This is a genomic window from Mucilaginibacter conchicola (genome assembly GCF_003432115.1).
GTDB lineage: Bacteria > Bacteroidota > Bacteroidia > Sphingobacteriales > Sphingobacteriaceae > Mucilaginibacter > Mucilaginibacter conchicola.
In genome coordinates this window covers 979,755-1,037,047 of sequence record NZ_QWDC01000002.1, presented here as the reverse complement: position 1 = coordinate 1,037,047, position 57,293 = coordinate 979,755, and the positions used below count along the sequence as shown (strand labels likewise).

The 57,293-nt window shown below is 43.5% G+C and carries 60 protein-coding genes and 1 tRNA gene (2 of these 61 cut by a window edge); 24 read left to right on the top strand and 37 right to left on the bottom strand.

All coding sequences use genetic code 11. The features are described 5' to 3' along the window. The 6 genes from trmD to D0C36_RS14380 all read right to left on the bottom strand — a co-directional run. Positions 1-158, bottom strand: partial view of a tRNA (guanosine(37)-N1)-methyltransferase TrmD gene (gene trmD, locus D0C36_RS14405; RefSeq protein WP_117392315.1) — the beginning only. The gene continues 517 nt to the left of window position 1, outside the view; only the first 158 of its 675 coding nucleotides appear in the window; its start codon is at positions 156-158; its stop codon lies off the left edge, out of view. Positions 159-251: 93 nt separating this feature from the next. Beyond that, positions 252-635: a VOC family protein gene (locus tag D0C36_RS14400; RefSeq protein WP_199502023.1), complete on the bottom strand. Its 384-nt coding sequence runs from the start codon at positions 633-635 to the stop codon at positions 252-254. 23 nt (positions 636-658) lie between these two features. Next, entirely contained in the window at positions 659-859 is a 201-nt protein-coding gene (locus tag D0C36_RS14395; protein WP_117392313.1) for a helix-turn-helix transcriptional regulator, read from the bottom strand. A 3-nt stretch (positions 860-862) separates the two neighbouring features. Further along, complete coding sequence (locus D0C36_RS14390) at positions 863-1,285, bottom strand: hypothetical protein (protein ID WP_117392312.1); 423 nt, start codon at positions 1,283-1,285, stop codon at positions 863-865. 69 nt (positions 1,286-1,354) lie between these two features. Then, positions 1,355-1,882 carry a ribosome maturation factor RimM gene (gene rimM / locus D0C36_RS14385; protein ID WP_117392311.1) on the bottom strand — a complete coding sequence of 176 codons (528 nt, stop codon included), beginning with the start codon at positions 1,880-1,882 and terminating at the stop codon, positions 1,355-1,357. 136 nt (positions 1,883-2,018) lie between these two features. After that, on the bottom strand, positions 2,019-2,561 hold the full coding sequence (locus tag D0C36_RS14380) for a 30S ribosomal protein S16 (RefSeq protein ID WP_117392310.1): 543 nt from the start codon (positions 2,559-2,561) through the stop codon (positions 2,019-2,021). 487 nt (positions 2,562-3,048) lie between these two features. Here D0C36_RS14380 and D0C36_RS14375 point away from each other — a divergent pair, with 487 nt between their 5' ends. Further along, positions 3,049-4,938 (top strand): SPFH domain-containing protein, encoded by a 1,890-nt coding sequence (locus D0C36_RS14375; protein WP_117392309.1) that lies wholly within the window; start codon positions 3,049-3,051, stop codon positions 4,936-4,938. Positions 4,939-5,038: 100 nt separating this feature from the next. Here D0C36_RS14375 and D0C36_RS14370 read toward each other — a convergent pair whose 3' ends face one another. From D0C36_RS14370 to D0C36_RS14345, 6 genes are all read right to left on the bottom strand, one after another. Then, the gene (locus tag D0C36_RS14370; protein WP_117392308.1) at positions 5,039-6,109 is read right to left on the bottom strand and encodes a PA0069 family radical SAM protein; all 1,071 of its coding nucleotides are present in this window, start codon (positions 6,107-6,109) and stop codon (positions 5,039-5,041) included. Between the two features lie 30 nt (positions 6,110-6,139). Then, positions 6,140-6,778, bottom strand: coding sequence for a response regulator transcription factor (locus D0C36_RS14365; protein WP_117392307.1), 639 nt, complete (start codon positions 6,776-6,778; stop codon positions 6,140-6,142). Further along, a complete protein-coding gene (locus D0C36_RS14360) occupies positions 6,762-7,568 on the bottom strand; it encodes a sensor histidine kinase (RefSeq protein WP_117392306.1) in 807 nt (268 codons plus the stop codon). The genes D0C36_RS14365 and D0C36_RS14360 overlap by 17 nt, the downstream gene beginning before the upstream one ends. Next, positions 7,547-8,188 (bottom strand): hypothetical protein, encoded by a 642-nt coding sequence (locus D0C36_RS14355; RefSeq protein ID WP_117392305.1) that lies wholly within the window; start codon positions 8,186-8,188, stop codon positions 7,547-7,549. Before D0C36_RS14355 ends, D0C36_RS14360 begins: the two co-directional genes overlap by 22 nt. Positions 8,189-8,200: 12 nt before the next feature. Beyond that, positions 8,201-8,653, bottom strand: a complete 453-nt coding sequence (locus D0C36_RS14350) for a hypothetical protein (RefSeq protein ID WP_117392304.1) — start codon at positions 8,651-8,653, stop codon at positions 8,201-8,203. Positions 8,654-8,803: 150 nt separating this feature from the next. After that, positions 8,804-9,217 carry a lipocalin family protein gene (locus D0C36_RS14345; RefSeq protein WP_117392303.1) on the bottom strand — a complete coding sequence of 138 codons (414 nt, stop codon included), beginning with the start codon at positions 9,215-9,217 and terminating at the stop codon, positions 8,804-8,806. A gap of 223 nt (positions 9,218-9,440) precedes the next feature. Between D0C36_RS14345 and D0C36_RS14340 the strand changes: the two genes are divergently transcribed. Together D0C36_RS14340 and D0C36_RS14335 are read left to right on the top strand one after the other, a co-directional pair. Then, positions 9,441-10,157 (top strand): outer membrane beta-barrel protein, encoded by a 717-nt coding sequence (locus D0C36_RS14340; protein ID WP_117392302.1) that lies wholly within the window; start codon positions 9,441-9,443, stop codon positions 10,155-10,157. A gap of 29 nt (positions 10,158-10,186) precedes the next feature. Beyond that, entirely contained in the window at positions 10,187-10,663 is a 477-nt protein-coding gene (locus tag D0C36_RS14335) for a hypothetical protein (RefSeq protein ID WP_117392301.1), read from the top strand. Between the two features lie 76 nt (positions 10,664-10,739). On the opposite strand, the gene D0C36_RS14330 is transcribed toward D0C36_RS14335, so the two are convergent. Genes D0C36_RS14330 through rsfS form a run of 3 tightly spaced genes read right to left on the bottom strand, consistent with a single transcriptional unit; the run spans position 10,740 to position 13,955 of the window. Then, entirely contained in the window at positions 10,740-11,378 is a 639-nt protein-coding gene (locus tag D0C36_RS14330) for a LutC/YkgG family protein (protein ID WP_117392300.1), read from the bottom strand. Positions 11,379-11,435: 57 nt separating this feature from the next. Continuing rightward, complete coding sequence (ftsH, locus tag D0C36_RS14325) at positions 11,436-13,529, bottom strand: ATP-dependent zinc metalloprotease FtsH (RefSeq protein WP_117392299.1); 2,094 nt, start codon at positions 13,527-13,529, stop codon at positions 11,436-11,438. A gap of 51 nt (positions 13,530-13,580) precedes the next feature. After that, on the bottom strand, positions 13,581-13,955 hold the full coding sequence (gene rsfS, locus D0C36_RS14320; protein WP_117392298.1) for a ribosome silencing factor: 375 nt from the start codon (positions 13,953-13,955) through the stop codon (positions 13,581-13,583). 47 nt (positions 13,956-14,002) lie between these two features. On the opposite strand from rsfS, the gene D0C36_RS14315 reads away from it, so the two are divergent. The 4 genes from D0C36_RS14315 to pfkA all read left to right on the top strand — a co-directional run bounded on the left by D0C36_RS14315 (position 14,003) and on the right by pfkA (position 18,061). Beyond that, a complete protein-coding gene (locus D0C36_RS14315; RefSeq protein ID WP_117392297.1) occupies positions 14,003-14,773 on the top strand; it encodes a biotin--[acetyl-CoA-carboxylase] ligase in 771 nt (256 codons plus the stop codon). Position 14,774: 1 nt separating this feature from the next. Continuing rightward, the gene (locus tag D0C36_RS14310) at positions 14,775-15,224 is read left to right on the top strand and encodes a protein-disulfide reductase DsbD N-terminal domain-containing protein (protein WP_117392296.1); all 450 of its coding nucleotides are present in this window, start codon (positions 14,775-14,777) and stop codon (positions 15,222-15,224) included. Positions 15,225-15,244: 20 nt separating this feature from the next. Then, positions 15,245-16,966 (top strand): protein-disulfide reductase DsbD family protein, encoded by a 1,722-nt coding sequence (locus tag D0C36_RS14305; RefSeq protein ID WP_233524488.1) that lies wholly within the window; start codon positions 15,245-15,247, stop codon positions 16,964-16,966. 117 nt (positions 16,967-17,083) lie between these two features. Further along, positions 17,084-18,061, top strand: a complete 978-nt coding sequence (gene pfkA, locus D0C36_RS14300) for a 6-phosphofructokinase (RefSeq protein WP_117392295.1) — start codon at positions 17,084-17,086, stop codon at positions 18,059-18,061. Between the two features lie 223 nt (positions 18,062-18,284). Here the strand turns inward: pfkA and D0C36_RS24795 are convergent, their stop codons facing one another. Then, complete coding sequence (locus D0C36_RS24795; RefSeq protein ID WP_117392763.1) at positions 18,285-18,470, bottom strand: GIY-YIG nuclease family protein; 186 nt, start codon at positions 18,468-18,470, stop codon at positions 18,285-18,287. Positions 18,471-18,581: 111 nt separating this feature from the next. Further along, positions 18,582-18,812 (bottom strand): hypothetical protein, encoded by a 231-nt coding sequence (locus D0C36_RS14290; protein ID WP_117392294.1) that lies wholly within the window; start codon positions 18,810-18,812, stop codon positions 18,582-18,584. Between the two features lie 112 nt (positions 18,813-18,924). Between D0C36_RS14290 and D0C36_RS14285 the strand changes: the two genes are divergently transcribed. Beyond that, on the top strand, positions 18,925-19,566 hold the full coding sequence (locus D0C36_RS14285) for a hypothetical protein (protein WP_147321995.1): 642 nt from the start codon (positions 18,925-18,927) through the stop codon (positions 19,564-19,566). A 35-nt stretch (positions 19,567-19,601) separates the two neighbouring features. On the opposite strand, the gene D0C36_RS14280 is transcribed toward D0C36_RS14285, so the two are convergent. The 6 genes from D0C36_RS14280 to D0C36_RS14255 all read right to left on the bottom strand — a co-directional run bounded on the left by D0C36_RS14280 (position 19,602) and on the right by D0C36_RS14255 (position 23,547). Beyond that, positions 19,602-20,348, bottom strand: a complete 747-nt coding sequence (locus D0C36_RS14280) for a zinc ribbon domain-containing protein (RefSeq protein WP_117392292.1) — start codon at positions 20,346-20,348, stop codon at positions 19,602-19,604. After that, positions 20,348-21,445 (bottom strand): Nif3-like dinuclear metal center hexameric protein, encoded by a 1,098-nt coding sequence (locus D0C36_RS14275; RefSeq protein WP_117392291.1) that lies wholly within the window; start codon positions 21,443-21,445, stop codon positions 20,348-20,350. The genes D0C36_RS14280 and D0C36_RS14275 overlap by 1 nt, the downstream gene beginning before the upstream one ends. A gap of 343 nt (positions 21,446-21,788) precedes the next feature. Next, positions 21,789-22,148 carry a TM2 domain-containing protein gene (locus D0C36_RS14270; protein ID WP_117392290.1) on the bottom strand — a complete coding sequence of 120 codons (360 nt, stop codon included), beginning with the start codon at positions 22,146-22,148 and terminating at the stop codon, positions 21,789-21,791. A gap of 188 nt (positions 22,149-22,336) precedes the next feature. Next, positions 22,337-22,702, bottom strand: coding sequence for a TM2 domain-containing protein (locus D0C36_RS14265; protein ID WP_117392289.1), 366 nt, complete (start codon positions 22,700-22,702; stop codon positions 22,337-22,339). 145 nt (positions 22,703-22,847) lie between these two features. Beyond that, positions 22,848-23,138: a DUF2752 domain-containing protein gene (locus D0C36_RS14260; protein ID WP_233524487.1), complete on the bottom strand. Its 291-nt coding sequence runs from the start codon at positions 23,136-23,138 to the stop codon at positions 22,848-22,850. After that, positions 23,131-23,547, bottom strand: a complete 417-nt coding sequence (locus D0C36_RS14255; RefSeq protein WP_158557116.1) for a DUF4199 domain-containing protein — start codon at positions 23,545-23,547, stop codon at positions 23,131-23,133. The genes D0C36_RS14260 and D0C36_RS14255 overlap by 8 nt, the downstream gene beginning before the upstream one ends. 138 nt (positions 23,548-23,685) lie before the next feature. On the opposite strand from D0C36_RS14255, the gene mfd reads away from it, so the two are divergent. After that, positions 23,686-27,036, top strand: coding sequence for a transcription-repair coupling factor (mfd, locus tag D0C36_RS14250; RefSeq protein WP_117392287.1), 3,351 nt, complete (start codon positions 23,686-23,688; stop codon positions 27,034-27,036). A gap of 135 nt (positions 27,037-27,171) precedes the next feature. Next, the gene (locus D0C36_RS14245) at positions 27,172-27,948 is read left to right on the top strand and encodes a hypothetical protein (RefSeq protein WP_117392286.1); all 777 of its coding nucleotides are present in this window, start codon (positions 27,172-27,174) and stop codon (positions 27,946-27,948) included. 251 nt (positions 27,949-28,199) lie between these two features. Here D0C36_RS14245 and hpt read toward each other — a convergent pair whose 3' ends face one another. After that, positions 28,200-28,739: a hypoxanthine phosphoribosyltransferase gene (hpt, locus tag D0C36_RS14240; protein WP_117392285.1), complete on the bottom strand. Its 540-nt coding sequence runs from the start codon at positions 28,737-28,739 to the stop codon at positions 28,200-28,202. A 60-nt stretch (positions 28,740-28,799) separates the two neighbouring features. Between hpt and D0C36_RS14235 the strand changes: the two genes are divergently transcribed. Together D0C36_RS14235 and def are read left to right on the top strand one after the other, a co-directional pair. Then, a complete protein-coding gene (locus D0C36_RS14235) occupies positions 28,800-30,029 on the top strand; it encodes a M16 family metallopeptidase (RefSeq protein ID WP_117392284.1) in 1,230 nt (409 codons plus the stop codon). A 22-nt stretch (positions 30,030-30,051) separates the two neighbouring features. Further along, positions 30,052-30,624, top strand: a complete 573-nt coding sequence (gene def / locus D0C36_RS14230) for a peptide deformylase (RefSeq protein ID WP_117392283.1) — start codon at positions 30,052-30,054, stop codon at positions 30,622-30,624. 142 nt (positions 30,625-30,766) lie between these two features. Here the strand turns inward: def and D0C36_RS14225 are convergent, their stop codons facing one another. The 3 genes from D0C36_RS14225 to D0C36_RS14215 all read right to left on the bottom strand — a co-directional run bounded on the left by D0C36_RS14225 (position 30,767) and on the right by D0C36_RS14215 (position 32,893). Beyond that, positions 30,767-31,387, bottom strand: a complete 621-nt coding sequence (locus D0C36_RS14225; RefSeq protein WP_117392282.1) for a hypothetical protein — start codon at positions 31,385-31,387, stop codon at positions 30,767-30,769. Between the two features lie 109 nt (positions 31,388-31,496). Next, positions 31,497-31,775, bottom strand: coding sequence for a NifU family protein (locus tag D0C36_RS14220; protein ID WP_117392281.1), 279 nt, complete (start codon positions 31,773-31,775; stop codon positions 31,497-31,499). Between the two features lie 29 nt (positions 31,776-31,804). After that, positions 31,805-32,893, bottom strand: coding sequence for an Mrp/NBP35 family ATP-binding protein (locus D0C36_RS14215; protein ID WP_117392280.1), 1,089 nt, complete (start codon positions 32,891-32,893; stop codon positions 31,805-31,807). Between the two features lie 109 nt (positions 32,894-33,002). Between D0C36_RS14215 and D0C36_RS14210 the strand changes: the two genes are divergently transcribed. From D0C36_RS14210 to D0C36_RS14195, 4 genes are all read left to right on the top strand, one after another. Next, the gene (locus D0C36_RS14210) at positions 33,003-35,288 is read left to right on the top strand and encodes a transglycosylase domain-containing protein (protein WP_233524486.1); all 2,286 of its coding nucleotides are present in this window, start codon (positions 33,003-33,005) and stop codon (positions 35,286-35,288) included. Continuing rightward, on the top strand, positions 35,288-35,677 hold the full coding sequence (locus tag D0C36_RS14205; RefSeq protein ID WP_117392279.1) for a hypothetical protein: 390 nt from the start codon (positions 35,288-35,290) through the stop codon (positions 35,675-35,677). Before D0C36_RS14210 ends, D0C36_RS14205 begins: the two co-directional genes overlap by 1 nt. A gap of 104 nt (positions 35,678-35,781) precedes the next feature. Continuing rightward, entirely contained in the window at positions 35,782-36,411 is a 630-nt protein-coding gene (locus tag D0C36_RS14200) for an NAD(P)H-dependent oxidoreductase (protein ID WP_117392278.1), read from the top strand. Positions 36,412-36,540: 129 nt separating this feature from the next. Then, positions 36,541-36,906, top strand: coding sequence for a response regulator (locus D0C36_RS14195; protein ID WP_117392277.1), 366 nt, complete (start codon positions 36,541-36,543; stop codon positions 36,904-36,906). Positions 36,907-36,996: 90 nt separating this feature from the next. Here D0C36_RS14195 and ligD read toward each other — a convergent pair whose 3' ends face one another. The 4 genes from ligD to D0C36_RS14175 all read right to left on the bottom strand — a co-directional run bounded on the left by ligD (position 36,997) and on the right by D0C36_RS14175 (position 42,285). Further along, positions 36,997-39,747: a DNA ligase D gene (ligD, locus tag D0C36_RS14190; RefSeq protein WP_117392276.1), complete on the bottom strand. Its 2,751-nt coding sequence runs from the start codon at positions 39,745-39,747 to the stop codon at positions 36,997-36,999. Positions 39,748-39,836: 89 nt separating this feature from the next. Beyond that, positions 39,837-40,226, bottom strand: a complete 390-nt coding sequence (locus D0C36_RS14185; protein WP_117392275.1) for a VOC family protein — start codon at positions 40,224-40,226, stop codon at positions 39,837-39,839. Between the two features lie 160 nt (positions 40,227-40,386). Next, the gene (locus tag D0C36_RS14180; RefSeq protein ID WP_117392274.1) at positions 40,387-41,583 is read right to left on the bottom strand and encodes a threonine synthase; all 1,197 of its coding nucleotides are present in this window, start codon (positions 41,581-41,583) and stop codon (positions 40,387-40,389) included. Positions 41,584-41,802: 219 nt separating this feature from the next. Beyond that, entirely contained in the window at positions 41,803-42,285 is a 483-nt protein-coding gene (locus tag D0C36_RS14175) for a hypothetical protein (protein WP_117392273.1), read from the bottom strand. 165 nt (positions 42,286-42,450) lie between these two features. Between D0C36_RS14175 and D0C36_RS14170 the strand changes: the two genes are divergently transcribed. Continuing rightward, the gene (locus D0C36_RS14170; RefSeq protein WP_199502022.1) at positions 42,451-43,320 is read left to right on the top strand and encodes an OmpA/MotB family protein; all 870 of its coding nucleotides are present in this window, start codon (positions 42,451-42,453) and stop codon (positions 43,318-43,320) included. Between the two features lie 161 nt (positions 43,321-43,481). Continuing rightward, positions 43,482-45,206: an RICIN domain-containing protein gene (locus tag D0C36_RS14165; RefSeq protein WP_117392271.1), complete on the top strand. Its 1,725-nt coding sequence runs from the start codon at positions 43,482-43,484 to the stop codon at positions 45,204-45,206. A 59-nt stretch (positions 45,207-45,265) separates the two neighbouring features. On the opposite strand, the gene D0C36_RS14160 is transcribed toward D0C36_RS14165, so the two are convergent. From D0C36_RS14160 to D0C36_RS14150, 3 genes are all read right to left on the bottom strand, one after another. Continuing rightward, a tRNA-Pro gene (locus D0C36_RS14160) sits at positions 45,266-45,339 on the bottom strand. Between the two features lie 187 nt (positions 45,340-45,526). Next, positions 45,527-46,210, bottom strand: a complete 684-nt coding sequence (locus D0C36_RS14155) for an MgtC/SapB family protein (protein WP_117392270.1) — start codon at positions 46,208-46,210, stop codon at positions 45,527-45,529. A 12-nt stretch (positions 46,211-46,222) separates the two neighbouring features. Continuing rightward, positions 46,223-47,485: an MFS transporter gene (locus tag D0C36_RS14150; protein ID WP_117392269.1), complete on the bottom strand. Its 1,263-nt coding sequence runs from the start codon at positions 47,483-47,485 to the stop codon at positions 46,223-46,225. A gap of 155 nt (positions 47,486-47,640) precedes the next feature. Between D0C36_RS14150 and D0C36_RS14145 the strand changes: the two genes are divergently transcribed. Genes D0C36_RS14145 through D0C36_RS14130 form a run of 4 tightly spaced genes read left to right on the top strand, consistent with a single transcriptional unit; the run spans position 47,641 to position 52,372 of the window. Further along, positions 47,641-50,955, top strand: a complete 3,315-nt coding sequence (locus D0C36_RS14145) for a DUF4175 family protein (RefSeq protein ID WP_117392268.1) — start codon at positions 47,641-47,643, stop codon at positions 50,953-50,955. 1 nt (position 50,956) lies between these two features. Then, complete coding sequence (locus tag D0C36_RS14140) at positions 50,957-51,382, top strand: ATP-binding protein (RefSeq protein ID WP_117392760.1); 426 nt, start codon at positions 50,957-50,959, stop codon at positions 51,380-51,382. Then, on the top strand, positions 51,382-51,807 hold the full coding sequence (gene ybeY / locus D0C36_RS14135; protein WP_117392267.1) for an rRNA maturation RNase YbeY: 426 nt from the start codon (positions 51,382-51,384) through the stop codon (positions 51,805-51,807). Before D0C36_RS14140 ends, ybeY begins: the two co-directional genes overlap by 1 nt. 49 nt (positions 51,808-51,856) lie before the next feature. Further along, positions 51,857-52,372 (top strand): glutathione peroxidase, encoded by a 516-nt coding sequence (locus D0C36_RS14130; RefSeq protein ID WP_117392266.1) that lies wholly within the window; start codon positions 51,857-51,859, stop codon positions 52,370-52,372. Positions 52,373-52,618: 246 nt separating this feature from the next. Here the strand turns inward: D0C36_RS14130 and D0C36_RS14125 are convergent, their stop codons facing one another. The 3 genes from D0C36_RS14125 to D0C36_RS14115 are packed head-to-tail and all read right to left on the bottom strand — an operon-like array spanning position 52,619 to position 54,981. Beyond that, positions 52,619-53,422: an MlaD family protein gene (locus tag D0C36_RS14125; RefSeq protein ID WP_117392265.1), complete on the bottom strand. Its 804-nt coding sequence runs from the start codon at positions 53,420-53,422 to the stop codon at positions 52,619-52,621. Next, complete coding sequence (locus D0C36_RS14120; RefSeq protein ID WP_117392264.1) at positions 53,419-54,204, bottom strand: ABC transporter ATP-binding protein; 786 nt, start codon at positions 54,202-54,204, stop codon at positions 53,419-53,421. Before D0C36_RS14120 ends, D0C36_RS14125 begins: the two co-directional genes overlap by 4 nt. Next, complete coding sequence (locus D0C36_RS14115; RefSeq protein WP_117392263.1) at positions 54,205-54,981, bottom strand: MlaE family ABC transporter permease; 777 nt, start codon at positions 54,979-54,981, stop codon at positions 54,205-54,207. It abuts the gene before it with no gap. A 316-nt stretch (positions 54,982-55,297) separates the two neighbouring features. On the opposite strand from D0C36_RS14115, the gene D0C36_RS14110 reads away from it, so the two are divergent. Next, complete coding sequence (locus D0C36_RS14110; RefSeq protein WP_117392262.1) at positions 55,298-55,954, top strand: NAD(P)H-binding protein; 657 nt, start codon at positions 55,298-55,300, stop codon at positions 55,952-55,954. After that, a protein-coding gene (gene abc-f / locus D0C36_RS14105; RefSeq protein WP_117392261.1) for a ribosomal protection-like ABC-F family protein crosses the window boundary here: on the top strand, positions 55,951-57,293 show its 5' portion. It continues 529 nt past the right edge of the window; the window shows 1,343 of its 1,872 coding nt (coding positions 1-1,343); it begins with the start codon at positions 55,951-55,953; its stop codon lies off the right edge, out of view. The genes D0C36_RS14110 and abc-f overlap by 4 nt, the downstream gene beginning before the upstream one ends.

Sequence of the window (57,293 nt, the reverse complement as noted above, 5' to 3'; positions counted from 1 at the left end):
GGATAGTCATCAACATTTTTGTGTTTGTTGTTGGCATAGTCGCGCAGGTTATGCACCACAATTTCGCTGATGCCCTTCTTTTGGGCACGTTGTAAAATAGAATGTGCAAAAGGGCTCTCCAGCAAACCCGGCAGTACCGAAATAATATCAAAACGCATAGCGCAAAGATACTTTTATTAGAGTCAAGAGAAAAGAGTCAAGAATCAAGATAAGGAGCACTCCCGTTTATCTTGATTCTTGACTCTTGGTTCTTATGTCTTCTTCTGTATTTGCCAGCAATGCCCGTAGATATCCACAATATCGGCCTGGCGATAGCCATAGTCAAAATCTTGCGCGGGCGAGGTGATGGTTGCGCCTGCAGCTACAGCCTGGGCTACCACGGCATCCACATCATCAACAAATATGTTTACAGATACGGTGCTGGCTCCTGCCCTCTCCGGACTTATCAGTTTACTCTCCCATTGCTCGTGCAGGTGAAATATAGCTCCGTTCAAACTCAGCTCTAAAACGTGGATGCTGCTATCATCATTACTAAAACGGCGTATTTCCTTTGCGTCGAAAGCATCGGCGTAGAAACTAACATCAGTTAACCCGTTGGGGATGATGAGCATGGGTGCAAAAACCTGATTAGCCATAATTAAAGATAGGCAATCTGTTATTAATCACCATCTTCCAGCTCAAAAATTGTTTCGAGTGGCTTTTCAAATACACGGGCAATCTTTAGCGCAAGTACAGTTGATGGCACGTATTTATTACTCTCGATAGTATTAATGGTTTGGCGCGATACGCCTATGGCATCGGCCAGATCGGCCTGGGTCATGTTTTTTATGGCGCGTTCTACGCGTATGGTGTTCTTCATGAGTTAAGATAACCTTGCTTCTTTCCTTGCTGCCCAATTGCGCCTGAATATCATCCACCTAAAGCGGAGAATAAAAAATATTAACGGAAATTTAAGATTGAAGTGCAATACCGACCGCACATTGTCGCCTTTGTAGGTTAAAAAGCAAATGATAAGGATGATGTAATTTAAATAGATGGCCCACTGTAGCGAGTCCAGGCGTAATTGAGCTATCTGCTCGTCTTCTACTTTCTCTTTCGAGAATGCTACCAGCAATATCGCCGTGATAAGGGTGACAATTGTAGCGATAAAAAATGTTTGCTCATCGTTCAAAAAGCCCATCCCAGTCAGGTCGTCATTTTTAATGATGATAAAAGGAATGTCTACAAGTAACAAGAAATAACCGATGAACTTGCACCAATAAGGAAATAAGAACCGTGATTTCATAATGTAAAGTTTGTTTATCCAAATGTAAAACAAACTTTACAAAAGTCAAGTATTCTTGACAAAATATTTTTATCCCTCTAAATAGATATCCAACAAGCCCTCGGGCAGGTCAACATACACCTCTTCTTCTTCAACATCAATACCTTTAATGATCTCCACATTAAGCGGGAACAGCACTTCTTTGTTGTTGTAATATACAGAAGCGATGAGTTGCTGTGGATATTCTATAATATCGTCTATCTCACCCAACTCGCCGTGGGTTTCATCAATCACAAAAAAGCCTTTAAGGTCTTTAAGGGTAAATTCTTCCTTTTTCTTTTTAGGCTTGAGTTTATTGGGCAGGTATATATCTTTTTTGGCAAGCAGGGCAGCTTTTTCAACCGTATCCACATCCTCAAGGTTAAGGTAGGCCTGGTTGTTCTGCAAGTACTTTATCGAGCTGATAAAATACGGCACCAGTTTACCGGCTATTTCAATAAATACCGAATTGAATTTAACGCGATCGATATCATCAAAATCAACATACATCACCATTTCGCCCTTAAGGCCCTTGGTTTTTAGTACGCTGCCAATCCTGAAATGTTCTTCGGTTTTCATGCTCAAATTATGTTTAAATAATAATGGCGAAGAACATCCGTCCTTCGCCATTTGTAAGATTCAAGAATCAAGACTATAAGAATCAAGAAAGAATTTCCTGTTTCTTGTCTCCTGATATCCTGCTTCTCTACTAAAATTACTCAGCGCTTTCTGCAGCTTCGTCAGTTGCAGGGGCTTCTTCAGCAGCAGGAGCTTCTTCTTCTGCAACTTCTTCAGCCGGTGGCGTGTTTTTAGCAGCAATAGCTGCAGCTTTATCTTCTTTCTTTTTAGCTTCAGCAATTAAAGCAGCTTTACGCGCTTCATCTTTAGCTGATGCTAAGCTTGATTTTTTACCGGTAATTTTACCATCTTTTTGATCTAACCATGCAGCAAATTTTTCATCTGCCTGCTCTTGGGTTAAAGCACCTTTAGTAACACCACCTTGTAAGTGTTTTTTGTATAATACTCCTTTGTAAGAAAGTATTGCACGGCAGGTATCAGTTGGCTGTGCGCCGTTGTTAACCCACTCAAAAGTTTTATCAAAATTGATGTCAATTGTAGCCGGGTTAGTGTTTGGGTTGTAAGAGCCAATACGCTCAATAAACCTACCATCCCTTGGTGCACGGGCATCTGCTACTACGATGTAGTAAAAAGGCTTGCCTTTTTTACCGTGTCTTTGCAATCTGATCTTAGTTGCCATTCTTTGCTTTTTATGTATTCAACATTACCCCCGGAGTTCTTTCTGCGGGGACGCAAAGGTAAAAATTATTATTTATATATAAAAGGCTTATAATTAAATCGTTTTGTAGGTGGTTATTTGTTTTGAACAACGATTAAAGGATTGAGGGATTGCTTAATAATAATTTGGTTTGCCATTCTGCCTGCTAAGCTTCAATTCTTAATGCTGATTATCTGAACCGGAATTTTAAGCCCTCGTCATGCTGAACTTGTTTCAGCACCCCACACGCTAAGCCTGTCCGCGAGATCCCGAAACAAGTTCGGGATGACGGAAACGCGAAAAGCTCGCCATGATACAGGCGGTTCACAAAAAATATTTTCAAAATTTGTGTAACATCTACACTTTGCAATAATCTTAATATCGCTATGCAGCCAAGGTCTCATAAAGCTGCAAGTTATTGTGAGGGCCCGCACCTTAAGGGTTCCGTTAAATTAATCACTTAAACAAAATGTCTGAAAATTTATTGATCCAGTTCTGGTGGGTATTTCCGCTGGTGGCTGCTGTTCTGCTGTACAAATTTGTATTGCGGGTTTTCTTTGGTATGATCATCGTTCCGGATGACCGTATTGGTTTAGTTGTTAAAAAATTTACACTTTATGGCGATACGCGCCTGCCCGATGGGCGCATTATTGCCACCAAGGGCGAAGCCGGTATGCAGGCCGCCCCGCTTGCCCCGGGCCTTTACTGGCGCATGTGGCCATGGCAATACGCCATCACTATGGAGCAATTTACCCTTATCCCGCAGGATAAACTGGGGCTGGTAAAAGCCAAAGACGGTGCACCTATGGATACCGGCCGTGTGCTGGGAAAACCGGTGGATTGCGATAAGTTTCAGGATGGCCGTGGCTTTTTGGAAAACAACGGGCAAAAAGGCCCGCAAGCGGCGTTCCTTACGCCGGGTAGCTATCGTATCAACACGTTCCTGTTCGAGATAGTGATGGTACCCATCACCCGTATCCAGGAAAATAAAGTAGGTATTGTTACCACTCTGGATGGTGAACCGCTTGATAAAGGCGAGATAGCCGGCGGCTCGGTAGATGGTCACCGCAACTACCAGGACCCAATGGCATTTATCAAGGCAGGCGGTAAAAAAGGCTTGCAGGAAGATGTTATCCTGGCAGGTACTTATTACCTTAACCCATGGTTTGCCATTGTGGAACAGGTAGATATGATCCATATCCACATTGGTTTTGTAGGCGTGGTGAACTCCTTCGTAGGTCCTGAGGGTAGCGATACCAGCGGCGTTGGCTTTACCCATGGTAACATCGTAGCCAAAAACGAAAAAGGTGTTTGGGATGAACCGCTCGACCCGGGCAAGCACCCTATCAACATATATACCCATGCGGTGGAGATTGTGCCTACTACAAACATTGTGTTGAACTGGGCAAACAGCCGTACCGAATCGCACGAGCTGGATAAGAACCTCAGCACCATCAGCGTGCGTTCATCAGATGGTTTTACATTCAACCTCGACGTTTCGCAGATCATCCACATACCACGTAACGAGGCACCAAAAGTTATTGCCCGTTTCGGTAACATGAAGAACCTGGTATCGCAGGTGCTTGAGCCAACCATTGCCAACTACTTCCGTAATTCGGCACAAAAAAGCGGTGTGATAGAGTTCTTAACCAACCGTTCGCAAAGGCAGGAAGATGCACGTCAGCAAATAAGCAAAGTACTGGATGCCTATAACGTTGAAGGTGTGGATACGCTGATTGGTGACATTGTGCCACCGGAAGCCCTGATGAAAACCCTTACCGACCGTAAAATAGCCGAGCAGGAACGCGTTACCTACGAGATTCAGAAAAGTGCACAAATTGAGCGTAAAGAGTTTGAGAGCGCCAAAGCCGGTGCAGATATGCAGCCCGAGGTAGTAAAATCAACCCGTCAGGTAGAGATCAATACCCAGCTGGCCGCGTCAAAAGTTGCTGCCGCCCGTGGTGACGCCGAATCGCGCATTATTAACGCCAAAGCTGATGCGGAGAATAAAACCATCACCGCCAAAGCTGATGCTGAAGCCAAAACTATTAATGCCAAAGCCGACGCTGCCGCTACCGAAGTAAACGGTAATGCAGATGCAGGTAAAATTAAAGCCATAGGTTTAGCCGAGGCCGAGGTTACCAAACAAAAAACCGAAGCCATGGGTACCGAGCAATATGCCATTGTACGCGTAGCCGAAGCTTTAGCAAGTAACGGCATTAAACTGGTGCCCGAGATTTTGGTTAGCGGTAAAGATGGCGGCAACGGCGGTATGATAGATGCCCTTATTGGTAATGAAATGCTGAAGAAGCTGCAACGGGAAGGTGAGGTAAAAGCAGATACCACTGCTAAAGAATAATTTTAACAAGCTTAGAAACCGGACAAGGGATTCTGAAAAATTCAGGATCCCTTGTCTATTTGCGCCTTACCCTTTGTTGATATTTACAAACACGATCAGTCTAAAACATACTTGTCTGTTTCCCGCCCTTAGGCATAAACAAACTTAAGTCATATTGCGGCATATCCCTACCGGCCAGGAAGCGCACGCAAGCCATACGATATAGCTGATGGATGGAATTGGCCACATGCCCGTCGCCGCTCATACGGCGGCCATACTCACTATCATTTAGGTTGCCGCCATGGCAGGCTTTAATCATATTCAACACCTTTTCGGCGCGATCCGGGAAGGCCTTATGCACCCAATCGGTAAATATCTCGGCTATGGCACCGTTGAGGCGAACGATAGTAAAACCGGCAGATACTGCGCCACGATCCGCAGCGGCTTTGATAATATCGGGGATCTCATTACTATTCAACCCCGGGATAATAGGCGCCACCATCACCCGGCAGGGAATCCCACTTTCTGATAGCTTTTGGATAACCGCCAGCCGGCCCACGCCGGTAACCGTACGGGGCTCCAGCTTTTGCCTCAGCGACTCATTTAATGAAGTGATGGAAATGTTCACATGCGCCAGGTTCATGCGCGCCATATCGCTTAAAATATCAATATCGCGCAGCACAAGATTATTCTTGGTGATGATACTGACAGGATTGCGGTACCGGTGAAAAACCTCGAGCAGCGAGCGGGTGATCTTCAGCTTCCGCTCAATAGGCTGATAGCAATCAGTATTGCCGGATAGTACAATGGGCACCGGCGTATAGCCTCTCTTGTTAAAATGCTTTTCCAGCAGTTCTGCGGCATTTCGTTTCACGATGATCTTTCGCTCAAAATCCAATCCTGCGCTAAATCCAAAATACTCATGGGTATTGCGGGCATAGCAGTAAATGCAACCATGCTCGCAACCCTGGTAGGGGTTAATAGAAACAAAATGACTAAGATCGGGACTGTTTGATTCGCTGACGATCTTTTTTGGGTTTTCTTCAAATAACTGGGTATGCGTATTCTCCAGCATCTGCTCGTCAAGCCCCTCAACGTGTTCCTGTACGTATTTGTTTTTGAGGAACCGGTTATGCGTGTTTACCTGTGCGCCCCTTCCCTTAAAAAACTCCGGATTTTCCTCATGTGACATGAGAACAAATTTGCTAATAAAATTAGCAAATTACAATTGTATCAGATTGTTTTTTATGGCATAAAGCACCAGGCCCACACGGCTTTTTATCTGCAGTTTTTCAAAAAGCTGGTCGCGGTAACCGTCTACTGTGCGTGCGCTTATGCACATCTGGTCGGCAATTTCTTTGTAGGTAAGTTCCGTACCGGCCAGTTTTAAAAATTCCAGCTCGCGGCTGTTGAGTTTTACCTGTTCGGCATTTTTATTAAAACTATGCACCAGGTGGCGGGTAACAAAGTCGGGGTAATAGAGTTCGCCTTCGGCAACGCGTTTCAGGGCTTGTTCAAACTCATCGGGTTCGGCATCCTTAAGCAGATAGCCCTTTACTCCCGTGCGCACCATCGTAAGCACCTTCTCGGCATCCTCAAACATAGAAAGTACAATAACGCGGATATCGGGATAGTTCTTTTGCAGCCACTGCGCGGTGTTTATACCATCCATAACGGGCATGTTTATATCCAGCAGGATAATATCCGGCTTAAATTTGGGAGAGAGCTTGCGCGAAAGTTCTTCGCCATCGCCGGCTTCAAACAAGATCTGGTAACCGGTAAAACTGTTGATGAGCGATACAATACCGCTTCTGAAAAGGCGGTGATCATCAACCAGGGCAATTTTAATTTCCGTCGGCATTCGGCTGCTTTGTAAGCGGGTCAATAGTTATTTTTATCGTACAACCCCTGTTTGGCGCGCTGTCAATTACGGCATCGGCACCTATCAGGGCAGCCCTGTTCACGATATTTCTTAGGCCCGAACCGCTATTAGGTAGCGTGCCGGCAGAAAAACCCACCCCGTTGTCTTGGATGGTTAAATTAAATAAATGCTCAAAATAATCCAAACGGATCTTTAACTGCGTAGCCTGCGCATGTTTAAGCGCATTGTTTAATGTTTCCTGGAAAATGCGGAACAATACCAGTTCACGCTGTTCGCCCAGGCTATGGGCATCGCCACCAATTGAAAGGTCTATTTCTATTATCTCGCTGCGATTCAATCGCTCCGCTTCAAGTTCTATGGTTTTAACAAGACCTATCTGCTTAATATGTTCAAAGCTGAGGCTTTTTGAAAGATCGCGCAGATCGTTGATCACCTGGGCAACCAGCGTGCGGCTCTCGTTTATCTTTTCACGTGCTTCCGGGCTGCTGTTTTTTGACGAAGCAGCAAGGTTAAGCTTCACAAAAGAGAGTACCTGCGTAATGTTATCATGTATCTCGCTGCTAATATGCGAGAGGGTTTGTTCCTGTATCTCGTTTTGGGCTTTAAGTAGTTCCTGTTCAAATGTGGCCTGCAGTTGCTCCTTGTCTTTGGTGTTTTGGTTATGCCGCTTTTGATAAAAAAACAAAAAGCTGATGATGAAGATCCCCAGCAAAAGCAGCATTATAGTGCCCGCAACTATAAGTACAATTAGTTCTTCGTCTTTACGCATAAAAACGAAATGGTTAAAAAGCTGTAAAGGATGGCGTTAAAAATATTGGCCAATACAGAGTGCAGGAAATAGTACTTGTAATTATTACTGTAAGCCATGTATGCAAATAACGAGAAAAATAAGAACTGCCCTAAGCAAAAGAAAAGCAAGCCAGTGTTTAACCAAAAGCCCGGCACCTTTAATAGTTTAAGTTCTTTGTTTGATGAATGCATAAGCTCATAAAAATAAAGGCAGGATGTGGCTATTAAAAGGGCAAACTCAATAAGGATGGTTATGGTATCTAATGCCCAGAAACCCTGGCCCCAAAGCATGTTTACTGCCGAAGAAAGGACGGATAAAATGATGCTCCACTTTATCCATCCTTTAAATTTTATTGTTTTTACCAGCCCATAGTTAAACAAGCTGTAAAACAGGAAAAAGATCATTAGCGTGATATTTGATATCCACAGGTTGGTATGGTTTATTATAAACCAGTTCTCTATCGATCCGTATTCATAAACGAGGATAAATAGCAGATAGGGAATAAAATATACGTAACGCGTATGTTTAAGCGCATTGTATTTTGCTACTGATGTAACAAAGGCTAAAAGCTCGAAAAATAAATACGCCGAAGTAAGCATCTAAACGTTTAGTTAGCATTTAGGATCTGGTGGGCAAAGCCTGCCATTATCAATACCGCCGTTTTTATCGCCAACGCCGGCTATAGTTACAACATCACCTTTTTCTAATTTTTCAATGATCTTTGTGGCAAGCACCACCATCACCTTTCCTTCGTATTCTGCCGGCCTTTGGCCCGGATAAATTTTTGCATCGTGTATGCCAAGGTGGATCACCAGTTCTGTTGATCCAGGGTTTGCTTTAAAAAGCTCTTCGATACGGGTTTGGCTGAAAGTAATAGTACGCGTATCATTTTTTCCAATATCGCTCCATCGGCCGCTGCTGTTCTGTTGCCTCAGTATAGCCTCTTCTTTTATCCAGGCTTTATCAAAGTAGTTTTTAGATAAGCCAATAAGCTGTGGAACGGTTACTTCATCTCCGGTTGTTTGTTTGTCGTCAGAAATTTGATCTGCAATTTTGGTAAGCATAGTGTTATAAGATTAGAGGGTTAATTAAGTGTAGTTCTTTATTTAAGGATGAGTGTATCCTTGCAAGCGGGAGTGGGTTTTCAATTGTTTTAAGATTAACGGTTCCCTAAAATACACTCTGTTAGTTAATTATATGTAAAGCGGCAAAAATTATCTTCTAAAAGTTACTGTCGACTCGTATTCTGCGCCGTTGTAGTATAATATTAGCTGGCTGCTGGTAAGTTTTTTTACTTCCGCAACATTGGTTTGCCCACTGCCGCTAAGTGTAATTTTATTGCCTGATATGCTGTAGGTGCCGGTTTCATTATCGTCACTGTCGAAGAGAGTACCATCTGAATTGAACATTACATATTCGCCGTTTGTCCAGGTATCGGTATCAACAGATCCGTCTTCTTTGTCTTTCTCCACAGTGGTTACATAGTACCATTTGCCTACTATTTTAGCTTTATCCACACTTGAAGGCGAATCTCCGTCTGTTTTCTTTTTGCTGCAGCCTGCAAAAGCAAGCACACTTAGTAATAATACGATGTACGTTTTTAACGATAGTTTGTAAAATGTTGTCATGACAATAATGTTTGGTTGTGTTTGATGCAGCTAAGGTAGAATGCCCTTCTACTGTAATACACCGTGATTTAACGGTATTTGCTGCGCTTAAACACAGTGCAACTTGGGTGTAATGCGCGTTGACCGGCGCGCGCCATCAACCGACTTTTGGCTTATGCTATCGGGGTGATGGCATCCGGGAAAGCCGAAAACGGAAAAGAGTAGGCGCAACACTAAACAAATCATGATACATTTCAACTTATCCAAAAAACTGTTATTTATCCCCCTGCTTTGTGCGGCTATCACCGCATCGGCACAAACCAATTCGCTTACAGGCGAACAAAGCCCTGCGCTGCAGCCATCGGTACAATTGCCGGTTGCAGCACAACTTAAAATGAAAACCGCAGATGAATCTGCAAGCAATTACCAGGCAGCCCCGGCTACCCGCAACGTATTTAAACAGGCTGAAGATTCAGGTAAACTGTTAACCTTCGGTATTGAGCCTGAGGCGATCTTACCAATGGGTAGCTTTGGCGATCTGGCTTCTGCTGGTGTGGGTATAAACGTAAAAGCATTTTATTCTTTAGGCGATATCGGCGTTTTAACCGGCTCTGTTGGTTACCACTATTTTCTGGCTAAAGAAAACGACTTTTCTGATTTCGACTACAAATACTCTGGTATCCCTATCAGGTTCGGTTTCCAGTACACCCTGGCAGAGAAGTTTTTTGTAGAGCCACAACTGGGCTTTTATAATTTCCGCACATCTATCAGTTCAGAGGATGCCGAAGACGAAGAGTTTCCGGGTGCATCAGGTTCCGGCTCAAGCACTAACTTCTTCTTTGCATTGCGTGCAGGTTACCGCACAGGCGAGCGCTCAAACCTTAGTTTAGGCTACAACAACATCTCGGCATCGGGTGGTTCAACCTCATTTTTGGGCCTTAGCTATTGCTTCACCTTCTAATTAATCTAAAATAATAAACTATTACTCTTATGAAAATTTTAAAAAGAAACCTGTTCATTAAAAGCTTTGTGCTGATGCTTGCCGTGTTAGCTTTGGGCAGCTGCAAAAAAAGCAGTGATGATGGCAGCGACAGCGTTGGTGCCGGCAAAGGTACTTTTAAAATAAACGGACAAACGTATAGCGGTATATGTGCTTCTTCGCCGGCAATAAGCGGTGTTGCCGGTAACATAGATGTGGTTATAGCGGTAGAAAGCGGCGCATCATTCACCATTTACAATATGCCTACCGGCAGTGGTGGCAGCAGCAATGTTGTTAACTTTAATGATACCGACGTGGCTTACTCGCCGCAACTATATGCCATCAGCATATTAGGGCAGGCAACGTTGTATCATTCGGTATCGGGCACGGTAACTAAAACCGGCTCAAACGCTTATAAGTTTGATATCAGCATGCTTGATGTGATGAACAACACCAGCGTATCAGCAACAGGGTCTGGCAAGTACTAATCCTTATTACATAATAAAAAAGGCGCATGTAAAGTAACATGCGCCTTTTTTATATTCCGTAAAGGAGATATGGATATTATCCATCCAGTAAAAACACAAAAAGCTCTTTAGGCCCGTGTGCACCAAGCACCAGCATTTTTTCAATATCAGCAGTACGGCTTGGCCCGGTAACATGAGTGATCATGGAAGGGATACGTGTACCGTATTTTTCTTTGATAATCTTTAAGCCATCTTTAAGATCCAACACCATTTGCGAAGTGTAGGCCAGCACAATATGTACCGGCGGATAAATGCTTAACCTTCGGCCTGCCGCATTAGCGTTTGAAATCAATATAGTACCGCTGCGGGCTATCAAAGCTTCGCAGAGGGTAAAGCCAACTTCGGCCTGGTCAAAATCTTTATCGGTCTCGTAAAAGGGATATTCATATTGGGTTAGCAGATCCTGAAGTGGTTGCTCCCAGCAATAGATCTTGTGCCATTTACGCTCTTCAGCCAGCTCAAGCAGGTTCTCGATAAACTGCACCTCATCCTCACAAAAAATAAACTGACCATTTACATTGCCAAAGTTTTCGGCAAAAAGCACTTCTAACATCTCCCCGTTCTCGTGGTACATGGGCTGTTCCTCAAGATTAGGATATGGGTTATCGCGCTTTTCTAAAAGCGCCTTACGCACTTTCTTCAGCAGTTTTTCTTTTGATGTGGTGATGTCTCTCATAAGTAAAAAATAAAGCCACAGCATCGCCGTGGCTTTTATTCAGATCGTTATGACTTATTAGTTATCTCCCTTTTCTATGTTAGATACTTCGGGGTTAATCAGGTTATCAGGGATAGCATTGTTATCGGGCGTTAATGTGATATCGCCGTTCACAAATTTATCATAAGCAGTACGGTGCTCAAATGGGCGTTTACCCAAAAGCTCTTCCAGGTCTGACTGGAACAATACTTCTTTCTCTAACAACTTCATGGCAACTGCTTCTAAACCTTCGCGGTGCTTTATCAGCAACTCTTTGGTACGGGCATAAACCTGCTCAATCAAATTGCGCACTTCGGCATCTATCAGCTCGGCTGTGGCATCAGAGTATGGTTTAACAAACTGGCTATCGCCTTGCGGATCGTAGAACGACAGGTTACCTACCTTATCATTCATACCGTAAATTTTCACCATGCCGTAAGCAAGGCGGGTAATACGCTCCAGGTCGCTCAGCGCACCGGTGGTTATTTTACCAAATACAATATCTTCTGCAACACGGCCACCCATTGAGAGGGTCATGTCGTCCATTAATTCTTCTTTAGCTACCAGGAAACGCTCGTTTGGCAGGTACTGGGCATAACCCAAAGCTGCTACACCGCGCGGAACGATAGATACTTTCACCAGTGGATCGGTATGTTCAAGGAACCAACCTGCAATAGCGTGGCCGGCTTCGTGGTAAGCTACTACACGTTTTTCCTCGGGTGATATCAGGGTGTTTTTCTTTTCCAGGCCACCAATAACGCGGTCAATTGCATCCTGGAAATCTTTCATATCAACAGCCTCTTTGTTTTGGCGCGCAGCTATCAGAGCGGCCTCGTTACAAACGTTGGCTATTTCGGCACCCGCAAAACCAGGGGTTTGGGCAGATAGCTTCTTAGGATCTACACCCTCAGCCAGTTTCAATGGCTTTAAGTGTACTTTAAAGATCTGCTCGCGACCATTCAAATCCGGTTTATCAATAGATACCTGTCTGTCGAAACGTCCCGGGCGCATCAACGCGCTGTCCAGTACGTCGGGACGGTTGGTAGCAGCAAGGATGATGATACCTGAATCGGTACCGAAACCATCCATCTCAACCAGTAACTGGTTAAGCGTATTCTCACGCTCATCGTTACCGCCTATCATATTGTTTTTACCACGGGCGCGGCCAATAGCATCAATCTCATCAATAAAGATGATACATGGTGCTTTGTCTTTAGCCTGGCGGAACAAATCGCGCACACGTGATGCACCCACCCCCACAAACATCTCCACAAAATCAGAACCCGATAGAGAGAAGAAAGGCACTTGTGCTTCGCCGGCAACCGCTTTTGCAAGCAGGGTTTTACCGGTACCCGGCGAGCCTACAAGCAGCGCGCCTTTAGGTATTTTACCGCCCAGGTTGGTATATTTCTTTGGATTTCTGAGGAAATCCACAATTTCCATTACCTCTTGCTTGGCTTCTTCAAGGCCGGCAACATCGTTAAAGGTTACCGTTACCTGCGATTCTTTATCAAACAAAGTAGCTTTTGATTTGCCGATGTTGAAGATCTGGCCACCCGGGCCGCCGCCCGTGCCGCCGCTCATGCGGCGCATAATAAACAGCCAAACACCAACCAGTAACACTGCCATAATAACGCATTGTACTAACCAGTTGCTAAGCAGGTTTTCTTTGCCTTGCTCGTATTTAACAGGGGTTTTCTGCGCATCCGGCAGGTCTTTTTCAGCAGCAGTTAATGATTGCTTTAAACTTTCATAGCTGGCATCGGTAAAATAATACTGAGGGCCTTCGTTGTTGCTTAGTGCAATGCCGCGCTGCGGTTTGTTTACATCAGCATATCTCGGTTTGCTAAGGCTATCTTTTTTGATATAAACCTCGGCCATTATCAGGTCGCCGCTTTTGTAGGCCACAATGTGGTCAACATCATGGGTTTTTAGCATGTTGTTGCTAAAAGTTTGGAAGTCTATTTGTTTGCCGGTATTACCACCCCACAAAGATGGCACCACTAACAACCCAATGATCAATATGGCGTACAGCCACATTAAATTAAACTTAGGCGGCTTCGGAGCAATTTTTTTATTCGGAACCTTACGCAAAGGTTTCTGATTATCAGAATTTTTATCTTTAATTTCCATGTTTACAAGCTCAATTGGCTATTGGTAAATAATAAATACTATGGTTGAGCTTTACGCACTTTTATAGCTTTGTATCTCAGCATCTCCCCACAAATCTTCAACGCCATAAAATTCGCGTTTGTCTGTACGGAACACGTGTATCACAACATCTACATAATCAAGCAAGATCCATTCGCCATACTCAAGGCCCTCTTTTCTCCAGGGCTCTATTTGTAAAGCTTTGTAGATCTCATCTTCAACGCTGTTGGCTATTGCTTTAACTTGTGTGGCTGAATCGGCGTGGCAAACTACAAAATAATCCGCAACCGAACTGTTTATATTTCTAAGATCGAGCCTTACCAGGTCATTCCCCTTTTTTTCCTGCATGCCGTGTATGGCCAGTTCAGAAAGGTAAGTCGACTCATTTATCACTTTACTTTTTACCATCAAAAAGATTTAGTTTTGAACGATTTTGGTTTTTTAATTATTGTACGTTGCAAAATAACATATTTTCAGGATTATTTGTTGGACAAAATTTGGTAGAGCTTAAACAAGTTGACTCAACAAATACATTCCTCAAAAATCTATTGTCAAATTCCACGCCAGTACCCGAAGGAACGGTCATTATGGCAGAAGACCAGTTTGCCGGCCGTGGCCAGCGCGATAATACCTGGCATGCCCAGCCCGGTAAAAATTTAACCTTCAGCATATTATTAAATCCTCGTTTTTTAAGCGCACAACAGCAATTTGACCTTACCCGCGCCATTAGCCTGGGTGTATATGACGCTTTATACCCCCTATTGCGTGACAGCCTAAAGATAAAATGGCCCAATGATATTTATTCTGAGGGCAATAAGTTTGGCGGCATGCTGATAGAGAACGTATTACAGGGCAGCCAGATAAAGCATTCTATAATTGGTATCGGTATCAATGTAAACCAGGAAGATTTTCACCCCTCGGCAATAAATGCTACTTCTATAAAGAAGATATTACAGAGGGATTATGAATTAAAAATTATTTTAGCTGACATTTGCAAGCATATTGAAGCATACTATCTGCAATTGAAGGCAGGTAAGTTTCAGGAAATACGAGAGTTGTACTTAAACCGTTTATACAGGTTAAACCGGGATTGCTGGTATAAGTCTAACGGTGACGAGTTTAAAGGCGTTATAAAAAACGTTACAAACGAAGGCCTGCTGGTGGTTGAACAAAGCACCGGCGAGCAACACTACAACTTAAAGGAAATAGAATTTTTAAAAGATTAACATGAAGAAATTACTTTTAGCGGTTGCCGCACTATTTGTATTCTCTGTAGGTGCAAAAGCACAAATAGAAACACCTGTTACCTGGGCATTTGCCGCAAAAAGAACCAGCCCAACCGAGGCCACTTTATTAATTAAAGCTACTATTGACAAAGGCTGGCACGTATACTCACAAACCGTTAAAGAAGGTGGCCCTGTTAAAACCGCTTTCACTTATACGCCATCAAAAGATTTTGCTTTGGTTGGTAAAACCATCGAGCCAAAACCAATAAGCCGCTACGAGAAAGTGTTTGGCATGAATGTGGGTTTCTTTGAGGATGCAGTGATATTTCAGCAAAAAATAAAACTGAAAGCCAAAGCCACTACCGTTACAGGTAAGGTTGAGTTTATGGTTTGTAACGATGTTAAATGCCTTCCGCCAGACGAGGTTAAGTTCAGCATTCCGGTTAAATAAATATTTAGATCTGCTTTAGGATGACATCAGCTATAGGCCCAGGCCTTTTTCGCCATACCGTTTTAGTAATAGCCGTATTTTTTGTTACCGCTTTTGGGCACGTAATGGCTGCGCAAACTGCTGCCGATACTGTATCTACCGGTGATGTGCAGTTTACCGAAGCGCCTTCGGCAAGCCAGCAACTGGTGGAGAACAAGAAAAAGGCCGACTCGGTTGCTAAAGCAAAGGCAGACTCTGCAAAAGCAACAGTAGCCGCGGCCACAACACCTGCCGATGGTACCGATTCGCCAAAGAGCCTTTGGCAATTATTTATTATTGGTTTTGTAGGTGGCTTTGCAGCATTCCTGCTGCCATGTGTTTACCCAATGCTGCCATTAACCGTAAGCTTTTTCACTAAACGTGGCGGAACAAGGGCTAACGCTATTTGGCAGTCATGTCTGTACGGATTCTCTATCATATTTATATATGTGGTTTTTGGCTTGCTGATCACCATCATATTTGGCCCGGCAGCACTTAATGGCCTGGCTACAAACGGCATCTTCAACTTCTTTTTCTTTTTGATGCTGGTGGTGTTTGGTGCATCATTCCTGGGTGCGTTTGAAATAACGCTACCAAGTTCATTGGCAAATAAGCTGGATGAAAATTCAGATAAAAGGGGTTTTGCCGGCATCTTCTTTATGGCTGCCACGTTGGTAGTGGTATCATTCTCATGCACAGGTCCCGCCATTGGTGGTGTATTGTCAAGCGCCTTTACTAAAGGCGACAGGCTGGCACCGGCTGTAGTAATGTTTGGTTTCTCACTGGCTATTGCGTTGCCATTCACTATTTTTGCTACTTTCCCATCGGCACTTAAAAGCCTGCCAAAATCTGGCGGCTGGTTAAATAGCGTAAAAGTGATCTTAGGTTTTATCGAGATCGCATTCGCCCTCAAGTTCTTATCAAACGTTGATCTTGCGTACCATTGGAACCTCATAGACCGAGAGGTGGTATTATCTATCTGGATTGCTATTGGTATTTTGATGAGCTTATACCTGATAGGTAAAATCAAATTTTCACATGACAGTGATGTGCAGCATCTTACGGTAACCCGCACTTTCTTTGCAATGGCTGCTTTTGCATTTACGGTTTATATGATCCCAGGCTTATGGGGCGCTCCGCTAAAAGCAATCAGCGCATTGTTGCCACCATTAAGCACACAGGATTTTGATATCTCGGCAGGCAGTGGTTCTGCAGTACCTCTATCTTCAACCAACGTAACAACTATCAAAGAGAAAAAATACGAAGACGTATTTAAACGCCTGCCAAAAGTTAAAGGCATTGATGATTGGTATGATTACGACCAGGCGATAGAAGTTTCAAAGCAATTGAAGAAACCCATCCTGATAGATTTTACAGGGTGGAACTGCGTAAACTGCCGTTTAATGGAACAAAATGTTTTCCCTGACCCGGAAGTATTTAAACGCCTGCAAAATGACTTTGTAATGCTACAGCTGGTGATAGATGATAAAACCGAATTACCGGCAAATGAACAGTTTACCTCTGCTGTATCGGGCAAAAAAATAACTACACTTGGTGGTAAATGGATAGATCTGGAGATTGGAAAATACAATTCTAATGCACAGCCGTACTACGTAATTATAAACGAAAAAGGAGAAACACTTGTGCCGCCGCAAGGAGCCAACCAAAACATCCCGGAGTTTATTAAATACCTTGATAGCGGAATTGCGGCTTACAAAAAGTAAGGTCAAAGTAAAAAAATAGTGTAACTTCGCGCTGGCTTTACCAAAAACACCTTATCACATGTGTTTAGTAGAGTATCATCTTTTTTTGCTTACGATTATAAAGCGCCTTCTTACAAAATGACGCAAATAAAAAATATAGGACTTTTTACATCCGGCGGTGATGCGCCGGGTATGAACGCTGCCATCCGTGCAGTTGTTCGTTCAGCTTATTATTACGGTATAGAGGTTACAGGTATCCGCCGCGGATACGAGGGTATGATCAACGGAGAGTTATTCTCTATGGATCGTAAATCTGTAGCCAACATTATTCAGCGTGGTGGTACTATTTTGAAAACCGCCCGCAGCGAGCAATTCAGAACGCCTGAAGGCCGTAAACTGGCCTATGATCAGCTAAAACGCCATGGTATTGATGCCCTGGTTGCCATTGGCGGCGACGGTACTTTTACCGGTGCCCGCATTTTTGGTAACGAATTTGACATCCCCGTAATTGGTTTGCCGGGTACTATTGATAACGATTTGGCCGGTACCGATTTTACCATTGGTTACGATACTGCTATTAATACTGTTATTGATGCGGTTGACAAGATCCGCGATACGGCAGAATCTCACGACCGTGTGTTCATTATCGAGGTAATGGGCCGCGACTCGGGTTTAATTGCTCTGCGCACCGGTATTGCATCTGGCGCCGAGGCTATTGTTATCCCGGAGACGGAAACCAACATAGGCGCACTTTGTGAGCGATTGGAAAAAGGCCGCAAGGATAAACTATCAAAAATTGTGATGGTTGCCGAAGGTGATGATGCCGGTGGTGCTTTTGAAATTGGCCGCCAGGTTAAAGAACGTTTCCCTCATTATGATACCCGCGTATCAATCCTTGGTCACATACAACGTGGCGGTCGCCCTTCATGTATGGATAGGGTGCTGGCAAGCCGTATGGGCGTAGCTGCAGTTGAAGCCCTACGCGATGGCCATCGCAATGAGATGATCGGTATCATCCATAACGAGATCACCTACACACCGTTTGAGCATGCCTGCAAACATGTAGAAGAAATAAACCCTAATCTACTGAAGATAGTAGAGATACTTTCAATATAATAAAAGAAGAAGGCCGCTCAAATGAGTGGCCTTCTTCTTTTGTCATTCTTGGGTGATACTCCACGTCATTGCGAGCGACAGCGTGGCAATCCCCGATGCACAGGGCGAACTATTCATTTAACAGCACATTGTACAAATCAATCCACTCGGGGTTCAGTGAGTTGATCAAATCAATCTTAGCCTGTCTGCTTCTGTCTTTAATTCGCTTTTCTTCTGCTATCGCCTATTCTATATGAGAATAAAAGAAATAGTAAACGAGTTTGTCGCAATTGTATTTACTCGTAAAACTATTGGGGTAGATTTTATTCTTATGCTGATAAATGCGCCCGATAATATCAGACGTAACGCCAGTATAGAGCACTGAGTGTTGTTTGTTTGTGATGATATAAACACAACCGCCTCTTTGCATTACCATAAATGCAAGTTAAAAAAATGCGTGGATTTGCAAATCGAGGATTACCACGTCGCTGTCGCTCCTCGTAATGACGGGTTAGGTACAGCACATTGATTGAATCTCGCCTTACATCCTCATCCTTAACGATACCGACCTGCCCAGCGCCTGCACAAACTCAGGATCTAAAACAGGCTCAGCTTCGCGGAGGCGCCAAACGGTGTTCTCTTTTATAAGATGCAATTTATCACCATTGAGCATCAGCTCCAGCTCGGTGGTATGCTTGTTAATTAAATTGCTGTTGATGATCTGATAGACGTAGTCCTGATCATTAAATGTTATTCGTAGCGGTAATCCCATACACAATTCTTCTCTGTTGTAAAGTTAAATTTTATAACGAACCGAGAAAGTTTATTTGAAATTTAAATACCTGAAACCCAACAGCGATAAACTATTATTATCTTAGAGTATCATGAAACACCTCTTCCTTATCCTATCAGGCTGCTTTGTTTTTTCAGTTTGTAGTGCCCAAACTGTGCGAAACCCCGTACCTAAAATGATAGATAAGCGCGCAAGGGAGCTCAAAAAAAATGGCGTAACTATACAGGTACAGTATTATGTTGATTGCGTAGGTTACTTTCAAACATTTAAACCAGGTTCATGCAATATTTTTGATATCAGGTATTTATTTTGGAAAAGCAAAGGGATCAATTTCGCACAACGATTTGATAACTGCCATACCTATAAGCCTGTTGAGATAAAAGAGAATTTGATAGATAAGATAGCCGATAACCTTAGTGAGATAAAAAAAGCAGAAATAAAATATCCGCAATATGTTATTGTTGGGGAGCGGAAAAATGATACCATAAGTTTGATGGTAGATCATAGTTGCCATTACATTTTTAACATCTTTACCGGCAATGAAAAAATTGATAAAGATATTGATGATTATGCTTTAGAAACAAAGGAATTGAACGACTACTCCGGCAATGCAAAAAATGAACCTCAAAAACGCCATAACGATAATTACGAAATAAATCAGCGCTCTATCCTTGTTGAATTAAAAAATATGGCCGAGAAGATCACCGATCGTATAAACAAAAAAGCCCCCTAATAAGGAGGCTTTCACTAAGCTTTTCAGCGTATAAATTAGTTTGCTTGTTCTTCTTCCAAAGCCATCACTTCGTCAACCAGGATACGGCCACAATGCTCGCATACGATGATCTTTTTGCGCTGGCGGATATCAGACTGGCGCTGAGGCGGGATCTGGTTGAAACAACCAGAGCAAGAATCGCGCTGAATAGTAACTACTGCCAAACCGTTTTTAGCGTTTTTACGCAGGCGGCTGTAAGCAATTAACAAACGCTCTTCAATGTTTTCCTGTGCTTTATCTGCAGCTGCAGTAAGTTCAGTTTCTTCTTTTTCAGTTTCGGCAGTAATGGTACCTAACTCTTCTTTTTTAGCATCAAGATCGGCACGGCGTGCGTCAAGATCTGCTTGTGCTTTTTCAAAAATGGTGGTTTTTGAAGTGATCTCGTAACCAAACTCACGAATTTTCTTTTCGCTTACCTGGATATCAAGGCCTTGGATCTCAACTTCTTTTGAGATAGCATCATACTCACGGTTATTTTTAACCTCGTTAAGCTGTGCTTCGTATTTTTTTATGTTTGCCTGCGAATCTTTGATCAGATTTTTGCGGGTTACAATTTCGTCCTCAAGATCGTCAAGTTCGTTTTTTATTTTCTGAATGCGGGTCTCCAAACCGGCCACGTCATCCTCAAGATCAGCAACTTCCATTGGCAGTTCACCTCTTACCTGGCGAATCCTGTCAATTTTAGTGTGGATGGTTTGCAGTTCGTATAAAGCTTTAAGCTTTTGTTCTATGGTTTGTTCCATTAAATAAAATATTTGACGGGGTTTGTATTCACTTTTGTTAAACGGATGGCAAAGTTACTAAATTTTTTCTGAATAATTTCGCACAATAATTGCTGTGTAAATTGCTCACTTTCAAAATGTCCGATGTCTGCAATTACTATTTTTCCTTCGGCATCAAAAAACTCGTGGTATTTGTAATCTGCTGTAATAAAAACGTCGGCCCCGGCAGATATTGCGTGCTTCAGTAAAAATCCACCCGAGCCGCCGCAAACCGCCACTTTTTTTACATGGCGGTTACGCAAGGCTGTGTGTTTTATCACTTTGCAATCCATGACGGCTTTTATCTCGGCCAAAAACTCCAGCTCATCAACTGGCATTTCCAACTCGCCAATCATGCCGCTGCCAATTTCCTGGTGCTGGTTGGTCAAATTATACAAGTCATAAGCTACTTCCTCATAAGGGTGGGCTAATACCAGCGCCATGATGATCTTGCTCTCCAGGTTGGCGGGGTAAATGGTCTCTATGCGTGTTTCATCTTCGTGATGGCGGGTACCCACCTCGCCTACATACGGCTCGCTACCCTCTCCGGCTTTAAAAGTGCCCGTGCCTTCGGCATTAAAACTGCATTCGCTGTAATTACCCACTTGTCCTGCCCCTGCATGGAACAGCGCCTTCCTTACCTGCTCAGCCTGTGCCGATGGTACGTAGGTAACCAATTTCTTTAACAAATTATGTTTGGGTGCAAGAATGCGGGTATTGGTTAAGCCCAGTATGTCGCAGATCTTAGCATTGACTCCGGTCATGATGTTATCCAGGTTGGTATGGATGGCGTACAGTGCTATGTTATTACGGATGGCTTTTTCTACCACACGCTCTACATAGGTTCTACCGTTAAATTTCTTTAGCCCTTTAAAAACGATGGGGTGATGCGATATGATCACCTGGCAGCCGGTTGCTATGGCCTCGTCAACAACAGCTTCGGTACAATCAAGTGAGATGAGCGCCTGGTTTACTTCCTGATCGGGATAGCCAACAATAAGGCCGCTGTTATCGTAATCTTCCTGGTAAGCTAAAGGCGCAAGCGTTTCGAGATAGGCAGTAAGCTGTGAAAGTTTCATAGTTTACTAAGGTAGTAAATTGTAGGAACCCGAATTTTAGGAATTGGAAGAATTTACTGAATGAAGCAAGGATCATGCAAACACGCTGTCATTCTGAGCGAAAGCGAAAAGAGGCCCTCTCTAAATCTCCCCCGAAAGGGGAGACTTTCAAAAAAGTAACTTAAGCTCCTCTCCCTTGGAGAGGGGTTTGGGAAGAGGCCACAAAAAAGACCAATACAGTAGCAATATTTTCTTTGGATATCCCCGGTATTTTGACGTCGATGATCACCGGGTTTCCAATTCTTGCAGCTGTATTGGCCTTCTTAAAAGGATATGGTTAAGGTAGGTATAGGGTCAGCGAATCTTAGATCACTGTTTTAGTTATGGTAAGGCTATCAAAGGCCATTTTCTGGTTATACTGGTTGGTAATATCCTGATGGTTTATCAGGTCCATCACCGTACCCACAAAGAACAAACCTGCGGTAAAAAGATAAACTACGCCCAAGGTGGTTTGGCCCGTTAAAAACTTGTGCAGGCCGGCCACTCCTAAAAAACCGAACAGAATAAATAACATGATCTCCTGCGGGTTTTTCCTTTTACCCACATATATCTGGTAAAAGCTTTGCTTTTGCGCATCGCTAAGCCCGGCGGTGGTTTGGCTTAGCATGGCTATCTCTTCCGGCGATATGCCGGGCAGTGATATATATGGATTGTACGTGTTCATCTTTTTATATTTTACAAGTATCTGTATGATAGCTTCCGCTTATTTGCGGGCATTTTTTGCTTTAAGGTCGCTTCTCAGGATTGACATTAATTCTTTATCAAAACGGGTCATTAATTTATTGGCGGTGGTTGCTTTTTTAGTACGTTTCATGGTGATATAGTTTTTGATTATTATTAAAGTTTGATTGATTAATAGCCTACGCCCATTTTTACCATTTGGTAGCTTTCATAAGCCATTTTCTGGTTGTACTCGTTAGCTAATGATTGATGGTTAATAAGGTCAACAATGGTACCTATCAAACAAAAGCCACCGGTAAACAGGTACAGCAGGCCCATTACCGTTTGGCCCAACATAAAGCGTTGTACGCCTGCCACAAGTACAAAACCTATCAAGGTGTAGATAAGTACATCTTGCGGACTTTTGCGCCTGCTTGAGTAAACCATGTAAAAGCTTTGTTTTTGCTGGTCGTTTAACTCATTGGTTGCCTGTTGCAAAAACGCCATCTCTTCTGTTGTTATGCCCGGCAATGACATGTATGGATTGTAAGTGTTCATGACTTTTAAGTTTTTTGTTTGTGATTGATGATGTAAAGGTAATATCGTGCTAAAAATCAGCATATACAAAATAGGCGGCGGTGTATAAACCCTCGGTAAGTGCGGCAAAATGCTCGGCGAAAATGGCAGGAATTTTTTACCGACGTTAGTTAAACCGGTAAGGGCGGGCAATTATTAATACGTAAATGCGGTAAAGCAAAGCAAAAAGCACCGGTATACCCAGCCAGTGTGCATGAAAGGAGTTTTTGATATCGCCACGGAAGAGATATGATATGGCATGGCCAAGGCCGCAGCCCGGGCACCAGGTAAAGCCAAGGGCTTTTAATGGGCACAAACTAAAGTGGCTTTGGCCGGCCGGGTTAGTAAACGCCAGGCAAACCAAAGCCACAATCCAGATAATCAGTTCTGCGTATCTGTTAAATAGTTTTTTAATCAACCTTATTTGACTTTGTTGTAAGTAATAAAGATACTGCAAAAGCCTCTATTACCCCAACAAGCAATGCACCAAAAATACGACCGCTAAAACTTTGGAAGGTTGTATCAGACCCGTTAGAGTTGATCCAGTTAATAAATATAATACCACCGAACACGGCGAGCGCTCCTCCAACTAATAAGATCTTAAAGCTCTGGATAAGCGCTTCTAAAAAGCCCATTTTTCCTTTAAGCTCGCCATCTCTAAAGTTTTTAACGCCAAAAAATAGGCCTATTAATGGGATAAGTATCGATACATATTCTATTGGCGATGCCTTACTATCTGCAAGGTTATAACCCGACGCCCTCATGATAAAGAGCCAGGCTATACTTAAAACGCCTATAACTAATCCAAATATTACTGAGTTCTTCATTTGTATATGGTTTGGTAAATGGTTGTTGTGTGTATTTATCATTAAAAAGTAAACATAAGCGCAAATTGTTTGCTATATTTTTGTGATAGTTGGCTTTACGCACCCATTGAGGGCGCAATTAATTATATTTGCACCGTTTTGAACATCCGCGATATTTTAGAGCGATATAAGGCTGACGAACGGATAACCGGTTTGGCGAAAGCATTAAATACCGGCAAGAGTCCAAGAGTACAGCTGCGAGGTTTAGTCGGATCAGGAGATGCGGCCATGGCCACTGCATTATATTTTTTGCAGCACAAGCACATGGTTTTTGTACTGCCCGAGCGCGAAGAGGCCGCCTACTTCATGTCTGACCTGGAGAACCTTACCGGCAAGGACATCCTTTTCTTCCCATCATCATACCGCAAACCATTTGAATTTACCCAACCGGATAGTTCCAATGTGTTAGCTCGTGCCGAGGTGTTGAACGAGCTTAACCACTCTACCGAGTACGGCCAGCTCATAGTAACCTACCCCGAGGCTTTGGCCGAAAAGGTGATAGACCGTTCGTCTCTGGAAAAAAACACGCTGGAGATAGGCGTAAACCATAAGCTCAGTATTGATTTCATTAACGAGTTTTTGGTGGAGTACGATTTTGACCGTGTTGATTTTGTGTATGAGCCGGGCCAGTTCTCTATCCGTGGCGGTATTGTAGATATCTTCTCGTTCTCTCATGATCTGCCCTACCGTGTGGAGTTCTTCGGCGACCTGATAGAATCTATCCGAACCTTCGAGATAGAAAGCCAGCTTTCTGTTGAGCAGGTAAAGCAGATCACGATTGTGCCAAACGTGCAGTCGAAGTTTTTAACAGAGAACAATATCTCCCTGTTAGAATATGTAGAGGCCGGTTCGCAGGTGTGGATAAAGGATGTACAATTCACTTTAGATATCATCCAGAGCGGTCATAAAAAAGCAACTGCTTTGTGGAAAGCTTTATCTGCCGAAGAGAAAAATCAAAATCCCGATTGGATAGACCCTAAATTTGCCTTTACGGACGAGAAGCTAATAGCAGATCAACTGCATGATTTCCCCTTGGTTGAGTTTGGCAAGCAGTTCTTTTATAACGATGCGCAGGTGATCAATTTTGATATGCGCCCGCAGCCATCGTTCAATAAAGATTTTACGCTGCTTATACACAATTTTAAAAACAATGAGGCTGAAAAGATAGAGAACTATATCCTTACCGATTCGGCAAAACAGGTGGAGCGCTTATACGCCATACTGGATGACCTGGACAAGACGGTTAAATTCACCCCGGTAAACACATCCATCCGCGAAGGCTTTATCGACAGGGAGCAGAAACTGGCCTGTTACACCGATCACCAGATATTTGATCGCTACTATAAATACAAGCTCAAGAAAGGCTACCAGCGTTCGCAGGCTATTACGCTAAAAGAGCTACGCGACCTAAAGCCCGGCGATTTTATCACCCACATTGACCACGGTATTGGCAAGTATGCCGGCCTCGAAAAAGTAGAAGTGAACGGCAAAACCCAGGAGATGATCCGTTTGGTATATGCAGATAACGACCTGCTTTATGTGAACATCAACTCGCTTAACCGCATTAGTAAATATAGCGGCAAAGAGGGTACTGAGCCCCGCATGAACAAACTGGGTACTGATACCTGGGAGCGCCTCAAGAAAACCACAAAAAAAAAAGTTAAGGACATCGCCCGCGACCTTATAAAGCTTTACGCTGTTCGTAAGGCCCAAAGCGGTAATGCTTTCTCTCCTGATAGTTATTTACAAACCGAACTGGAGGCCAACTTCCTTTACGAGGACACTCCCGACCAGGAAAAGGCCACTGCCGATTTCAAAAAAGACATGGAATCGCCGCACCCAATGGACCGCCTGATTTGCGGCGACGTTGGTTTCGGTAAAACAGAGGTAGCCGTGCGTGCTGCCTTTAAAGCTGTTGCCGATAGTAAGCAGGTAGCCATATTAGTGCCTACCACTATCCTGGCAGCACAGCATTACAAAACCTTCAGCGATAGGTTGAAAGGCTTTCCTGCAAACATAGATTACATTAACCGCTTTAAGACCACCAAGCAGATCAAAGAAACGCTTGAGAAGCTTAAAGAGGGCAAAGTAGATATCATTATCGGCACACATCGCCTGGTAAGCAAGGATGTGAAGTTTAAAGACCTCGGCCTGATGATCATTGATGAGGAGCAGAAATTTGGCGTAACCGTAAAGGAAAAGCTGAAACACATGCGCGCCAATGTGGATACGCTAACCTTGACTGCAACGCCTATCCCGCGTACGCTGCACTTTTCGCTGATGGGCGCCCGGGATCTTTCCATTATATCAACACCGCCACCAAACCGCCAGCCGGTAGTTACCGAGCTGCATGTATTTAATGATACGCTGATCAAAGAGGCTGTTCAGTTTGAGATTGAGCGCGATGGCCAGGTGTTCTTTATCCATAACCGAGTAGCCGATCTGCCCCAGTTAGGTGCACTCATCCATAAATTGGTGCCTAAAGCCCGTATAGGTATTGCCCACGGCCAGTTAGATGGCGATGCGCTGGAAGATGTGATGCTGAAATTTGTGAACCACGAGTACGATGTACTGGTGGCAACCACCATCATCGAGGCCGGTTTGGATATCCCTAACGCCAATACCATCATCATTAACCACGCCCACATGTTTGGCCTGAGCGATCTTCACCAGATGCGTGGCCGTGTGGGTCGGAGCAATAAAAAGGCCTTTTGTTACTTGCTTAGTCCGCCGCTAAGTACGCTGACCAACGAGGCGCGTAAGCGCCTGAGCGCTATTGAAGAGTTCAGCGACCTGGGCAGTGGCTTTAACGTAGCTATGCGCGATTTAGACATCCGCGGTAGCGGGAACCTGCTGGGTGCCGAGCAAAGTGGCTTTATTGCCGAGATCGGTTTTGAGATGTACCATAAGATACTGGACGAGGCCATTCACGAACTGAAAGATGAAGAGTTTAAAGGCGTATTCCCTGAGGAAAAACCGAGGCCATACATCAGCTTTACCCAAATAGACACGGACCAGGAGATCCTGATCCCTGATGAGTACGTAACCAATATCGGTGAACGCTATAACCTGTACACCGAGCTAAGCAAATTGGAAAACGAAACCGAACTACAGGCCTTTCAACAACAAATGCAGGACAGGTTTGGCCCAATCCCTCACCAGGTGAACGAGCTGTTCAACTCCATCCGTCTGCAATGGCAGGGCAAAGCCATCGGCTTTGAGAAACTATCTCTCAAAAACAATGTACTGCGCGGTTATTTTGTAAGCAACCAGCAGTCGCCATATTTTGAAACGGATGAGTTCCGCGAGGTACTCAACTTTGTACAGCGTAACCCAAGGCGCACTAACCTTAAAGAAGTTAAAAACACCCTGCGCTTAAGCGTAGACAGGGTAAGTACCATTGAGGAAGCGCTGGAATTATTGAGTGAGATGAGGGTGATTTGGGCGTAACTCCCCTGCCATTTTGATCTACACTATTAATCAAAAATTAAAAAATCAAAATAAATTTCTTTAAAAGTTGTTTTTTGTAACTTTATTTTCCTAATTTTTTCACAAAAAAATATTATTAACCAAAACTTAAACCAAATGAAAAAATTTAACAAAGTTACGGCCTTAGGTTTCAAAAGTGTCATTGCACTATTAATCAGTTGTTCAGCTCTTAGCATTTACATTAGCTCATGTAGTAAAGACCAATCAAAAACTACTGTAAAAACCACTACGGAGCAAAACAAAACGGTTGAAATGAACAGCGCATTTCAAAACCATGTAAAAACTGAAACAGAACTGGCCCCAAATGACCAGGTGTTGACAAGTTTGTACAGCTCGGACACTTGGAAAACAGTGCCTCAGGGTATTTTGAGTAGCATCAAAAAAGCCCCGGTTTTACAGACCTATGATAACGTTAAGTTTAAAGCAATCCTTTTTGACATTAAAAATGGCGATAATAAATATCAGTACAACTCGCTTGTAGTATATGTTGTGAATGATAAATTTTTACCCGTTATCATTAAAAGCGAATCTGTTGAAAACGGGTTTAAACAAGTCTCGATATCTGATTTGAGAAACGATACCTACCTCGACTTCCGGGTTAACGCAAATAATAAATTAGGCATGTTTGATTTCAAACGCGATATCCCTTTTGAAAAAGTAACAGGCGTTTCGAGGCAACAAGCCATTAATTCACTAAAAACAAATGTTGCAGCAACACCAACTTGTATGCAAAGCACCTCATCGTTTGGCTCTTGCATGAATTGTCTTTTCAAAGAATGTACTTCTGATTGGGCATGCGCTGCAGGTTGCGCAGTAGAAGGCCCCGCTTGTGTTGCTTTATTTGCCGCATCTTGCGGGATTGCGCAGATATAATTAAACAGCTATGAAAGCTTTAAAATTCAAAATATACTCGTCGCTAATATTCGGCGCCCTATTTATTTTAACCGGTATATGGCTATTTATAAATCATTATGACAGGTCGTCGGCCCGTTTCTTAATAATAATTGGACTAAGCTCAATTGCTATCGCCGTTTATTTGCTATTAATGTTTAACAAACAACATCAGAAGCGATAAGTACTTACAAACAAGTGGCATGTTTTTATGCCGCTTGTTTGTTATGAAGTTACCCCACTTTTTGATAAATCCCTCTCAGGTTTCTTCCCAACTCGCGGTAATCTAACCCATAACCCACCACAAATTTGTTAGGGATCTGGAAGGCTACATAGCGCAGTTCTTCAACACTGTGCTCAATAGAATCGGGTTTTAGCAGCAGGCTGCAAACCGTGATTGATCGCGGCTCGCGTACCTGCAGTTTTTCTATCAGGAATTTGATGGTATTGCCGGTATCTATAATATCTTCTATCAGGATAATATCTCGGTCTTTGATGTCTATCGTCAGATCAAAATCGTCACGGATCTGGCGGGTACTTGAGGTACCGCCAAAGTATGAAGCCAGTTTTACAAATGTAACCTCGCAAGGCACCACAATTTCGCGCACAAGGTCGGCAATGAATAAGAAACTGCCATTCAGTATGCCCACAAAAACAGGCTGGCGGTCTTCAAAGTCATTATTTATATCCTGGGCTACTTCGGCTATGCGTTGTTGGATGGCCTCATGCGAAAACAGGGGCTCAAACTCAAGGTCGGCTATTTGTAATTTCATTTTGTAAACATACTAATTGCGAAACAATTTGCGTGTTTATACGCTATCTTTGAACCTTTTATGACAGACCATCAGATACATACCTTATCAAACGGGATCCGCATACTCTTTAAACATTCACCATCGCCTATAACGCACTGCTGTTTTGTTTTTAACGCAGGCTCGCGCGATGAATTGCCCGGCAAAGAGGGTTTGGCACATTTTATTGAACACATGCTGTTCAAAGAGACCGAACGCCGCAACACCACCCAGATTCTTAACCGGCTGGAGCTGGTGGGTGCCGACCTGAATGCCTATACCACAAAAGAGTATACCTGCATCCATGCATCGCTACTCAATCAACACCTGGAGCGCGCTGTCGATCTGTTTGAAGACATCCTGTTCCATTCTACTTTCCCCGAAGACGAAATGGAAAAGGAACGCGGTGTAATCCTTGATGAGATAGCATCCTACCAGGACCAGCCCGAAGAAGCTATTCAAGATGATTTTGAGGAGTATCTCTTTAAAGACCATCCGATAGGCAACAACATACTGGGCACCACCGAAAGCGTTAATGCCATTTCACAGCAGGATATTCACCAGTTTACCCAAACTACACATAACACCCACCAAATGGTATTTGCCGTTTATGGCGATTACAAATTTGAGAAACTGGTAAAAATGTGCGAGAAGTACTTTGGACACGTTGCAGAGAACAAGGTAGAGAAAAGCCGCATAGCACCACAACCTGTTGCAAGCGGCATTTATGCAGTTGAGAAACCTATTGCGCAAACGCATTGCATTATCGGCGGCAGGGCTTATCCATCGGCACACCCAAACAAATATGGTTTGCTGCTGCTGAATAACGTTTTGGGCGGCATGGGCATGAGCAACCGTTTAAACCTCGAGATCCGCGAGAAACATGGTATTGCCTATACTATAGAATCAAACTACACTTCGCTTACCGATACGGGTATTTTCTCCATTTACTTTGGTACCGATGCTGAGAAGACCGACAAAGCAACCAAGCTGGTTCATAAAGAACTGAAAAAGCTTCGCGATAATAAACTGGGCGATGTGCTTTTAAAGCAGGCAAAAGACAAGTTCATTGGCCAGATAGCTTTGGCAGAAGAAAGCCGCATGAGCCTTATTATCTCCATGGCCAAAAGCCTTATGGACTTTAACCATATCGATTCGCTTGAAGACATTTTTGCAAAAATAAACGCCGTTACTGCCTCTCAATTGTTAGAGATAAGTAATGAAATATTTGACCAAAACCGTTTGATAACCTTACTATTTGAGCCTAAATAAATAAACACCTACCTTTGCAATTATGAAATATCCCATTGTAGCCTATGGCGACCCTGTTTTAAGGAGAAAAGCAACAGCTATAGAGTCTGACGAATACCCGCATATAAAAGAGTTAGTAGAGAACATGTACGAAACCATGTACGGTGCCCGTGGCGTGGGTTTAGCCGCCCCGCAGGTAGGCATGAGCATGCGCTTATTTGTGGTTGATGCTTCTCCGTTTGATGATGAGGAACCGGAACTGAAGGATTTCAAAAAAGCATTTATCAATGCTACCATTTTAGAAGAAAGCGGCGAAGAGTGGCCATTTAACGAGGGCTGTTTAAGTATCCCTGATATCCGTGAGGACGTTAGCCGCAAATCAACCATCCTGATGTCGTACTATGACGAGGACTGGAAACACCACGAAGAAACCTTTACCGGCATGGCAGCCCGCATCATCCAGCACGAGTATGACCATATTGAGGGCAAATTATTTACCGATAAGCTAAGCCCGCTGCGCAAACGTCTTATAGAGAAAAAACTGAACGATATTTCAAAAGGTGCTGTAGATGTAGACTACCGCATGAAATTCCCTGCTGCGAAGAAAGGACGATAGGAAAAGAGTCAAGACAGCAGGAGTCAGGAATCAAGATAGCCCGACAGCTGACGACTTAAAAAGAAAAGCCGCTTATCGATCGATAAGCGGCTTTTTATATTTGTCTTGGTTCTTGACTCTTATATCTTGACTCTATTCTAAATCACTTCCCCCCACCATCGGTGATGGACTTGATCAAACTGCCCCAGGCAAGCGGGTTAAGCAGCGGGTTGGTAATGGAGTGCGAGTTAACAATATTAGTGTGCATTTGCTGCGCATTGGCTGCTTGTATCTCCTGGCCGTCGCGGGCAAGGGTGTTGGTCATAGCTACAATAGATGCACGGCTGATATTTTTGCGGGCTATTTCCAGGTCATCGTCGGCAATTTTGGCGTTCACAAAATCTTTCCTGAACTCATCAGTAGTAGCCCAGGGGAATACACGTACCATTGGCAGGTTAGTGATCTGTGGTTTCAGCATCACTTTAGCGGTGTAGCTTTTGCTGGCAATGTTTTGTGGCAACATCATCGTTATAGGCGCATAACCAATTGCGGTAAATTGCAGCGAGTCCTGCTCATGTGCTACAAATGAGAAATAACCATTGTAATTGGTTATCACAACAGTTTTATTGCTGCTAAGATTGGTTACCGTTACGTAAGGCACCACCATCTTAACACTATCGGCATTATATACCACCCCACTGAACTGTACCAGCGGTTTTTCTTTTTCCTGCCCAAGGGCCGATAAAGAAACCAGTAAAAACAATATACCAATTAGTCTTTTCATCTTAAAAACATACACCAATTACGTGCCGCTTTTAATTATATTATGTTAGGGGCGCACAAAAATACACCAAAGCCTGTTGGCTAAGGGTGTATTTAACAAATACTTAACACTATCTCAAATTTTCGGGAAGCACGGCATTGGGGTCATCAATGTCGGTTAGGTTTATTGCTTCAATAGCAGTTATCTCGGGCACAGCCTTTTTTATAGCCTGCTCAATACCGGCCTTAAGCGTCATGATGCTCATAGGGCAAGAGCCGCATGAACCCAATAGCTTAACTTTCACCACTTTTTCAGGGGTTATCTCTTCAATAGACACGTTACCGCCATCAGCCTCTAAATAAGGGCGAATAGTATCTAACGCTGCTTCCACCTGATCAATTAAACTCATCTTTTTTATTAAATTATTAAGTAAAGATATTAATTATTTACCGCATTCAAAACTTGCGCTTTTTCTGCATTACGGATCGAAACCTGCTGTGCCACACGTTGTGCCATTTCGATAAACGATGCGGTCATCGGGCTGTTATCATCCAGCACAATTGGTTTGCCGGCATCGCCAGAGTCGCTAATTCCTTTTATTAACGGAATTTCTCCCAGGAATGGTACGTTTAGCTGCGTTGCCAGTTTCTGGCCGCCGCCCTGTCCAAATATATAATATTTATTTTCAGGCAATTCGGCAGGCGTAAAGTAAGCCATGTTCTCCACAATACCCATAATTGGCACATTGATAGCTTCCATCATAAACATGCCTATACCCTTCTTAGCATCAGCAAGCGCCACATTCTGTGGTGTAGTTACCACAACAGCGCCTGTTATCGGGAAGCTTTGGGTAACCGTAATATGGATATCGCCTGTTCCCGGTGGAAGGTCTATCACTAAATAATCCAATTCGCCCCAATCGGCATCGTTAAACAATTGTTTAACCGCGGTTGATACCATTGGCCCACGCCATGGTACCGGCTGGTTAGGATCAGTAAAGAAACCTATCGACAGTAATTTAATACCGTATTTCTCAATCGGCTCAATTTTGGTTTTGCCGTTCTCCTGCGTAGCCATCGGGCGGGCGCCTTCCAGGCCAAACATGATAGGGATGGATGGGCCGTAGATATCCGCGTCAATCAAACCAACCTTTGCGCCTGTTTTAGCTAAAGCCAAAGCCAGGTTTACTGATACGGTTGATTTACCCACGCCACCTTTACCTGATGCTACCGCGATGATATTTTTTACCCCTGGCACACCGGTATTACGCTGCGTGGTAACTTGTGATGTCATCTTTACCGTTACTTCAACATCTTTGCTGATGAAATGGCCAATGGCATTGCGGCAGGCATTTTCTATCAGATCTTTAAGCGGGCAGGCCGGTGTGGTTAACACAACAGAAAAGGCCAGCTTGTTGCCGTCAATATGTATATCCTGTATCATATTAAGGGTTACCAGGTCTTTCTTCAGATCGGGCTCCTCAACATGGCTAAGGGCTTGTAAAACTTGTTCTTTAGTAATATTCATATTTTAATTAAGGGCAAAAATACGAAAACAGGTAGCAGCATGCGTTTGTTAAGAAAAACAAATTGCGAGCCGTATCCGTTTGCAGCACATTATATTTAGTTTAGTTTTGATGCAAAAATCATCTATGCCCCGTATCCACATCAACCCCAAATATATTCGTATTGCGCTTATATCTGTTGCTGCGTTAGTAGTAATAGTATTGATAGGTGGGTACATTGCATACGCAAAGCGCGAGGTTTTGCTTCAAAAAGCTATCAGCAAAGCTACGGCAAAAGCAAAGCGCGATTATAATTTAGATGTAAAAATAGGTTCGGCACGCTTTACCGGCATGGCCACAGTGGCTTTCAGCGATATAAGCGTAGTGCCCGAGCAGCGCGACAGCCTGTTTTCGGTTAAACGTTTTGATGTAAGTGTTAAAATAATGCCGCTCATATTCGGCAATATAAAACTTGGCGATGTGGTGCTGCAAAATGCCCACCTTAATCTCACCAGTATAAAGGGAGTAAAGAACTTCGATTTCCTGTTCAAGAAAAAGAAAGATACTACTGATACCGGGCACAAGGTAGACCTGTCTGATGTTTCAAACAGGCTGATCAATGAAGTACTTTATAAAATACCTGATAACCTATCGCTGCAAAACTTTTTGACGAGCTTTAAGGATGATAGCACCACAGTAAGCCTGTTAACCAGTGCCGCATCTATTAAAGATGGCAAGCTTAAATCAACCATCAATGTAAACAGCGGCGAATCTATCTGGCACCTTGATGGTAAAATGGTACCAAGCGATAAAAATATCGATGTCCATTTGTATGCCGAAGGCAAAAAGGTTGAGTTACCTCTTATTGAAAAGAAGTTTAAACTGAAGCTGAACTTTGATACCATCAGCACTAAACTGAGCGACGTAAGCCACAGTAGCGGCGAAACCAAGATAAATGGTTCATGGTCAATCCGTAACCTGTTGCTTAACCATAAAGGGCTATCTACGCAGGATATTGTAGTGCCAAATGGCTCTATTGATGCCAATGTGGTTGTGGGTACTAACTTTATCTCGTTAGATAGTTCGTCTGTTATCCATCTTAGGAAACTTACCGCCAACCCATATTTGAAATACACGCTTAATCCTGTAAAAATTTACGAAGCCAAAATTAAAACAGGCTGGCAAAACGCACAGGATGTTTTCGACTCCTTCCCTACCGGGATGTTTGAATCACTGGATGGTATACAGGTGGCAGGTAAGTTGAACTATAATCTTGATGTATTTCTCGATTCATCGCACCTGGATGATATGGTGTTCAATTCAAGCCTGCAAAAAAGCAACGATTTCAGGATAGTCAAATATGGCAAGGTTGACCTGGGTAAACTGAACAATACTTTTGTTTATACGCCTTACGAAAAAGGCAAGGCCATGCCGCCACATACCATCGGGCCGGGCAATCCGGGATTTACACCGTTAGATCAGATATCGCCCAACCTACGCAACGCGGTAATGACGGCAGAGGATCCGTCGTTCTACACCAATCGTGGTTTTGTGGATGAATCGATACGTAAATCATTCATTACCAACATCAAGGAGAAGAAATTTAAAAGGGGCGGCAGTACCATCTCCATGCAGCTCATAAAAAACGCGTTCTTAACGCGCAACAAAACTTTGTCGCGTAAAATTGAGGAGATCTTGATCGTATGGTTGATAGAGAACAACCGCATCATGAGCAAAAACCGCATGCTTGAGGTTTATTTTAACATCATAGAGTGGGGCCGCGGAATTTACGGTATCAGCGAGGCGTCGCACTATTATTTCGGCAAAGCCCCATCTGAGCTTACGGTTGGTGAGAGTATTTACCTGGCCAGCATTGTACCTAACCCTAAGGCCGGCCTTTATGCCTTTGAGCCTGATGGCACCCTGCGCCAGCGCCTGCACGGTTACTTTAACCTGATAGGCCGCCTTATGGTAAAACGCGGTTGGACATCGCCGGATAGCAATGCTTATGGTTTCTACAACGTACGCCTTCGCGAAGGTCTGCGCAGGCAAATTGCGCCAATTGATACCGCAACTGCCGATAGCCTGATAAGGCAAACCGCCAATGATGATGATGCAGCGCCTAATGATGCTGTAGCACCGGTTTATGAAGAACCAAAGAAACCTAACTTCTTCCAGCGCCTGTTCGGTAAAAAAGATACCGCGCAGGCCAATATGGAAAAGAAGATAGATGAGACTAACGACGCTATTAAAGCCCGCCTTAAGGCCGAAATAGAAAAAGTTAAACTGGATTATGAAAACCGGATAACTAATATTGATACTGCCGGCAAAACCAAGAAAGAAATAAAAGCGGAAAAAAATCGCCTTAAAGACGAGAGTAAAGCAAAGGTACGCGAACTTAAAGACCGTATGCCCTAATGCAGCAATCGTTCAATATCGATTTGCCTCTGGGTTTCAATACCCCTGAACATCCGGATGATATATTGTGCTTTATCGAAGCACTTTTTAATCCCGATAGCAGGGCGTATCCTGCGCTGGAGTCTGCTTTGCAATATGAGAACAAGCCAAAGTTTGGACCATCAGCAATTAGCCACGTACAATTTGTTGTGGAGCGATTTGATGTTGCCTCACTAAAAGGCAGGCTACGCATTAGCTATGATATGCAACTAACTTTTGGCTGCGAAGATTTTACCAAGGACCATCGCAACCAGCATTCCTATTATAATTTCAATATAGATATATCTGCCAATCACATTCGTTTCTCAACCGATATTATCGAAGAACGCTCAACAGCCGACGAATTTTAGTCAACCAAGTTTACTTTTTCCTGATACTATCCTTACCGTGGCATGACCATAATATATGTTGCAACACCCATCTTTGCATCGCACAACACTAAAATAATTGAACCATGACATTAGTAGATAAATTGAACTGGCGCTACGCCACCAAAAAATTCGACAGCACTAAAAAAATAGCCGCCGATAAATTAAGGTACATTTTGGATGCCGTAAAACTGGCACCATCATCAATAGGCCTTCAGCATTACCGCGTATTGGTAATAGAGGATGCAGGCATCCGCGCAAAATTACGCGAAGCTGCTTATGGTCAGCCCCAAGTAACAGATGCTTCTCAACTGATCGTATTCGCTGCTGAAACCGGGCTCAATGAAACTTTCGGTAAGAAATACATTGATAACGTTGCTGCCGTACGCGGCGTTGAGCGCGAAACATTGGCTGGTTTTGAGAACATGGTGCTTGGTGCCATCAATGGCCGCACACCAGAGCAATTAACCATTTGGGCACAAAAACAAGCTTACATTGCTTTAGGCCACCTGATCGCCGCAGCATCAGAACAGGATATTGACAGTGCTCCTATGGAAGGTTTCGATCCGGCCAGGTTTGATGAGATCCTGGGATTGAAAGAAAAAGGCCTTACCACTACCGTAATTGCAGCTATTGGCTACCGCGCTGATGATGATGCTTACGCTAAATTGGCAAAAGTTCGTCGCCCTAACGAGGAGTTTTTCATCCACGTCTAATTCAATACACATCATATATTTAAGAGGGGAAGCTACGGCTGCCCCTTTTTTATTTCATATTTATTTCATCTAAAGTATAGTATTCGGCACAGGCTTTGCAATATCACTGAAAGAGAGGAAGATACAGCGATGGCTAAGAAAATATTAATAGTAGATGATAACGAGCTCATAGTAGAAGTAATGAGCTATATATTGATAAATTGTGGTTACGATGTATTCTCGTTATACAACGGCGACCACGTAATTGAAGAGGTAAAACATAACCACCCCGACCTGCTGATAATGGATGCACGCATGCCGGGTATGGATGGCCGCGATATATGCCAGATTTTAAAAATGGATAAGGAAACAAAAAAGTTGCCGGTAATTATCTGTTCATCAGAAGATGACCTGGAAGAATCGCTTAAGCAGCGCGGCGCACCTGATGATATATTGCATAAGCCTTTTGATATGAGTTCGTTGATCAAAAAAGTAAAAATGCAGCTGGCGGCATAGTACAATGGCGGTGAGGACACCGCTATTAAGAATAAAACCGCCTTCAGGATTTAACTTACCCCCCGCACGTTGCGGTGTCCCCACCGCAAATTATTCAAAAATACTCTTCGCTTTCCTTATCGTTTTCTCCAGATCTATCCCTTTCGCTAACACGCCTCTGAACAGGTCGCCTTCGCGTTTTAAACGGGTAATGGCATTGTTAATGGTAAAATCTTTCATGGTCAAACCCTTCTTCACTTCTTCCCAATGCAGGGGCATGGATACCGTTGCGCCGGGCTTTGGCCTAAGCGAGTAAGGGCCGGCAATAGTTGCACCGGGGCGGTTCTGCAAAAAATCGAGGTACATTTTCCCGCCACGTTTTTTAACCATCCTCTCCAACGTGGTATAATCCGGAATTTGTTCGTTAACAATACCCACAATTAAACGAGCAAACAATTGCGACTGGTCGTAATTGTACTTGGCCCCCAATGGGATATAGATATGTATACCTGTTGAGCCGGATGTTTTGCAGCAGGCGGGCACATCCAAAGCGTCCAGCACTTTCTTCACTTCTTGTGCAGAACTGATCACCTGCTCAAAGGTTGTTTTCTTATCCGGGTCTAAGTCTATCACACAAAAATCGGGGTTATCCGGCGATTGGATTCGGCTGAACCAGGGGTTTATTTCAATACACCCTAATGATGCCATCCAAAGCAACGTGGCCTCATCATGGCCTACCAGGTATTCTTTATGCTCGCCTTCTCCGTTGGTGTAGGGGAACGTACGCACCCAGTCCGGTGCTTTACCTTTTACATCTTTCTGGTAAAAGCTGGGGCCGTGTATTCCGTTAGGGAAGCGGTTAAGCGATTGCGGGCGATCTTTCAGATATGGCAGGATATACTCAGCAACCTGGTAATAGTAGTTGAACATATCGCGCTTGGTGATGCCGTCCTCAGGCCAATAAACCTTGCTGAGGTGGGTAAATTTCAGGTCGTGCCCGCAGATCTTTTTTACCTGCGTTTCCTCGTTTGGGTTAAGCAATGATCGCTTTACAGCTTCCTTCGGTGCTTTTACCAGCTTGTGTTTTTCGGGTTTTTCTGCTTTCTTTTCTACCGGTTTTTCGTCTTCCACTATCTCATTGGTATCTGTCTCTGTTTCCCGCACCACATCTTTGGCCTTCTTATCCACCCTCATCCCTTCAAACGATGGGTGTCGGAACACGCCGTCGCTGGTTACTTCAGCAAAGCTAACTTCGCAAACCAGTTGGGGTTTTAACCAGGTAGCTTTCGCCTTCGGCGGATTAGGGCGGAAACGGGATGGTTTGTTCACATCCGGCTCGGTATCAAATGGTGTTTTGTTGATGATAAGTGGCTTAAACATCGCTATCATTTCTTTCTGCAGTTTATCAGAAAAGCCGGTGCCTACTTTACCTACATAGTGAAAATTGCCATCTTCATAAACGCCCAACAGCAGCGAGCTGAATTGCTTTGCTGTGCCTTCGTTTTTGGTAAACCCGCCTATCACCACTTCCTGGCGTTTGTTTATTTTGATCTTCAGCCAGTCTTTTGAGCGATTATCAGCAACATAGGCACTGTTCATCCGCTTGGCCATTATCCCCTCCAGGCCTATCTTTTGGGCAGCTTCAAAAAACTCGGTGCCGTTGGCTTTAAATGTTTGGCTAACGCGAATACGGTCGTCATCTGTAGGGATAATTTCTCTGAGCACGGCCTGCCTTTCGTTCAGCGGCATATCCATCAGGTTTTTACCATCGTACCAAAGCAGATCGAACACATAGTAAACCAATTCGCCATCGGCCTCGCTGCGCCAGTTTTGCAAGGCCCCAAAGTTTGATACACCTTTGTCGTTCAGCACCAGTATCTCGCCATCAATAACCGCGTTGATCTTCCAATCCTGCAGCAATTTGGTGAGCGGGTAATATTTATCGTTAAAGCTTTTGTTATTGCGCGAGAAGATCTCTATCTCGCCTTTGTTAATGAAAGATAACGCGCGGTAGCCGTCCCATTTCACTTCATATTCCCAGTCGGGGTCATCAAAAGGCTCATTCACCAGTGTAGCCAGCATAGGTTTTATACCGGTTGGGATCTTGCCTTTAGGTGCTTTTTTTAAGATGGCTTTTACATCGGGCTTTTTTTTGGGTTGGTCTTCAGCCAGTTCGCTTATGGCATCATCAGCCTTTTGGGGGCTGCTCTTTTTTTTTGAGGCTGATGTGGTTTTAGCTTCTTTCTTCAGCTTGTGCTCGCCGCCATCGGTCCAGACTTTTTCACTGGTCTTTTCCATTTGGGCGATGGTTTTGCCCGAGAGGATAGACTTATCCTGTTTAGTGATATCTTTTTTGGAAGCAAACTCATCCTTATGTTTAATAAGCAGCCATCCGTTCTCGCCCATGCCGTGAGTTTTCACGAGAGCGAACTCCCCTTCCAATTTCTCGCCGTGGAGCTTTATTTTCACAGAGCCTTCTTTGAGTTGTTTCAGCAGGTGCTTTTCCTGGGCTTTTTTACCTTTTATTTCTTCGATGGGTTCATAAGTCCCCTCGTCCCAAACAATCACAGTGCCGCCGCCATATTCGCCTTGTGGGATAATACCTTCAAAGTTGCGGTAGTCGAACGGGTGGTCTTCAACCATCATGGCAAGGCGCTTGTTCTGCGGGTCGGTTGAGGGGCCTTTAGGCACCGCCCAACTTTTGAGCACGCCATCCATCTCCAGCCTGAAATCGTAATGCAGGCGCGTAGCGTCGTGCTTTTGCACCACAAACATCAGTTTGTTCTTATCCTTACTGCGACCGGCCTTTGGCTCGTTGGTCTTGGTGAAATCGCGCTTTTCCTTATACTTCTGCAAACCCATAATGCTCTGTGATTTATAAAAACAACAGCGCGTTTATCTTATGGTTTCAAAAAAGCCTTTCCCAACCCCTCTCCTTTGGAGAGGGGCTTTTAGTGTTGCTCAATCACCGATAAAAAGTTACCTGATGGATCTTTGAACCAGGCGATAAGCGGACCACCGCTTCTGTTAATGTTATCCTCATCGGTCTTCAGGTACACGCTGTCGTAACTTTCAAATTGAACACCTTTTTCTTTTAGGCCTTTTACCGTTGCTACAATATCCGTTACCGGGAAGTTGAGGATAGTATAAGAAGCGGGCTCGTGGTTGGGTTTGGGATAAACCAGGATATTGTTGCCGTTTCCTGCTATATGGATAGTAAGCATGCCGCCCATTTCGTCGTCTTTATCTACATCAAGGCCAAGGGTTTCTTTATAGAACTTTAGCGCTTCATCGATATCTTTTACCGAAAAGCCGCTGAATGCTTTTGAATCTTTTAACATGGTACGATGGTTTTACTGGTTTATAATAATGCGTTGATGATCAATCAAAATTACTGCCAATAATTAACCCCAAAACGCATAATTACGAGGTTAAGAAAGCCTCGCTCATCAGCACAAACTTATCATCTGGGATACCGAAATAAATTCGGCATGACGGGGATTAAATCCCAATATTCTCCAGATACTTGTAGCCACTGCCCGTATTTACCATCACCACCGTTTCACCGGGTTTTATCCAGTTATCGGCTTTAAGTTTTTTATAGGCCTGCCAAAGGGCAGCACCTTCGGGTGCCATCAGGATGCCCTGGGTGCGAGCAAGTTCTTTTACACTTGTTTCCATTTCGGCATCACTTACGGTAAGGGCAGTTCCACAGCTGTCTTTCAGTACGCGAAGAATCTCTTTATCAGCATAAGATTTTGGCACCCGCAAGCCATTGGCAATAGTAAAACCACCATCAGTAAAAGTGGCAGAAACATCGCCCCGGGTAAAGGCTTTTACTAATCCATCGCAACTTTCAGATTGTACAGCAACCATTCGGGGGCGTTTATCACCAATCCAACCCAGTGCGGCCATTTCGTTGAATGCTTTCCAGATGCCGATAAGGCCGGTGCCGCCGCCGGTTGGATAAAAGATCACGTCGGGCACTTGCCAGTTCAATTGCTCGGCAATTTCGTAGCCCATGGTTTTTTTACCTTCTACGCGGTAAGGTTCGCGCAGGGTTGATATCGGGAACCAGCCTTTTTCAGCAGCCAGCTCGTGTATCAATTTACCGCAATCACTTATGTTGCCGTCTATCTCCACCAGTTCGGCTCCGTATAGGCGGCATTCATCTTTAAATAACTGAGGGGTTTGTTTGGGCATGTACACAACGGCGCCCATCCCGGCATGCGCAGCGTATGCGGATAGCGCTCCCCCGGCGTTACCGGCCGTTGGGATAGCTATGGTTTTTACACCTAATTCTTTCGCCTTCGATACTGCCATGCTTATACCGCGGGCTTTAAAAGATCCTGTTGGGTTGCCCGCTTCATTCTTAAAAAATACTTGATTGCTTTTTGTGTCTTCGGGTAGATTTACCACAGGTAAAAGCGGCGTAAAGCCCTCTCCCATTGATGCCACGAATTTTGGATCTATAACGGGTAACATCTCGCGGTATCGCCACATATTTGCGGGGCGATCTTTCAAAACGTCTTTACTTAATGATATGGAAGTATCATAGCGGGCAAAAAGCGTGCTTTGGCAGTCTTGTTTTTTGCAAACGGTATTTAGTTGTGCGGCATTATAGGTGGCGCCGCATTGCGGGCATTGCAGATCTGTCAGGAAAGTATCTGTTCTCTCCTGTGTTAGTAGGCTTTCCATAGTATTTTGTAAATGCGAGGGCAAGGTATTAACATTGGCCGTTAAGGGCAAATAAACCTTGTAATGTTACATGCATTTAAAGTTTGTATAATGATAGGATAACAATGTGGCATGCAATGTGCCTTGTTGTTACAAAACTCCGGGTATGGGTATATGTTTAACCCTACCATTATTTTAAAATAAAAAGACCCGCTTTTGTGCGGGTCTTTTTATTTAATCTTAGCGCTCAGAAGCGAACGCTGATAATTTATAAGTATCAGTTCCGGATGTTGATGTTAACGTTATTTCCGGGATATCTACTTTTATTTTTCCGGCATCAGTAATACTAACCTGAACTTTAACGCCGGCTGCCCCTGCATAAGCAACATTTGAACTTGTTGCCTGTTGCGTTGCCGAAACTGCAATTTCATTTGCGGCTAAACCTGCTCCTACACCTTGTACAAGGTTATAAACACCCGCTGTTTGTGGTATTGCTTTAAAATAAACAGTTAATGTTGCATTCCTGTCTTTATTGCTATCTCTAAAAACAATTTTGCCTGCAGCGGTACCGGTTGGTTCGGTACGGGCCGATGTTACAACAAAATGAGCCACTCCGTTAAAGAACCAGCCACTATCTGAAATAACCGGATCTGCACCGTCTTTAGAACAAGCTGTAAATAATATAGCTATCGTAGCTACAAATAATGTCAGTTTTTTTTTCATAAATGATGTTTAGTTGATACGGACAAAGCCGTTATTAAAGCTTTCTAACGTTCCTGATTGTAAATTTGTTGTAACACAAAGGTACTCCTAATGTTCGTAAAAAACTTTTTGGCTCGAAATTAGTTAACAATGAGTTATTTATTATAAACTAAATATAATATAATTATGAAACTCAGAATAATATTTCCGATGCTCTTTGTTGCTGTTATCGCAGTTTCGAGCTGCGTTAGCACCGGCAAATACAAAGATTTACAAGCAAGGTACGATAAACTGGATAGCAACACCCGCGAAATGAAGGGCAAATACCTGTTAACAGAGCGTAACCTTGCCATTGCAACAGACCGCGTTAAAAGCCTTGACGACCAACTGGCCTCTGAAAGGGCAAACAACAAACAATTACAAAACGCACTTGATAAATGTTTAACATCAAGCGGCCAGGGTAACCTTAATATCTCTAAACTGGTTGATGAGATCAATCGCTCTAACCGCTATATCCAGGAATTGGTTAACGCTAAAAACAAAAGCGACTCTCTTAATATGGTGCTTACCAATAACCTAACCCGTTCATTAAATGCACAGGAAGCACAAGATGTTGATGTAAAAGTGCTTAAAGGCGTTGTTTATATTTCACTGGCCGATAATATGCTTTACAAATCGGGTAGTTATGAAATATCAGACAAAGCAGGCGCTACGCTTTCTAAAATTGCCAAGATCATTAAAGATTACAACAATTATGATGTGCTGATAGAAGGTAACACCGATAATGTGCCTATCTCGCAGAAAAACATCCGTAACAACTGGGATTTAAGTGCTTTAAGGGCATCATCTGTTGTTATGGCATTACAAACTAATTACCAGGTTGATCCTAAACGTTTAACCGCGGGTGGCCGTGGTGAATACAACCCAATTGCCGATAATAACACGCCAAACGGTAAAGCCCAAAACAGACGTACACAGATCATTATTACACCAAAACTTGATCAGTTTATGGACCTGATAGGTAAAGCACCTGAAAACCAACCGGCTAAACAATAACCTGATTAAACAGCCTATACAAAGGCCTTCCCTGCGGGAAGGCCTTTTTTATTTCATATTATTTAATAAATAATTATACTAAACCGATTTAATATTTTGCTAAATTGATTTAGTGTGTTTAACTTTAGGTAAACCAATACTACACCTAAAATAAACACAGTATGAGAAGAGTATTTACCCTCAGCCTTTTATCGGGCCTGTTGCTTGCATTTGCCTGCAACAAAAACGACGTAAAAAATAGTGCCGCAAACAAAACGGGTTCAACCGGCGCTGTTAAAGCAGTTAACGCAGCAAGTTCGCCCACGGCCTACGGTTGTTTTATGCTGGTTAATGTTGCATCAAACAAAGTACTCGAAGTAAATGGCGATGCATCATTGATGTTTGCCCAAAGTAACCCAAAAAATGTACAGCAATATGCAGGGCTTGATTTTGGCCCCGGTACATCACAAAACCAGAAATGGTACCTCATACAGCAAAACACGGGTTCGATAACAGGGACCACGCCTTTTAAAATACGCAACGTTGCCAACGGCATGTACCTTGAAGCACCTGATAATACCAGCGGCACACAATTGTTTATGGATCATGCTAACAATTTCCCCAGCCAGGTATGGTATTTACACCAAATAGGCACAAGCAATAATTATTATATACAAAATAATAATGGGCTGGTACTTACCAACGCAGGCTCATCGGCAAATAATGGCGCACCTATAAGCCAGGCCGCCCTTATAAATAACAATAGCCAATACTGGACGTTTAACAGTATCCCGGCAGAAGCCTATCGTGATGACGAGGTGGTACAGTTTTTCAGGCGTCGCTCCGGGTCTATAGCTTTTGATCAGGGCAGCAGTATACCACTTAGTTACGGCGCCAACAATGGCAAAGTGCTGTGGATAGGCGAGGATACTTATACCGATAACATTGGTACATGGAATGCTACTGATGGTACATTCCCTTGTTATGGCGGTAATACCATCCAGTTTTTTGATGTACGTAATTCAGCGCTTATCCAACCGGCCAGCCACAGCTGGGACCCGGCACAAACCACCAACCTTATTACCCATAACTCTACTTATAAATATGAGATACTGCCAAGCCCAAACCCTTCCGACCATGGGGGCACGTATACCTGGCCGGGCGTAGGGGTTGAAATAGGCAACCACGTTTATATGTACGCGCACGAAGGTGGTGGCTCTAATAACAAAACAGTTATTTATGATTTTACCGAAAATACCGGTGGCGTAGACTGGGGGACAGCGGTACGCCACACAGTGCCGGGACTGTCTGATCAAACAGCTATCGATTATCCTACCGGTATGGTAAAACCCAGCGACGGTTATGTGTATGCTTATGGAAACCTTTCTGATGCTTTTGGCGGCAAATACCTGTATGTGGCACGCTTTGCAACCGGTACACCATTTACCTGGCAATTTTGGAACGGCAGCGCCTGGGTATCTTCGCCATCAACAGATGGCGCCGCTCAATTAGGAACCAATGGTGGCAGCAGTAAAAGTGTATTGGCCAATAACAGCGTATCATACGTAAACGGCAAATATGTACTGGTTGAGATGGATTTTGGCTATGGATGCCCAAATCCTGCCGATCCGCATAACCTTTACATTTCAACCTCTACCAGCCCAACTGGTCCGTTCACCGCCAGGAAAAAAATGTATGCTATATCTGATAAGATAAACGGTGTGCTGTGCAATCATTATGTAACCAACATACACCCACAGTTTAACAATAGCCATAACGAATTGCTGGTAACCTATTGCTTAAACTATATAGGCTCATGCGGTAATCCTTGTACTAACAACAAAACCGATCCTTATTACTACCAGGTAAAAGCGGTTAGGATACCTTATTCAGCTGCCGGGCTGTAAAAAAAGAGGCCCTTTATTTAATAAAGGGCCTCTTTTTTCATTGATGGATAAATTACAAGTCGGGATGGCAGGATTTGAACCTACGACCTCCAGCACCCCATGCTGGCGCGATACCGGGCTACGCTACATCCCGAGAGAAATAACGCTGTAAATATAATACCCTGCTTCAAAAAATCAATTCGCGTTAGAAGCATCATCGCCTACTTGTTTTATTTTGAATGCGTTTAATAAAAAATAGTAGCCGCGGCAGTTATAAGATAGAAAGATTTCATTTACCACTCAGGCTACAATTTATGCAGTTAGGTTATCTATGGCGTTTGTTATTGCGTTACAAACTCCACTACGTTAACGCCGTTCAGCTTTTGCAGATCCTGCAATACAGCTAATGATTCCGGGTCTTTTGATGATGTTTTCTGGATAGCGATACGAATGCGGTCGGTATCATTATCAGGCGATGTGATCCTTACCTCTTTTATGCCGATGAGGTGTTTGCCTAATATCTCCTGAACTGTTTTTATATCTACCTGGCTTTTACCCGCCTCCAGGTTAATAGCTGTATATTTATTACGGTCAAATATTTTGCGTTCGATAGGTTTTATGGCTGCAAGGATAATAAATACGATAAGTGTAGTTGCAGCAGCCGGAATATAAAGACCACCGCCAACGGCTAAACCAATGGCGGCAACCGTCCACAAACCTGCAGCTGTGGTAAGGCCCTTTACTATTTCGCTCTTCATGAACAAGATGGTGCCGGCGCCAAGGAAACCTATCCCGCTGATCACCTGCGCGGCCACGCGCGAAGGATCAAGACCAACGCCCGGCTTGTTGATAACATCACCAAAGCCATCCATAGATACGATCATGGCCAGTGCCGAGCCAACACAAACCAGCATGTGGGTACGCAGGCCGGCAGCCCAATCATGTCGCTGGCGCTCCAGGCCAACTATGCTGCCCAGTAAGGCAGCAAGGCCAAGGCGTATCAGTATATCGGTTAACGCTATCATCGTTTAGCTAATTTAGTTAACTGTTTGCAAATGTTGCTCTTCAACCGCCATTACGTTATCTTTTTGTTTCAATTTCTCTTTACGCAGATAGCGCATGTGCAACAGGCCTATGCCAAGGGCGGCAATGCCTTCAAACAAAATGGTATCGGGTGCGCCTATCCATTTAGATACCGAACCTACCAACAAACCACCCACCGGCTGCAGGCCAAAAAAGGCCATAGCATAAAAGCTGATCACCCTGCCGCGCATGGCCGGCTCAACGCTGGTTTGTATCAATGTATTGCTGATGGTGATCTGCGACATCATCCCGAAACCGGCAATAGTGGCAAAAACCAAAGCCAGCCAATACGTATTCTCGTGAGAGAAAAGCACCAGCCCTATTCCAAATATCAGCGTGTTAATGCTGAGTATCTTTTTCAAATTGCTCCCTGCCTTTAACGAAGCCAGGAAAATGGCACCGCTAAATGCACCCAAACCTATCACGCTATCAATAACCCCAAAGGTGGTGGCATTACCTTTAAAAACCTCGCGGGCATAATACGGTATCAATGTACTGAACGGCAAAACCAGCAGACTTATCAGCCCGAGCATCATGATCACGAAGGATATAGAAGGTGTTCTTTTGAGATAGGAAAGCCCCTCTTTCAATTCGCCGAAAACATTCTTATTGTGTACCTGCTTCACATATTTTGGCAGGCGCATCATCAATAAAGATCCTAACACAGCAATAAAACTTACGGCATTAAGCACAAAGCAAAAGCCATCGCCCCAAGTCTCCAGTACAAAACCGGCAATGGCAGGGCCTATCAACCGCGAGAGGTTTACCATTGATGAATTTAAGGCCAGCGCATTGGGCAGGTCTTGCTTATCCTCTATCATTTCATAAACCAGGGATTGGCGGGCCGGTACATCAAAAGCGTTGATAGCACCAAGGATGACACTCAGCGTTAATATTTCCCAAACAGCATAATGTTTAAACAGTATAAGTACCGCAAGCAAAGTAGCCTGTATCATAGATGCCACCTGCGTGGAGAGTAAAACACGGAAACGGTTATACCTATCAGATACTACTCCGCCAAAAAGCGAAAGCATAAATGATGGGAACTGGCTGGCAAACAGCGTTAGTCCCAACATAAAGGTTGAATGCGTTAGCGTATAAATAACCCAACTTACAGCTGTTTTCTGCATCCAGGTGCCAATTAGGGATATAGATTGGCCGGCAAAATATAGGCGGTAGTTACGACTGCGGAAGGCTCTGAAAGTACTGATGTCCATTACTAAATCAACGACAAAATGCAGAACACAATTGTTTTTTTAAAGCATGTAATTATTAAATTACATAACACTAATATTTCAGTAGAATATGGCACAGAGATATTAATTTATACTTTATTTTCGTTTCATTAGGCAAACAATATACTGAGCGGTACATGACCCCTGCTGAAAATTACGATCTGCTCCTGGAGAAGATCAACGTTTTTATACGCAAATACCATTACAATAATCTGCTGCGCGGGTTGTTGTTTTTGGCGTCGGGCTTGTTTACGGGGTATATCGTTATCACGCTGTCTGAATATTTCGGCAATTTTAATACCGTTCCGCGTACCATTCTTTTTTACCTGTTTATCCTGCTTAACCTGGCTTTATTGGTTTGGTTGGTGGTGCCACCCATGCTGGCTATGCTGCGTTTGGGTAAAACGCTTAACCATGACGAGGCCGCGGAGATTATCGGTAAACATTTTTCTGATGTTAACGATAAATTGCTTAACACCCTGCAGCTTAAACGCCAGGCGGTTGAACAGCCCGAGCATCGCGAGTTATTGGAAGCCAGCATTAATCAGCGAATCGAAACTTTGCGACCGGTAAGCTTTCCATCGGCGGTGAACATCCGTGAGAACAATAAATACCTCAAGTGGGTTATCCCACCTGCGGCTGTTATTTGTGTGATAGCTTTTGCGGCGCCGTCGGTATTAACAGATAGTACCAACAGGCTTATCCATCACAATAAATATTTTGCGCCAAAAGCTCCTTTTCAGTTCGAGGTATTGAACCGGAGTCTTTCTGCAGTTCAGGGTCAGGATCTAAAGCTCGACATAAAACTAAGTGGCGATAAACTGCCTAATGATGTCTACGTTGAAACAGGCAATACCACCTTTAAGCTGGATAAAGAAAGCATCAGCCGGTTTCATTATACGTTCAATAATCTGCAAAAGAGTGTAACCTTTAGATTATCGGGCAACGGTTTCTCTTCTATTCCTTATGAAATAAAAGTGGGCTTAAAACCGGTATTGCTTCATTTTGATGCTGAGATTACCTATCCTGCTTATCTGCACAAGCAAAAAGAAACTATATCTAACGCAGGCGATATCACTATCCCCGCAGGAACAGTTGTTAACTGGAAGTTTTTTACGCAAAATGCATCCGGGCTGGCGTTCAATATTGGGGGTAAGAAGACCGAATTACAGGAACAGGCCGATAATACTTTTACCCATTCAGAGCGAATAATTAAACCATCAACCTATTCCCTTACTCCTATAAATGCAAGTGTGAATACGTTGGATTCGGCGGGATATAAGATTAACGTGGTGGCCGATGAAGCACCATCTATACAGGTTGAGGAAAAGCCCGACTCGGTAAGTATAAAGGCTTTTTATTTTAACGGACAGGTAGCTGACGACCACGGCTTTTCGTCACTAAACTTTTGCTACCGCGTTGGAGATAAGGCAAACGCGCTAAAACGCATTCCGGTAAAAGCATCTTTAAACGCAACAGAAGCAGGCTTTTTTTATTTCTGGAACATTAAAGACCTGCGTGTAAAAGCCGGCGAACCGGTTACCTACTTTTTTGAAGTGGCAGATAACGATGGCGTGAGTGGCCCAAAAACAGCCCGTACCCCTGAACGCACACTCAACATGCCAGATGCTGCCGCCATGGCAGAGCAGCTAAATGCCGGTACGCAAGCCGTTAAGCAAAAAATGCAATCGGCAGTTAAACTGGCTGGGCAAATAGAAAAATCAGCTCAAAAGCTGAATGAAAATTTCCTGGAGAAGAATAACCTGTCATTCGATGAAAAGAAACAGGTTGAGGAACTGCTGCAGAAAAAGAAGGATCTGGACGGGCTGGTAAAAGAGATCCAAGCCGATAACAAAAAGAACCTGTACAACCGCCAGGAAAACCAGCAGCAAACACAGGAGTTGATGGATATGCAGAAGCAGATTGAGGATCTGTTTAAAAATGTACTCGATGAAAAAACCCAGCAGATGTTGGAGAATCTTCAAAAAATGCTGCAGGAAAACCAGAAAGATGGTACCCGCGATGAGCTTTCTAAAATGCAAATGGATAACAAATCGCTAAAAAAAGAGCTGGATCGCATATTGGAGCTGTACAAAAAATTGGATTTTGAACAGAAAGTAAATCAAACGGTAAATCAACTGAACCAGCTGGCAAGTGAGCAGCAGAAGCTATCCGAGCAAACAAAAAAGGCGGGCAATAACGCGCAGGATCTTCAGCAGCAGCAAAAACTGAATCAGCAGTTTGATGATATTAAAAAACAGCTAAATGATTTGCAGAAAACTAACGAGCAAACCGGCAACAAACAGAACTTTAAAAACCCGCAGGCCGAGCAGCAGGAGATCAGTAAGGATATGCAACAGGGTGCCGAGAATTTAAAAAATAACAATCGCCAAAAGGCATCAGAATCTCAACAGGGGGCCGCGCAAAAAATGCAGCAGATGGCGCAAAAAATGCAGGAAGACGATGCTGAAGGCCAGGAAAGCAATAATGCTGTGGATACCCGCCAACTGCGCGAGTTATTAAAATCGTTGGTAAATAGTTCTTTCAATCAGGAGAAAATTATGCAATCGTTGAGGGGTATAAGTCCGCAGGACCCGAACTATACGGCCCTTGCCCAAAAACAAAAAGACGTTAAAGACAATTTAAAAACGGCAGAGGATAGCCTTTATTCTTTAAGCCGGCGTATACCACAGATACAATCTTCCGTTAATAAAGAAATTACGGGAATAAATGAGCATATTGACAAAGCTTTGGACGATATGGGCGAGCGCCGTACAGCCGAAGCCGGCCGCAATCAACAATTTGCCATGACATCCATGAACAACCTGGCACTGATGTTGAGCGAAGCGCTTGATCAATTGCAAAAACAGAAGAGCAAAAGCGGTAAAGGCAAGGGTAACCAACAATCATTACAACAGTTGAGCAAAATGCAGCAACAGTTGAACAAAAATATGCAGCAGGCGCGCGAGCAAATGCAAAAAGAAGGCAACCAGCCACAGCCCGGTAAAAGTGGGCAAAACGGTATGAGTGAGCAGTTTGCGAAGATGGCGCGCCAGCAACAGATGATAAGGCAATCATTGCAGCAGCTAAATCGTGAAAACAATAAAGACGGCAGGAACGGTCTCGGTAATTTGGATAAAATTTCAAAAGAAATGGAACAAACCGAGAACGATCTCGTAAACAAGAAAATAACTGACGATGCTTTGAAGCGCCAGCAACAGATACAAACCAGGTTGCTTGAGGCCGAAAAGGCTGAGCAGGAACGCGAGCAGGACCAGAAGCGGGAGAGTAAAGCGGGGAAAGACCTGCCGCCGGGCTATATTAAGGCTTTGCAGAATTATGAAGCTGTAAAAGCTAAACAAACCGAAAGATTAAGGACCGCCCCTCCGGCTCTTAATTTATACTATAAACAAAAAATTAAACACTACTTTGATCAACTTAATGCAAAATGATATGGAACAGGCAAATGTTCACGCAGCAGGGGAGCTTTACACATTACAGCTGCCATCAAAGGTTGAAAGCATAACACAGCTTGAGGCTTTGATAGAAGAAGTTGCTGACAAATACCAGGTGAGCGAGGATACTTTTGCCAATATGATGACCTGCCTTAACGAGGCGGTAATGAACGCTATTTTACACGGCAACAAGCAGGACGAAAATAAAACTGTTTTTGTTAACGTAGAAGTTGATGGCCGCCGCATGGTTTGGACCATTGCAGACGAAGGCCCGGGCTTTGATTACAACAATCTGCCTGATCCTACAGCTGCCGATAGGCTGGAAGAACTTACCGGCCGTGGCGTGTTCATTTTAAAACATCTTGCAGACCAGTGTGCCTATAATGCATCAGGCAACGAGGTTGAACTTCACTTTAAGATATAATGCCCGCAATTAGTTTTTTTGAAGAGGATATTGCCTACAAGCTAAAGAATAAAACAGCGGTTCGTAAATGGTTAAAAGATACCATTGAGGCCGAAGGATACAAGCTGCGCGAGCTGAACTACATTTTTTGTTCTGACGATTACCTGCTGAAAATAAATCAGCAGTACCTTGATCACGATACCTACACCGATATCGTGACTTTTGATAACTCGGAAGAAGAAGGCATCATCGTGAGCGATATCTTTATTTCGATAGATCGCATTCTCGAGAACGCTGCAAAGTTTAACGTTACCGAAACGCATGAGTTGCACCGTGTTATTATACATGGTGCTTTGCATTTACTGGGATACAAGGATAAATCGGCTGCTGATAAGCAAAAAATGACATCTAAAGAAGATTTCTATTTGGATAAAAGAGGTTTTTAATCCCTACATTTATCGCACTAAATTATTCATCTCCAATTAGTCACAGAACATGAAAGCATTTGCATTGATACTGGCAATGATGTTCGTTACATCTGCCCCATCTACAGTTTATACCTTTAAACTTAAAAACATCGACGGTAAAGACTTCTCTTTATCTAAATACAAAGGCAAAAAATTATTGATCGTTAACACAGCTTCAAAATGCGGATTTACTCCTCAATATGCTGAATTACAAAAACTTGCAGATCAATACAAAGACAAAGTTGTTGTAGTTGGTTTCCCTGCAAATAACTTTGGCGGCCAGGAACCTGGCACTAACACCGATGTAAAAGAGTTTTGCCAGAAAAACTTCGGCGTAACGTTCCCGCTTAGCGAAAAAGTAAGTGTAAAAGGTGATGATATCGCCCCTATTTTCAAATACCTTACTGCTGAGCCAAACCCTGATTTTACCGGCGAGATCAAATGGAATTTTGAGAAATTCCTTATCGACGAGAACGGCAAGCTGATACACCGCTACCGCTCTGCTGTTAAGCCGTTATCAGAAGAGATAACTAAAGAATTATAATTGAAAAAGGGAGCTTAACGCTCCCTTTTTTGTTTTTCAAACTATGTTATTTCGAGCGAGCAGAAGGCCGGGCATGTGCGCAGGGGCTACGAGAAATCTTCTACGAAAAATAAGCAATCGTAAGTATCGCAAGTAGAAGATCTCTCCTCGTACTTCGTTCGAAATGACATGTTAGGTTATAACGCGCGGCAATAGCATGTGGGATGCTGAAACAAGTTCAGCATGACGCTATGGAAGCGCGATGTGTTAATTATCCCCTTTCTTCTCTGCCTTCTCCTTAGCTTCTTTAGCGGCCTTTTCCTTGTCTTCCTGGGCCTTTTGTTTCGCCTTCTGTATCTTTTCTAACGAATCCTTTTTGGCTTTCTCTTTCTTCTTAAAAAAGCCCCTCAGTAAGAAATTATGCTGGGCAGCCTTCAGGTCTTCGTTTAGCGTTGCTGTTGTGGCATGTACACCCTTCATGGTGGTTTGGGCCTGTTTAACAGTACCTTCAAGGTCTTTGGCTATTTGCTCGTTGTTCAATAAGCGCCCAATGCTGCCTTTTCCGCTGTTTACCTTGTTAACAATGGCAGATAGCCCTTCGGTTATCTTTTCTGCGTTATCGGCTATCTTAGTAAGCTTGTTGATCACCTTATCCACATCAACAGGATTAATGCCGGTAAGTTTATCCCCGTTATTTACCTCAGTGGTGCTGGTAATGCCGCCGGGTGCAATTACCACAAGCTTATCCCCCATCAACCCATCGCTGCCTATGCTGAGTTTGCAATCGGTTTTAATGAATTTTTTCACGGTATTATTCAGCGTAAGGTCAACCCGTACCGAGCTATCGTTTACAATGTTAATGGCCTCAACTACGCCTACATTTATACCCGCAAAGCGTACGTTGTTGCCCACCGTTAGCCCGCTCACGTTCTTAAACATCCCGTAAACACGGAATGTAGAACTGAACATGCTTTTCTGATTGCCGATGTAAAACACCGCCAGGAATAGTACTAACAACCCAATAATGGTGAAAATACCAATTTTTACTTTTTGGGATGATGTAGTTTTCATTTGGTTTGGTTAAAAAATGATCTTATAAATTCGTCGTCCGATTTTTCCAGCTCCTCGTATGAGCCTTCGGCTATGTATTCTCCATCGTTCATGATCACTATCCTGTCGGCAGTAATGCGTGCGCATTCCATATCATGGGTAATAATGATGGATGATGTTTTGTACTTCTGTTGCATGTGCAATATCAGCTCACTTATCTCGCGCGAGGTGATGGGGTCTAATCCTGTAGTTGGTTCATCATACAGCATAATTTCGGGCTGCATGATCAGTGTACGGGCAAGGCCGGCGCGTTTGCGCATCCCGCCGGATAGATCTGATGGCATTTTATCAATAGCATCTATCAATCCTACGCCATCCAATACTTCTTCTACCTTCTGGTCTATTTCGTTTTGATCGGTCAACCTTTTTATTCTCGTAAGCGGGAATTCCATGTTATCGCGCACGGTCATGGAATCATATAAAGCACCGCTCTGGAACAGGAAACCGATTTTGGTACGCAGCTCTTTAAGCTGTAGTTCATTCATTTGAGATACATCCTCACCAAAAACTTTTACCGTACCGTTATCAGGCGTAAGCAAGCCAACAATACATTGGATAGTAACCGATTTACCCTGACCTGATTTGCCCAGCACCACCACATTCTCCCCGCGCTTCAATTTCAGGTTGATATCCCTCAACACATTCTTAGTATCGAAAGATTTTGAAATATGGTCAATATCCACCACTATCTCGTTCTTATCAGCAGGCTTTCTTTGTTCAATATGTTTCTCTGCTGTTTCCATCTATCTGTAGAATAAAATGCTGGTGATCTGTACGGCAATAGCATCAATAACAAAGATCCAAAGTGAAGCGGTTACTACGGCAGAGTTAGCTGCAAGGCCCACACTTTCAGTGCCTTTATTGGAGTTATATCCTTTATAGCATCCCACAAAACCTATCGCGAAGCCAAAAAACACGGTCTTTACCACTGCAGGCAGCAGATCCATAAACTCTAATGCCGATATACATTTAGTGAAGTATAGTTTAAAAGAAATATCGTCGGTAAAATTGAGAGCCAGAAAACCGCCGGCAAGGCCTATGGCATCACCTATCAAGGTTAACAGCGGCACCATAAACGCAGTAGCCAGCACTCGTGTAACCACAAGATATTGCAGTGGGTTAGCGCCCGATACTTCCATGGCATCTATCTGCTCGGTAACCTTCATGCTGCCCAGCTCTGCACCAATACCAGAGGCTACCTTACCGGCACAAATAATGGCAATGATTACCGGCCCTATTTCGCGTACAAAAGATACAGCCAGCGTTTTAGGCAGCATACTCTCTGCCCCTAACTCTAATAATGACGGCCGTAGCTGAAGGATGAGCACCAAGCCCATAATAAACGAGGTAATACCCACCAGCATCATGGAGCGGTAGCCTATCTCATAACATTGCCGCACAAACTCCGACCACTCAAACCCACCCCTAAATAAGTTGCGGAAAAAGCCGGAAAAGAAAACGCCCTGATCGCCAACGCCTTCCAGCCACTTTTTATATCCTGTAACTGCCTGTTCTGCCATAAGTTAAATACTTGCAGGTATAAACAAATTGTTTGTCAAATGTTTCACAAGGCCGAATATTATTGCGCATTAGGCTGGCGCACCGGTATCTATATGATAAATTGACGGTCTACTATTGTTTAAAATCCCGAAGGATAGTATTTGCTAAACACCTGATATTTCTGTTTTGTTTAAAAACGGAAATCTGTATCAAATCGCTGATTTTCTTTAGGGCTATTATGATAAGAAACACCAAAGTAAATTAATAAATGTTTAAACACACAATTATCAATCTACAATATAATTATGCGTAATTTTGCCGGTTAATACAGGTACTATGGCATATAAAGCAATAATTGCCGGTGCAAGCGGTTTAATAGGCAGCAAATTGTTAGATATTCTGCTGCAGAAAGCGCAGTATAGCGAGGTGTTGGTGCTGGTGAGGCGCGAGCTTCCCCTTAGTCACCCTAAGCTGGCGCAGTTGGTTATTGATTTCGATGACTTGGATAATTATGCAGCCGCCATTACAGGCCATGCAATATTCAGCTGCCTGGGCACAACCAAAGGGCAAACGCCGGATAAAGCCGAGTATCGCAAAATAGACCATGATTACCCCGTTAAGCTTGCGCAATTAGCTAAGCAGAACGGTGTTAAACAATTTCACCTTATAAGTGCGGTAGGTGCTAATAAAAACGCATCTAACAGCTACTTAAAGCTAAAAGGCGAAGTAGAAGATGATGTGGAAAAGGTAGGCATACCTGTGCTGCATATCTATGAACCATCGATGCTGGTAGGTGAGCGTAAGGAGAAGCGATTAGCCGAAACTATCATTAACGGGATATTTAAAGTAATAGATCCGCTGTTGGTAGGCGGTTTAAAGAAATACCAAAGCATTAAAGCCCCGCAATTGGCATGGGCCATGTACAAACTTTCTTTAGATGATGCCGAGGGCACATTTATACATACAACAGATAAAATCAAACAGATAAAGTGAGCGCATCTTTTATATCGGCCGAAAATTTGGGCCATTCTTTTCATGATAACTGGTTATTTAAAAATGTAACCGTTGGTATTAACCGTGGGCGCCGTGTTGCCCTTGTGGGTGTTAACGGTGCCGGAAAAAGCACGCTGCTAAAAATACTTTCAGGATCGCTTAAGCCAACCGAAGGTAAAGTAGCACAAGCCAAAGAACTTAACGTTGGTTATCTTGAGCAAGATCCTGATTTTAAAGGAGCGCTTACCATCAGCGATTATATTTTCCATGCTGATAACAAACAGCAGCAAGCCATCCGCAAGTACGAAGAGTTATTAGAGAACGATCCGGACAATATGGATGCTCTTAATAAAGTGATGGAAGAGCTGAGCGAGATAGATGCCTGGGAGTATGAGTACAAGATCAAAACCATTTTAGGCCGACTTGATATACATCACCTTAATCAGCAGATAACCACATTATCGGGCGGGCAGAAGAAACGTTTGGCTTTAGCTAAACTTTTAATTGAAGACCCTGAACTTTATGTTTTAGATGAGCCAACCAACCACCTTGATATTGATACTATTGAGTGGCTGGAGAAACTATTGACAGAGGGCAGCAAAACCATCTTGATGGTTACACACGACAGGTATTTCCTGGATAACGTTTGTAACGAAATTTTGGAGATTGATAAAGGCAAGATCATCCCCTACGCCGGCAACTATGCTTATTACCTGGAGAAGAAAGCCGAGCGCGAAGCCGCAGATGAGGCATCGTTCCAGAAGAATAGCAACCTGCTGCGTAAAGAGCTGGAGTGGATGCGCAGGCAACCAAAAGCAAGGGGTACCAAATCTAAATCGCGTATTGATGCGTTTTATGATCTGGAAGCCAAAACCAAAAATGGTGGGCCAAAGCAAAATGTTGAGCTGAGCGTTAAAACCGCCCGACAGGGTAACAAAATAATGGAGTTGCATGATGTAACCAAAGGTTTCAGTGGCAACACTTTTGTAAACGATTTTACTTACACCTTTAAAAAAGGCGACCGTATAGGTTTGGCCGGAAAGAACGGTAGCGGTAAATCAACCCTTCTTAACCTTATCACAGGCAATCTTCAACCCGATAGCGGTAAGATTGATACCGGTGAAACTACTGTGATGGGTTACTTTAACCAGGCTGGTTTAACCTTTAAGGATGACGACCGGGTGATTGATATAGTAAAGAACGTTGCTGAATTTATTACCATGGCCGATGGTAAAACCATTTCGGCCTCAGCCCTGCTCACCTTGTTCTTATTCCCCCCTGCCAAGCAATATGGCATGGTGGCTAAGCTGAGTGGTGGTGAAAAGAAACGCCTTCATCT

Coding starts and splice junctions, on each gene's coding strand:
- hpt (WP_117392285.1), bottom strand. CDS start 28,739: ATGAAATTACAAATAGCCGACCTTGAGTTTGAGCCCCTGTTTTCGCAT.
- D0C36_RS14235 (WP_117392284.1), top strand. CDS start 28,800: ATGACAGACCATCAGATACATACCTTATCAAACGGGATCCGCATACTC.
- D0C36_RS14225 (WP_117392282.1), bottom strand. CDS start 31,387: ATGAAAAGACTAATTGGTATATTGTTTTTACTGGTTTCTTTATCGGCC.
- D0C36_RS14175 (WP_117392273.1), bottom strand. CDS start 42,285: ATGAAAAAAAAACTGACATTATTTGTAGCTACGATAGCTATATTATTT.
- D0C36_RS14370 (WP_117392308.1), bottom strand. CDS start 6,109: ATGTCACATGAGGAAAATCCGGAGTTTTTTAAGGGAAGGGGCGCACAG.
- D0C36_RS14275 (WP_117392291.1), bottom strand. CDS start 21,445: ATGAAACTTTCACAGCTTACTGCCTATCTCGAAACGCTTGCGCCTTTA.
- D0C36_RS14290 (WP_117392294.1), bottom strand. CDS start 18,812: ATGGGATTACCGCTACGAATAACATTTAATGATCAGGACTACGTCTAT.
- D0C36_RS14380 (WP_117392310.1), bottom strand. CDS start 2,561: ATGGCAACTAAGATCAGATTGCAAAGACACGGTAAAAAAGGCAAGCCT.
- D0C36_RS14220 (WP_117392281.1), bottom strand. CDS start 31,775: ATGAGTTTAATTGATCAGGTGGAAGCAGCGTTAGATACTATTCGCCCT.
- D0C36_RS14280 (WP_117392292.1), bottom strand. CDS start 20,348: ATGGAACAAACCATAGAACAAAAGCTTAAAGCTTTATACGAACTGCAA.
- D0C36_RS14130 (WP_117392266.1), top strand. CDS start 51,857: ATGAAAGCATTTGCATTGATACTGGCAATGATGTTCGTTACATCTGCC.
- D0C36_RS14170 (WP_199502022.1), top strand. CDS start 42,451: ATGAAACTCAGAATAATATTTCCGATGCTCTTTGTTGCTGTTATCGCA.
- D0C36_RS14155 (WP_117392270.1), bottom strand. CDS start 46,210: ATGATAGCGTTAACCGATATACTGATACGCCTTGGCCTTGCTGCCTTA.
- D0C36_RS14185 (WP_117392275.1), bottom strand. CDS start 40,226: ATGTTAAAAGATTCAAAAGCATTCAGCGGCTTTTCGGTAAAAGATATC.
- D0C36_RS14245 (WP_117392286.1), top strand. CDS start 27,172: ATGAAAAAATTTAACAAAGTTACGGCCTTAGGTTTCAAAAGTGTCATT.
- D0C36_RS14150 (WP_117392269.1), bottom strand. CDS start 47,485: ATGGACATCAGTACTTTCAGAGCCTTCCGCAGTCGTAACTACCGCCTA.
- D0C36_RS14200 (WP_117392278.1), top strand. CDS start 35,782: ATGACATTAGTAGATAAATTGAACTGGCGCTACGCCACCAAAAAATTC.
- D0C36_RS14390 (WP_117392312.1), bottom strand. CDS start 1,285: ATGAAATCACGGTTCTTATTTCCTTATTGGTGCAAGTTCATCGGTTAT.
- D0C36_RS14345 (WP_117392303.1), bottom strand. CDS start 9,217: ATGACAACATTTTACAAACTATCGTTAAAAACGTACATCGTATTATTA.
- D0C36_RS14305 (WP_233524488.1), top strand. CDS start 15,245: ATGACATCAGCTATAGGCCCAGGCCTTTTTCGCCATACCGTTTTAGTA.
- D0C36_RS14195 (WP_117392277.1), top strand. CDS start 36,541: ATGGCTAAGAAAATATTAATAGTAGATGATAACGAGCTCATAGTAGAA.
- D0C36_RS14285 (WP_147321995.1), top strand. CDS start 18,925: ATGAAACACCTCTTCCTTATCCTATCAGGCTGCTTTGTTTTTTCAGTT.
- D0C36_RS14205 (WP_117392279.1), top strand. CDS start 35,288: ATGCAGCAATCGTTCAATATCGATTTGCCTCTGGGTTTCAATACCCCT.
- def (WP_117392283.1), top strand. CDS start 30,052: ATGAAATATCCCATTGTAGCCTATGGCGACCCTGTTTTAAGGAGAAAA.
- pfkA (WP_117392295.1), top strand. CDS start 17,084: ATGACGCAAATAAAAAATATAGGACTTTTTACATCCGGCGGTGATGCG.
- D0C36_RS14125 (WP_117392265.1), bottom strand. CDS start 53,422: ATGAAAACTACATCATCCCAAAAAGTAAAAATTGGTATTTTCACCATT.
- D0C36_RS14265 (WP_117392289.1), bottom strand. CDS start 22,702: ATGAACACTTACAATCCATACATGTCATTGCCGGGCATAACAACAGAA.
- D0C36_RS14395 (WP_117392313.1), bottom strand. CDS start 859: ATGAAGAACACCATACGCGTAGAACGCGCCATAAAAAACATGACCCAG.
- D0C36_RS14375 (WP_117392309.1), top strand. CDS start 3,049: ATGTCTGAAAATTTATTGATCCAGTTCTGGTGGGTATTTCCGCTGGTG.
- D0C36_RS14255 (WP_158557116.1), bottom strand. CDS start 23,547: ATGAAGAACTCAGTAATATTTGGATTAGTTATAGGCGTTTTAAGTATA.
- D0C36_RS14110 (WP_117392262.1), top strand. CDS start 55,298: ATGGCATATAAAGCAATAATTGCCGGTGCAAGCGGTTTAATAGGCAGC.
- D0C36_RS14270 (WP_117392290.1), bottom strand. CDS start 22,148: ATGAACACGTACAATCCATATATATCACTGCCCGGCATATCGCCGGAA.
- D0C36_RS14180 (WP_117392274.1), bottom strand. CDS start 41,583: ATGGAAAGCCTACTAACACAGGAGAGAACAGATACTTTCCTGACAGAT.
- D0C36_RS14350 (WP_117392304.1), bottom strand. CDS start 8,653: ATGCTTACCAAAATTGCAGATCAAATTTCTGACGACAAACAAACAACC.
- D0C36_RS14120 (WP_117392264.1), bottom strand. CDS start 54,204: ATGGAAACAGCAGAGAAACATATTGAACAAAGAAAGCCTGCTGATAAG.
- rimM (WP_117392311.1), bottom strand. CDS start 1,882: ATGAAAACCGAAGAACATTTCAGGATTGGCAGCGTACTAAAAACCAAG.
- D0C36_RS14340 (WP_117392302.1), top strand. CDS start 9,441: ATGATACATTTCAACTTATCCAAAAAACTGTTATTTATCCCCCTGCTT.
- D0C36_RS14215 (WP_117392280.1), bottom strand. CDS start 32,893: ATGAATATTACTAAAGAACAAGTTTTACAAGCCCTTAGCCATGTTGAG.
- ybeY (WP_117392267.1), top strand. CDS start 51,382: ATGCCCGCAATTAGTTTTTTTGAAGAGGATATTGCCTACAAGCTAAAG.
- D0C36_RS14400 (WP_199502023.1), bottom strand. CDS start 635: ATGGCTAATCAGGTTTTTGCACCCATGCTCATCATCCCCAACGGGTTA.
- D0C36_RS14330 (WP_117392300.1), bottom strand. CDS start 11,378: ATGAGAGACATCACCACATCAAAAGAAAAACTGCTGAAGAAAGTGCGT.
- rsfS (WP_117392298.1), bottom strand. CDS start 13,955: ATGGTAAAAAGTAAAGTGATAAATGAGTCGACTTACCTTTCTGAACTG.
- D0C36_RS14335 (WP_117392301.1), top strand. CDS start 10,187: ATGAAAATTTTAAAAAGAAACCTGTTCATTAAAAGCTTTGTGCTGATG.
- D0C36_RS14365 (WP_117392307.1), bottom strand. CDS start 6,778: ATGCCGACGGAAATTAAAATTGCCCTGGTTGATGATCACCGCCTTTTC.
- D0C36_RS14360 (WP_117392306.1), bottom strand. CDS start 7,568: ATGCGTAAAGACGAAGAACTAATTGTACTTATAGTTGCGGGCACTATA.
- D0C36_RS14210 (WP_233524486.1), top strand. CDS start 33,003: ATGCAAAAATCATCTATGCCCCGTATCCACATCAACCCCAAATATATT.
- ftsH (WP_117392299.1), bottom strand. CDS start 13,529: ATGGAAATTAAAGATAAAAATTCTGATAATCAGAAACCTTTGCGTAAG.
- D0C36_RS14145 (WP_117392268.1), top strand. CDS start 47,641: ATGACCCCTGCTGAAAATTACGATCTGCTCCTGGAGAAGATCAACGTT.
- D0C36_RS14115 (WP_117392263.1), bottom strand. CDS start 54,981: ATGGCAGAACAGGCAGTTACAGGATATAAAAAGTGGCTGGAAGGCGTT.
- D0C36_RS14310 (WP_117392296.1), top strand. CDS start 14,775: ATGAAGAAATTACTTTTAGCGGTTGCCGCACTATTTGTATTCTCTGTA.
- D0C36_RS14140 (WP_117392760.1), top strand. CDS start 50,957: ATGGAACAGGCAAATGTTCACGCAGCAGGGGAGCTTTACACATTACAG.
- D0C36_RS14165 (WP_117392271.1), top strand. CDS start 43,482: ATGAGAAGAGTATTTACCCTCAGCCTTTTATCGGGCCTGTTGCTTGCA.
- D0C36_RS14355 (WP_117392305.1), bottom strand. CDS start 8,188: ATGCTTACTTCGGCGTATTTATTTTTCGAGCTTTTAGCCTTTGTTACA.
- D0C36_RS24795 (WP_117392763.1), bottom strand. CDS start 18,470: ATGCAAAGAGGCGGTTGTGTTTATATCATCACAAACAAACAACACTCA.
- ligD (WP_117392276.1), bottom strand. CDS start 39,747: ATGGGTTTGCAGAAGTATAAGGAAAAGCGCGATTTCACCAAGACCAAC.